Here is a 56,596-nt window from a genome sequence, read left to right as displayed (position 1 = left end):
CCGGCTACTCCGGCGCGCGGGGCTGCGGCCGTGCGCGGAGATCGTGGACGACCAGGTGCACCTGCGGGCCGCGCTTCCGGCCCCGGTCGCCTGAACGCCGAGCGGCCCCGGAACCGCTGGTCCCGGGGCCGCTCGGACGGGCTCGATCAGATCTCGATGCGCTCACCGGTGTCGCCGGCGAACATGTGCAGCGCGCCCTCGCGGGGGGCGAGGTGCAACACCGCACCCTTGTTCGGCGGCGTGCGCCCGTCGACCCGCGCGATCACCGCGCGGCGCTCGCCGCCCACCTCGGTGCTGCCGTAGACGTAGGCGTCGGCGCCGAGTTCCTCGACGACCTCCACCTCGGTGAGCAGACCGGCGCCGCTCTCGACGATGTCCATGTCCTCGGGCCGGACGCCGACCGTGACCGACCGGGTGGCGCCCACGGCGTCGGCTGCCTGCCGAGGCACGCGGAGGTCGGCGCCGCCGAAGTGCAGCGTGTCGCCGTCGACCTCCACCGGGAGCAGGTTCATCGCGGGTGAGCCGATGAACCCGGCGACGAACACGTTGGCAGGCTTGTCGTACATCTCGCGCGGGGTGCCGACCTGCTGCAGGAGCCCGTCCTTGAGCACCGCGACGCGGTCGCCCATCGTCATCGCCTCGACCTGGTCGTGGGTGACGTAGACGGTGGTCGTGCCGAGACGGCGCTGCAATGACGCGATCTGCGTGCGGGTGGAGACGCGAAGCTTGGCGTCCAGGTTGGACAGCGGTTCGTCCATGCAGAACACCTGCGGCTGGCGCACGATCGCGCGGCCCATGGCGACGCGCTGACGCTGACCACCGGACAGCGCCTTGGGGCGCCGCTCGAGGTAGTCGACGAGGTCGAGGATCTTCGCGGCCTCCATGACCCGCTCCTGGATCGTGGCCTTGGACTGCCCGGCGATCTTGAGCGCGAAGCCCATGTTCTCGGCGACCGTCATGTGCGGGTAGAGCGCGTAGTTCTGGAAGACCATCGCGATGTCGCGGTCCTTGGGCGGCACCCGCGTGACGTCACGGCCCCCGATGTGGATGGAGCCCTTGTCGATGTCCTCCAGCCCGGCGAGCATCCGAAGGGCCGTGGACTTGCCGGAACCGGACGGCCCCACCAGGACGAGGAACTCCCCGTCGGCCACCTCGAGGTCGAGCGAGTCGACAGCGGGAACGGTGGAGCCGGGGTAGATCCGGCTCGCGCTGTCATAGGTCACAGCAGCCATGCTGTGCTCCTTCCACCGGCAGGAACGTGCCGGACGATCCGAGTGTGAGGGAGTAGCGATCGAAGAGTGCCATGCCGATCACGATCAGGACAGACCTACTACCCTGAGTGGCCATTGAGCACGTAGCGTGAGGTTACGTTATCGTTACTGTCCGCTATTGCCCGTTTCCGTGCACGACCGCTTCCATGGCGTGATTCCCGGGTGCGAGGCACGCGCCCGTCCTTCCCCGATGAAGCGGAGATGTGATGCCTGCTGTGCCATCAAGAGGGCGCGCGGCGAGCCTCGCGAGCGGGGTCCTCGCTCTGGGGCTCGTAATCGCGGGTTGCAGCGGGAGCAACGTCGCGGGTGGCGGCCCCACCGGGCCTGCCCCGGAATGCGGTGCCTACGCCCAGTACGGAGACCTGAACGGGAAGACGATCACGGTCTACACCTCGATCGTCGAGCCCGAGGACCAGCCGCACATCGACTCGTACAAGCCCTTCGAGCAGTGCACCGGGGCCAAGGTCGTGTACGAGGGCTCGAAGGAGTTCGAGGCCCAGCTCCCCGTCCGGGTGCAGGCGGGTAGCCCGCCGGATATCGCGTACGTGCCCCAGCCCGGCCTCCTGGCCACCCTCGTGCGGCAGACGGGCGCGGTGAAGCCGGCCCCTGCCGGCGTCGCCGCCAACGTCGACCAGTACTTCCCTGAGACCTTCAAGTCGGCGGGCAGCGTCGACGGCACTCTCTACGCCGCCCCGCTGGGCGCCAACGTGAAGTCGTTCGTCTGGTACTCGCCGAAGGCCTTCCAGGCCAAGGGCTACACCGTGCCGACGACCTGGGACGAGATGATCGCGCTCTCCGACCGGATCGTCGCCGAGGGCGGCAAGCCCTGGTGCGCCGGCATCGGCTCCGGCGAGGCCACCGGCTGGCCCCTCACCGACTGGCTCGAGGACGTGATGCTCCGGGAGAACGGCCCGGAGGTCTACGACCAGTGGGTCAGCCACGCCATCCCGTTCAACGCCCCGCAGGTGAACGCCGCGCTCGACCGCGTCGGTTCGGTGCTGAAGAACCCGGCGTACGTCAACGGCGGGCTCGGCGACGTCTCCTCGATCGCCACCACCACGTTCCAGGACGGCGGCCTGCCGATCCTCGACGAGACCTGCTACATGCACCGCCAGGCGAACTTCTACGCGGCGAACTGGCCCGAGGGCACCGACATCACCGAGAACGGCGACGTCTACGCGTTCGAGCTCCCGCCGATCAACCCGGCCTCACCGCAGACCATCCTCGTCGGCGCAGAGTTCGTGGCGGCGTTCTCCGACCGGCCCGAGGTCCAGGCCTTCCAGGCCTACCTGTCCTCGCCGGAGTGGGCCAACGAGAAGGCCAAGGCGGGCTCGGCTCTCGGGCAGAGCGGCTGGGTGAGCGCCAACACCGGCTTCGACCCGGCCAACCTGTCGAGCCCCATCGACCGGCTCTCGGCCGAGATCCTGCAGGACGAGGGCAACACCTTCCGGTTCGACGGGTCGGACCTGATGCCGGCCGCGGTCGGCGCTGCCACGTTCTGGCGGGGCATGACCGACTGGATCACCGGCAAGAGCACAGCGGACTCGCTGACGTTCATCGAACAGTCCTGGCCCGCCGGCCAGTAGGAACCGCGCCACACGGCCCGGCGCCCCGAGCGGGCGCCGGGCCGTCCGTCCCGGGGCGTGCCCCTCGGTGTGCTCGGAGGTGAGCCGGCATGACCCTGCTGGACAAGCTTCTCCAACTTCTCGTGGCAGCAGCGGTCTTCGCCGTGGTGCTCGGCGCGGTGCTCCTGGTGGCAGGCCGCGCCAAGGGCCGCCGCACCGACGTGGTCGCCGGTATCGCGTTCGCGACGCCCGCGTTGCTGCTGCTCCTCGTCGGGCTGCTCTACCCGGCGGGGCGTACCGCGGTGCAGTCACTCCTCGACGCCCGTAGCGCCGGGTTCATCGGCCTGGACAACTACGTGCGGATCTTCACCCAGCCCGACCTGCTCGTCGTGCTGCGCAACACGGTGCTCTGGGTCGTGGTCACCCCGATCCTCGCCACGGCGATCGGGCTGGTCTACGCGGTGCTGGTGGACCGCACGCGCTTCGAGTCGTTCGCCAAGGCCCTGATCTTCCTGCCGATGGCGATCTCGTTCGTCGGGGCGTCGATCATCTGGAAGTTCGTCTACGAGTACCGGCCCAACCAGCAGAACATCCAGCAGACCGGGCTGGTGAACCAGTTCCTCGTCTGGCTCGGCTTCGAGCCGGTCAACCTGATCCTGCAACAGCCCTGGAACAACCTGCTGCTGATCGTGGTGATGATCTGGATCCAGGCCGGGTTCGCGATGACCGTGCTCTCGGCCGCGATCAAGGCGATCCCGAGCGACATCGTCGAGGCCGCGCGGCTCGACGGAGTGGGCGGCGTGCGCCTGTTCTGGTACATCACCCTGCCGAGCATCCGGCCGGCCGTGGTCGTGGTGGTCACCGCGATCAGCATCGCGGTGCTCAAGGTCTTCGACATCGTCCGCACGATGACCGGAGGCCAGTTCGGCACGAGCGTCGTGGCCAACGAGTTCTACGTGCAGAGCTTCCGACTCTCCGACCTGGGCATGGGCTCCGCCCTGGCCATGCTGCTCTTCCTCCTGGTGGTGCCGATCGTGATCTACAACGTGCGGCAGATGCGGAAGGCGGACGCGCGATGACGCTGCTCGACACGCGTGATGACGCGACTCCCGACATCGTCACGGCGGCCACGACGCGGGCCGCGACCGCTCGCCGCCGGCTGTCCTCGCCGTGGGCATCGCTCGCGGCGATCGTGATCGCCGTCCTGTGGACGATCCCGACGTTCGGCCTGTTCCTCTCCTCGTTCCGCCCCGAGCGGGAGGTGCAGCGCACCGGCTGGTGGACCTTCTTCGCCAACCCGAGCGTCACCTTCGACAACTACGCCGAGGTGCTCTTCGGCGGGAACCAGCCGCTCATCGGCTACGTCGTCAACTCGGTGCTGATCACGCTTCCCTCGGTGGCCATCCCGATCGTGCTGGCCACGCTCGCGGCCTACGGGTTCGCATGGACGAAGTTCCCGCTGCGCGACACGCTCTTCGTCGGGATCTTCGCGCTGCAGATCGTGCCGCTGCAGGTGGCGCTGCTGCCGCTGCTGGAGATCTTCGTGGGCAGCGGCCTCAACAACACGTTCTGGACGGTGTGGATCGCGCACTCGACGTTCGCGCTGCCGCTGGCGATCTTTCTGCTGCACAACGCGATGCGCGAGATCCCGGAGGAGCTCGTGGAGGCCGCGCGCGTGGACGGCGCCGGGCACGTGCGCATCTTCACCACGATCATGCTGCCGCTGCTGAAGCCCGCGATCGCGGCGTTCGCCGTGTTCCAGTTCCTGTGGGTGTGGAACGACCTGCTGGTCGCGCTCGTCTTCGCGGGCGGAACGTCGGACGTCGCGCCGCTGACGGTGCGGGTGGCCGACCTCGCAGGCACCCGCGGCGCCGACTGGCACCTGCTCGCCGCCGGCGCCTTCGTCTCCATCGTGATCCCGCTGCTGGTCTTCCTCGGGCTGCAGCGCTACTTCGTGCGCGGACTGCTCGCCGGCAGCGTCAAGGGCTGATCAGCGCACCGTCGCCGGATCCGGCGCCTGCACGGTGACGGGCACGCCGAACTCGATGTACTCGGACACGACGTTCATCGCGGTGGTCGACCCTGCGATGTCCATGGTCATCCGGGTCTGCAGCTTGCGCACGCGGCCCGCGTCGTCGATGTAGACGTCGCCCGCGATCGGTCCACCGCGCTGAAGCGCGGCCGCCCCGTCGCCCGCCATCCCGGACGCCGCAGCCAGCGACGCCGGGTCGATGGTGAAGGTCAGGTGGCGCACCTGCTCACCCCGCAGCTCCTCGACGCCGACGAGCCGCACGTCGCTCGACACCTTCTGCAGGATGTCGAGCTGCTGGGCCGGGTCGTACTGCTGACCACCCGTGGCGGCGCCCTGCGCCTGCGTCCGCGTCCAGCCCTCCTGCCCCGGCAGGCGCGTGTAGAACGTGGCGCCGTCCATGATCACGTCGACCTGGCTGCGCTGCGCAGCGGTGCCGGTGGTGGTCACGGAGACGTCCCCGACCTTCCGGGCGAAGTCGTAGCTACCCGCCCCGCTGGCCGTGGTGTCCTGACCACCCGAGCTGACCTGCATCTGGAGCGCGAAACGGGTGGACCCGGACGCGAACGTGGCGGCAGCCGCGCCGGCGAGAAGCGCTACGGGGTCGCCTGCAGCGGCCGCCCCGTTCTCGGCCGCCGGGGAACCCGCGGGCGCCTCCCCGGTCCCGCTGCAACCACCGAGGAGCGCGACCGCGACGACGGCCACGCAGGCGATTCCTGCACCACGGATCGGTCTTGGCATGGGTCCTCCTGGACGTGAGGGCAGCAGACAAGGGGCCGGTCGGAGCGGCACCATATGCCGATCCCGGCGCCACGAAGGGGATCTCCGCGCGCACGTCCGGTTGGCCTTGACCGAATGTGGTCCGAGAGCCCGGCGTGCCCGAACTCGGTCGAGATTTGTCGGGCCCCCGGTCCACTATGTCCACGTGATACCGAGCGACGAGGGCAGCGACGAGGGCACTGCCGGCCTGGCCGCCTACCGCACCGTTCTCGCACTGCCCGGGGTCGCGGCGCTCACGGCCGTCTCGTTCCTCGCGCGCATCGCTCCGTCGGCCGCCGCCATCACGCTCACCCTGCACGTGGTGCTCACCCTCGAGCACGGCTACGCAGCCGCAGGTCTCGTCGGCGCGGCCTCCACGATCGGGATGGCCGTCGGCGCGCCGTTGCTCGGCAGGCTGGTCGACCGGCGAGGGCTGCGCACGATGCTGTCGCTCACGCTGTGCGCCGAGGCGGTGTTCTGGACCGTCGCCCCGTGGCTGTCCTATCCCGCGCTGCTGGTCGGGGCGTTCCTCGGCGGCCTGCTCGGGATGCCGGTGTACTCGGTGGTGCGCCAGTCGCTCGGCGCGATGGTGCCCCCACAGCACCGCAGGCCTGCCTTCGCGCTCGACTCGATGTCGGTCGAGATGTCCTACATCATCGGTCCCGCCGTCGGCACGCTCCTCGCGCTGCAGCTGGCCACCAGCACGGCCATGTGGATCGTCGGGGCAGGCTGGGTCGCCTCAGGCGTCGCACTCTGGCTGCTCAACCCGCCCACCCGAGCCCCGGAGACCTCGGGCGCCGCCCGGCCCGGCCCGGTGCGCGAGTGGCTCGACCTGCGCCTGCTCGGGGCACTGCTGGCCACCACCGCAGCCGTCGTGCTGATCTTCGGCACCGAGATCTCGATGATCGCCGGGCTGCAGACGAGCGGACAGGCAGCGGCCATCGCGGTCGTCAACGCGGTGTGGTGCATCTCGTCGCTCACCGGAGGGTTCCTCTACGGGGCCGCCCGCCGCTCACCGTCGCTGTTCGTGCTGGTCGCCTGCATGGGAGTGGCCACGCTGCTGGTAGCCGCCGCCGGCCCCTGGTGGTCCTACGCACTCCTGCTCGTGCCCGCGGGCCTGCTCTGCGCACCGTCGCTCGCGGCCAGCTCGGAGGCCGTCAGCGGCCTCGCTCCCGAGCACGCCCGCGGTCTGGTCACCGGGCTGCACGGATCCGCCATCACCGTGGGGGCTGCGATCAGCACGCCGGTCGCCGGATTGCTGATCGACGTCGGGTCGCCCGCTGTGGCCGTGATCACTGTGGGGCTCGCCGGCATCACGGTCGCCGGAGTCGCGGCACTCCTCGCCCGCAGGGGCGCTCATCTGCGCAGGCAGAACACCCCGGAGGTTGCCTCGATCGGGGTAGGACCCTCAGTGGGCTCTCAACCGATCTAAGGCACACTCGGTGCCGATGACCGCGCCGCCGGACCGTCTGCAGGCCCCAGCACCACCGCCGGGTCCGCCATCGGCTCCTTCCTCCTCCCGCCGCAGAGACGCCCTGCGCTACGTGGCGGCGGTCGTCTTCACGCTCCTCGTGGCCGTGGTCGCCTTGCCCGACCTGCTGTTCGGGCTGGACCAGCGCAGCCCTTTCACGCAGCTCGTGCCGTTCCGGCCGTGGATCCTCATCGGGGTCGCGGGGCTGCTCGTGCTCCTGCTCGTGGTGATGGTGTTCGAACGGCGTGTGCTGCCGTTCGTCGACGGCGTGGTCTTGGTGCTGCTCGTGGGCGTCGCGATGCTCGTGCCACGCCTGGTGGCCGATCCGGTACCCGCCGGCGGCACGCCGCTCACGGTCCTCGCCTTCAACACCTTCGAGGGAAGGGCCGACGTCCAGCAGGTCGCCGCGCTGATCGAACAGGAACGGCCGGACGTGGTGGCGCTCAGCGAGGCGGGCGGGCGCTACGCCGACCGGCTCCGGCCGCTCATCGAGCCCATGGGCTACCACCTGGAGAGCTCGATCGGGTCGCGCCGACGAGATGTCGAAGGTGTCACCACCGCGGTGTCCGATCGGCTCGGCGACGTGCAGGCCCGGATCGGCACGGAGACCTCGGCGTTCCCGTACATCGAGCTCAGCGGGGCGGGCCTGGGCGGCATGCGCGTGGCGGCGTTCCACTCGGTGGCGCCGGTGCCCGGCAGCGTGCCGGATTGGCGTTCGGATCTCGGCCTGCTCCAGCAGTGGTGCGCTGCCCCGACCCCGGCGATCGTCGCGGGCGACTTCAACGCCACACTCGACCATTCGGTACTGCGCGACGCGATCGCCGGATGCGGCGACGCCGGGGCACAGACCGGCCAGGGCCTCGTGCCGACGTGGGGCCCCACACCGCGATTCCGCAACCTCTTCGGGCCGCAGATCGACCACGTGATCGCCAACAACGGCATCACCGCCGAGTCGTTCGAGGTGCACGACATCGCGGGCAGCGATCACCGCGCGATCATCACCCGGTTGCGGGTGCCCGGCTGAGCCGGGCCACCCGCGTGCCGCGCGTCAGAGCCGCGCGGCCACCGTCTCCGCGATCTCGTAGGTGTTGAGCGCGGCGCCCTTGCGCAGGTTGTCGCCACACACGAACAGCTCGAGGGTGTTGGGGAAGTCGAGCGCCTGCCGGATACGCCCCACCCAGGTGGGGTCGCCGCCCACGGCGTCGGCGGGCGTGGGCCACTCGCCCGCGGCGGGGTCGTCGCGCAGGACGATCGTGGGCTGCTCGCTCAGCACCTTGCGCGCCGCGTCCACCGACACCTCACGCGCGAACGTGGCGTGCACGGCGAGGGAGTGCGTGGTGACCACAGGGACCCGCACGCAGGTGGCCGACACCTTGAGGTCGGGAATGCCGAGGATCTTGCGCGCCTCGTTGCGGACCTTGAGCTCCTCCGACGACCACCCGTCGTCCTTGAGCGACCCGGCCCACGGCACCACGTTGAGGGCCAGCGGCGCCGGGAACGGCGAAGCCGTGGGATCGAGACCGGCATCGGCCAGTGCCTCGGCGACGTCGCCGCCGCGCATCCCGACCTCGTGGCCGCTCACCGCGGAGAGCTCGGCGTAGAGCCGGTCGATCCCGGCCTGCCCCGCGCCCGACGCGGCCTGGTAGGAGGCGACGACGATCGCCTCGAGCTCGAACTCACGGTGCAGCGCGCCCATCGCGGCCATCATCGAGAGCGTGGTGCAGTTGGGGTTGGCGATGATCCCCTTGGGCCGTTCGGTGACCTTTTCGGCGTTCACCTCGGGCACGACGAGCGGTACGTCGGAGTCCATGCGGAACGCGCCGGAGTTGTCGACGACCACGGCGCCGCGGGAAGCGGCGATCGGCGCCCACTGCGCGCTCACCTCGTCGGGCACGTCGAACAGCGCGATGTCGACGCCGTCGAAGACCTCCGGCGCGAGCGCCTGCACGGTGACGTCCTTGCCACGCACGGGCAGCACCCGGCCCGCCGAGCGGGACGAGGCCACCAGCCGGATGTCCGACCACGGAACGGACCCGCGGCCGTCGATGATGTCGATCATCGTGGTGCCGACCGCACCGGTGGCACCGACGATCGCGACGACCGGCCCCCCGGTGGGCGAGCCCTCTCCCTGCTGGTACTCGCTCATCGCCCACTCCCCGCGTGCACCACGGCCTGCTCCGCTCCCCCGAGCTCGAACGCGGCGTGCAGGGCACGCACCGCGGCGTCGAGCTGCTCCACGCGGCAGATCACGGAGATCCGGATCTCCGACGTGTTCATCGTCTCGATGTTGATACCGGCGTTGGACAGCGCCTCACAGAACGTGGCCGTGACACCGGGGTGGTTGCGCATCCCCGCGCCGACCAGCGAGACCTTGCCGACCTCGGAGTCGTGCAGCACCTCGATGAAGCCGATCTCGTCCTGGGCTGCGGTGAGCGCGGCCACGGCGCGCGGTCCGTCGGTGCGCGGCAGCGTGAACGTGATGTCGGTGCGCCGCGCGCCGGAGTGGCTGATGTTCTGCAGCACCATGTCGATGTTGATGTCGGCGTCGGCCACGACGCGGAAGATGCGCGCGGCCATGCCGGGGGTGTCCGGCACCCCGGTCACCGTGATCTTGGCCTCAGACCGGTCGTGCGACACCCCGGTGATGATCGCCTTCTCCACGGGAATCTCCTCGATCGAGCCGCTGACGAGCGAGCCCGGCTTGTCGTTGTACGAGCTGCGCACCCGCAGCGGGACGTTGTAGCGGCGTGCGTATTCCACGGAGCGCAGGTGGAGGACCTTCGCGCCGCAGGCCGCCATCTCGAGCATCTCCTCGTAGGTGATGCTGTCGAGGCGCTGGGCGTCGGGCACGATGCGCGGGTCGGCGCTGTAGATGCCGTCGACGTCGGTGTAGATCTCGCAGACGTCCGCCTCGAGGGCGGCGGCAAGGGCCACAGCCGTGGTGTCGGAACCACCGCGACCGAGCGTGGTGACGTCCTTGGAGTCCTGGCTCACGCCCTGGAAACCGGCGACCAGCACGATCGAGCCCTCGTCGAGCGCATCCCGCAGACGCTGCGGGGTGACCTGGACGATGCGCGCGTCGCCGTGCTTGGACGTGGTGATCATGCCGGCCTGGGACCCGGTGAACGAACGGGCCTGCGCGCCCAGCGAGTGGATCGCCATCGCGACGAGGGCGTTGGAGATGCGCTCGCCCGCGGTGAGCAACATGTCCATCTCGCGCGGCGGCGGGGCCGGCGACACCTGCTCGGCGAGGTCGAGCAGCTCGTCGGTGGTGTCGCCCATGGCGGACACCACCACGACGACGTCGTGACCCTCTTTGTGGGTGCGGACGATCCGTTCGGCGACCTTCTTGATCCGATCCGCATCCTGGACTGACGATCCGCCGTACTTCTGCACGACGAGGGCCACCGCCGACCTCCTGTCCTGATGCCACGTAGCGCGGCACCGTGGGCTACCGTCCTCACCGAGAGTCGCGCAAGCGCTACCGGCCGAGGTTCTGGTCGGAATCCCACATTACCGGGCAGCATGCCCGCTACCGACTGGAATGGTCCACACCACAGCACCCGCTAGCAGGTACGGCCACTCGCATCAGCGACGGCCGCGCGCAGGCACGAACTCCGCTACGCAGGGTGCTCAGTCCTGGGGACTCAGCGAGATCGAGAGTCTCAGGGGATGCGGCGCACGATGCGCACCACGACGCTGGTGATCGCGAACCACACCAGGGCGGCCGTGCCGTAGTTGAGCACGATCCGGAGTTTGTGGTCGGGCGGCAGGAACAGGTTCGACAGGCCGAGGTTGAACGTGTCGGCCAGCTGGTTGATCGTCGTGGCGATCGTGTTGGCCGGATTGGCGTCCAGCAGCGTGAGCACGATGTGCAGCACCAGGACCAGCACGATCAGCATGCCGACGATCCGAAGGACACTGGCCAGGCCGTCGATGCCCCGCCGTGCCGTGGTTCCCACTGTCACAACGACCTCCCCATGGCACTCGCTCCTGTACTCCGTTGTACCCGCACGAAGCACCCCACGACACGAACCCCGACACGAACACGGTCATAGTGACACGCTCCGCATCCTCCTCCTACCAGCCGGTATCACCCAATGGGATGACGCGGTGGACACAGGGCGCTTGCGGAACTCCCCCCGGCTGGGGCTAACCTCGAAGGCGTGGCGCTCCTGCTCCTTCGTCGCCGCGGCGGGGTCTGACCGACCGGCCCCTCGTCGCGGGGATCAGACGTGCGCGCCGGTCACGTCACCAAGCCTGATCGGCCCACCACAGGAGTACACCCCGCATGACCACCTCGCCCGACGCCTTCAGCTCGTCGACGTCCAGCAGGCTGCGCAAGCCGTCCCGCCCCGCTCCCGACGATCAACCCGTCTGGAATCCGCAACGCGGCTCGCATATGCCGATCCACCGCTACCGCCCGTTCCACGAGCTGGTGGAGCCGGTGTCGCTGCCCGACCGCACCTGGCCCGAGAAACGGATCACCACGGCTCCCCTGTGGTGTGCTGTCGACCTGCGTGACGGCAACCAGGCCCTGATCGACCCCATGAGCCCGGCCCGCAAGCACCGCATGTTCGAACTGCTCGTACGCATGGGCTACAAGGAGATCGAGGTCGGGTTCCCCGCGGCGAGCCAGACCGACTTCGACTTCGTCCGGGAGATCATCGAGCAGGACCTGATCCCCGACGACGTCACGATCCAGGTACTCACTCAGGCTCGTCCGGAACTGATCGAGCGCACGTACGAGGCCTGTGAGGGCGCTCCCCGCGCGATCGTCCACCTCTACAACTCCACCTCGATCCTGCAGCGGCGGGTCGTGTTCCGCTCCGACCGTGCGGGCATCTCCAAGATCGCGACCGACGGCGCGGAGGACGTGCTGCGGTTCGCCGAGAAGTACCCCGCCACCGACTGGCGCTTCGAGTACTCCCCCGAGTCCTACACGGGCACCGAGCTCGAGTACGCCGTGGACGTCTGCAACGCGGTCTCGGCGGTCTGGCAGCCCACCCCCGAGTCGCCGATGATCGTCAACCTGCCGGCGACGGTCGAGATGGCCACCCCGAACGTCTACGCCGACTCGATCGAGTGGATGAACCGGCACCTGGCCCGCCGCGACGGTGTGGTGCTCAGCCTGCACCCGCACAACGACCGCGGCACGGCCGTGGCGGCCGCCGAGCTGGGCTACCAGGCAGGGGCCGACCGCATCGAGGGCTGCCTCTTCGGCAACGGCGAGCGCACCGGCAACGTCGACCTCGTGACGCTGGGAATGAACCTGTTCACGCAGGGAATCGACCCGCAGATCGACTTCTCCGACATCGACGAGATCCGCCGCACCGTCGAGTACTGCAACCAGCTGGACGTGCCCGAGCGGCACCCGTGGGGCGGCGACCTCGTCTACACGGCGTTCTCCGGCAGCCACCAGGACGCGATCAACAAGGGCTTCCAGTCCATGCACGCCGACGCGGCAGAGGCCGGCGTCGAGGTGGACCAGTTCCGCTGGGAGGTGCCCTACCTGCCGGTCGACCCCAAGGACATCGGTCGCACCTACGAGGCCGTGATCCGGGTGAACTCGCAGTCCGGCAAGGGCGGCGTCGCCTACATCATGAAGGCCGAGCACCAGATGGATCTGCCGCGGCGGCTCCAGATGGAGTTCTCCCGCGTGGTCCAGGAGGTCACCGACTCCGAGGGCGGCGAGGTCTCCCCCAAGGAGATGCGCGATGTCTTCGACACCGAGTACCTCGGCCGCGTCACGCCGCTGAAGCTGATCCGCCATCGACTCACCAGCGACGGCGAGGGCACCGACGAGATCGTCGCCACCGTGCGCGTCGAGAACGACCTGCACGAGATCACCGGCAGCGGCAACGGGCCGATCGCGGCGTTCGTCGACGCGCTCGCCGGCATCGGTTTCGACGTGCGCGTGCTCGACTACCACGAGCACGCCATGTCCGCGGGTGACGACGCCCGGGCCGCCGCCTACGTCGAGTGCGCCGTGGAGGACACCGTGTTCTGGGGTGTCGGCGTGGACAGCTCGATCGTGAACGCCTCGCTCAAGGCCGTGGTCTCGGCGGTCAACCGCGCGATGCGCTGACCGCTCGCGCGGGTACGGGTGCCCGGGCACCCGTACCCGCGCGTGTCAGGCCCGGTTGCGGCCCTCGGTGAAGAACCCCACCACGGCCGCCTCGTCAGGGAGGTCGCTCGCCCAGCGCAACGCGCCGAACGGGGCGTTCCAGAACTCCCCCTCGTGGGGCGTCCACGGACCCACGTAGGCGTACGGCAGGGGGTTCCCGTCGTCGCCGGGAGAGATCCCGTAGTTGACCTCGTCGACGGAGATGCCGAGGTCGAAGTGCTCCGGCCAGAGCACCGGGCTCGACTCGGGCTCGAACGCCCGCAGCCCGGCGTCGCCGCGGGCGAACCAGCCCAGGATCAGCGCGGCCGACGAGGGGTCCACGGCCAACGGCTCGTCCAGGTCGACGCCCGAGGTGTCGCTGTAGATCCCCTCGGGTGGCCCGGCCTCCACGCCGGCGGCCTTCCCCAGCTCGCGCAGCGTCCCGTCTAGCGGCCATCGGCCGTCCGGGCCGACGAGGTCGGTGCCCTGCACCCGCAGCGGTGCTGCCACCCCGGCGAACCCACCGGAGCACACCGACAGCCGGATCGTGCCGTGCGCGCGATACTGCGGGCCGGCGATCACACTCTCCGCCACGCCGTGCAGAGCACGCCGCGTCGCCACCAATTGCTGCTCGTCCATGGACAGGACTGTCCCCCATCCCCGTGGATGCACGCTGGCCGGAGCCGAAGTGCTACCTGGGCGGCCGTATCCGAGCGGTGCGGCTCCGAGGTGCGGTTCGTAAATCAGGTAGCGTCCTTGTGTGCAGCTGCCGGTGAATCCCACCGCCGCCTATCTCGTCGTCCTGCTGTGGACTTCTCTTCCGTTCACTCCTGCCGAGCCGGTGCTGGTCGCCGGCGGGTCGTGGTCGGCCGAAGGTGCGCTGTGGCTGCCGCTGGTGATCGTGGCCTCTGCGATCGGCTCCCTCCTCAGCGACCTCGTCAAGTACGCCATCGGCTGGTACGCCGGTCCCGCGCTGCTCGCGCGACTACGGCGTCGGCGTGCAGGGGCACGCGCGGCCGACTGGGTGGAGGCCCGGGTGCGCACGGCCGGCGCGGCGGTGATCGTGCCGTCGTACTTCGTGCCGGTCGGAGTCGTGGTCTCCACGCTGCTCTGCGGCGCGCTACGCCTGCCGTGGCGCGCGGTCGCGCGGGCGTCGGTGCTCGGCGCGCTGCTGTGGTCGGCGGTGTACGTCCTGATCGGCTACGTCGGCGGGAAGGCGACGGGTGACCCGCTGCTCGGCGTCATAGTCGGCGTGCCGGCTGCGTTCATCCTCGGCGCGCTGCTGGCCCGCCGGGCCCGGGCGCGGGAATCTGCCGAGGCCACACAGCCCAGCAGGGCGGCACCGCTCAGCGACCCAGGATCTCCGTAACCGAGCCGGGCAGGTCCGGCACCGCGCCCGGCGCGAGGACGTCGTCGACCGCCTCGACGTCGACGCGGTGCGTCTGGAGTCGTCCGCTGCGGATGTCCTCCGCGTAGTGGCAGGCGACCCGGTGCCCTGCGGGTGCTCCGTCGATCACGCGCAGCAGGGGCCGCTCGTCGTCGCACCGCGTCGGCTGACGCCACGGGCAGCGCGTGTGGAAGCGGCATCCACTGGGGGGCGCGGCGGGCGAGGGCAGGTCCCCGGTGAGCAGGATTCGCTCCCGGCGGTCCTCCAACTCGGGGTCCGGCACCGGCACGGCCGAGAGCAGGGCCCGTGTGTAGGGATGCTGCGGATCGTCGTACAGCGCCTGGGAAGGCGCCTCCTCGACGAGCCCGCCGAGGTACATCACGCCCACCCGGTCGCTCACGTGCCGCACAACCGCAAGGTCGTGCGCGATCACCAGATAGGTGAGGCCCAGCTCGGCCTGCAGTCTGCCGAGCAGGTTCAGGACCTGCGCCTGCACCGAGACGTCCAACGCCGACACCGGTTCGTCAGCCACGATCAGGTCGGGCTCGACGCAGAGCGCTCGGGCGATCCCGATGCGCTGGCGCTGGCCGCCGGAGAACTCGTGCGGGTAGCGGCGCAGCGCGCCGGCCGGCAGCCCGACCGAGTCGACGAGCTCGCGCAGGCGCGCTCCGTCGGCCGCGGGGCCGCGGGAGAGCCCGTGGGCCTTCATTCCCTCGGTGAGCAGCGACTCCACGGACTGGCGGGGGTCCAGGCTGGACATCGGGTCCTGGAACACCATCTGGAAGCGTCGACGCATCCGGCGCAGCTGCTCACCTCGCAGGTGCGCCACGTCGACGCCGTCGAACGTCACCTGCCCCGCGGTCAGATCCACGAGCCGCAGGATCGCCCGGCCGAGGGTGGACTTGCCGCAGCCCGACTCGCCCACCAGCCCGTATGTCTCGCCGCGTCCGATGTGCAGCGAGACGCCGTCCACCGCGTACACGTGCCCGACGGTGCGGTCGAGCACGGCGCCGCGCTTGATCGGGAAGTGGACCGCGAGATCGCGGACGTCGAGCAGGGGTTCGCTCGTCTCCATGGCGGTCACTCCGCGCTCGCCGGAACGGGGTTGTGGCACCGCAGCAGCCGGCCACCGCTCGTCTCGACCGGTGGGCTGACCTCGGTGCATTGTTCGATCTCCCGCGGGCACCGCGGCGCGAACGCACAGGCGTGGCCCCACGGCAGGTTGTCGACCACGGAGCCGCGGATCGCCTCCAGCTCCTCCCCCGGCGGCGCGTCCAGCCGCGGGATCGAGCCCAGTAGTCCATGCGTGTAGGGGTGACGCGGCGTGCCGAAGAGCCGGTGCCGCTGCGCGCGCTCGACGATCCGTCCGCTGTAGAGCACGTTCACGGTCTCGCACAGCCCCGCGACGACGCCGAGATCATGCGTGATCATGATCAGGGCCGCACCCGTCTCCTGCACGAGCTCGGACAGCAGCCCGAGGATCTGCGCCTGGATCGTGACGTCGAGGGCGGTGGTCGGTTCGTCGGCGATGAGCAGCCGCGGCTGGCAGGCGAGGGCGATCGCGATGAGGGCGCGCTGGCGCATGCCGCCGGAGAGCTGGTGGGGGTAGGAGTCGAGCCTGCGCCGGGGGTCGGGGATGCCCACCCGCTCCAGCAGCTCGGCCGCAGCCTTGCGGGCCTTGTCGCCCGCCATGCCCCGGTGCCGGCGCAGCACCTCGGTGACCTGCAGGCCGATCGGGATCACGGGGTTGAGCGACGAGAGAGGGTCCTGGAAGACCATCGACAAGTCACGGCCGCGGCGCTCCCGCATCTGCGACTCGGACAGAGTCAGCAGATCCGTGCCGTCCATCCGCACCGATCCGGTGACCCGCACCCCGCGAGCGGGCAACAGCCGCATGATCGCCAGCGACGTCACCGATTTGCCACAACCGGACTCCCCGACGAGGCCGACCACCTGACCGGGGGCGACGTCGAAGCTCACCCCGTCGACGGCGATCGTGTCGGGCTCACGGCGGCGGGTGAAGGCGACCTGCAGGTCACGGACCTCCAGCAAAGCACTCATCGCACTCCCTCGCTGCGCTCGGTCGGCGCTTCGCGCGGGCGCTGTGACACTGATTCGCTCACAAGCTCACTCATCGCACTCCCTCGCTGCGCTCGGTCGACGCATCGCGAAGGCACTGTGACACTGATTCGCTCACAAGCTCGCTCATCGCACTCCCTCGCTGCGCTCGGTCGACGCATCGCGAAGGCGCTGTGACACTGATTCGCTCACAAGCTCACTCATCGCACTCCCTCGCTGCGCTCGGTCGACGCATCGCGAAGGCGCTGTGACACTGATTCACTCGCAAGCTCGCTCATCGGCGCCCCTTGGGGTCGAGGGCCTCGCGCAGCGACTCGCCGAGGAGCGTGAATCCCAGCGCCACCACGATGATCGCCGCTGCCGGGAAGAAGGCGAGCGCGGGTCGCACGTCGAGGTAGGTCTGCGCCTGCGCGAGCATGAGCCCCCATTCCGCGCGACCGGGGTCGGCGTCGCCCAGGCCCAGGAAGGACAGCGCCGCCGCGTCCAGGATCGACGTGGCGAGCGTGAGCGTGGCCTGCACGATCACGGGCCCGATCGCGTTGGGGAGCATGTGGCGCAGCACCACCGCGCTCCGCTTCACACCCAGCGCCGTGGCCGCGACGACGTGGTCGCTCTCCCGCTGCGCGAGCATCGATCCGCGGAGCAACCGCGCGAAGATCGGCACGCCGACGATCGCCACCGCGATGATGACCGTGGTCTGCGACGGGCTCGCTGCCAACGCGGCCACCGAGATCGCGAGCAGCAGGCTCGGGATGGCCAGCAGGACGTCGGTGATACGCATGAGCAGGGTGTCGACCCAGCCGCCGAACGCGCCGGCGAGGGCGCCGATCACGATGCCGGCCGCGAGCCCGATCAGCGTGGCGAGCACGCCCACCAGCAGCGTCTGTTGCGCGGCCAGGATCAGCCGGGAGAAGAAGTCACGTCCGAGCTGGTCGCTGCCCAGCGGGAAGCCGTCCTGCGGTCCGGGGATCGAGCCCGGCCGCAGGTTCTGCTGCAGCTGCGGGAACGCCTCGGCCGGCCCGTGCGGGGCGATCAGCGGTGCCAACGCGGCGACCACCACGAACAGGCCGACGATCACTGCGCCCGCGATCGCCACCGGGTCGCTGCGCAGCCGCCGGAATGCCTCCGAGCTGAGGCTGCGCCCGGCGGAGAGGTCGTCGATCCGCGCCTTCCGGCGCTCCGCCCACGTGGTGGTCATACCGGAAATCCGATCGCTGCCAGAACTCTGGTCATGAGAGCCGGACCCGCGGGTCGATGATCGCGTAGGAGAGATCGACGAGCAGATTCACCAGCACGTACACGAGCGCCCCCAGCAGCAGCAACGCCTGCAGCCGCGGGTAGTCCCGGAGCGTGATGGCGTCGGCGAGCAGTGTGCCGATCCCACCCCACACGAACACCTTCTCGGTGAGTACCGCCCCGGCGAGCAACAGGCCGACCTGGAGGCCGATGGTCGTGGACACCGGAAGCAGCGCGTTGCGCAGGACGTGGCGGCTGCGCACGGTGCCGGGGGCGAGGCCCTTGGAGTTGGCGGTGCGCACGAAGTCCGAACCGAACACGTCGAGCACCGACGCCCGCGTGATCCGCACGATCACGGCGAGCGGAATCGTGGCCAGTGCAACCGCGGGCAGCACGAGATGGCCGAGCGCGTCGAAGCTCGCGTCCCATTCCCGGGTGAGCAGCCCGTCGAGGACCGCGAAGCCGGTGACGTTCGTGGCGTCGAGACCGACCGTCTGGCGGCCGGACGGCGGGAACCAGCCCAATTGCACCGCGAACACGGCCTTGAGCAGGTAGCCCAGGAAGAACACCGGCACCGCGACGCCGACGAGCGTGCCGATCACGGTGGTGACGTCGAGCGGCCGGCCCCGGTGCTGGGCCGCGAGGTAGCCCAGCGGGATGCCGAGCAGCACAGCGATGAGCAGGGCGGCGACCGACAGCTCGATGGTGGCCGGCATCGCACGCCCGATCTCGGCCATCACCGGCTCACCGGTGATCGACGACGTGCCGAAGTCACCGGTCAGCACACGCCCGAGGAACCGGCCGTACTGAACGAGGATCGGCTGGTCCAGGCCGAGGACACGGTTGAGCTCGGCGACCCGGTCAGGTGTTGCGCGGTCGCCGAGGAACGCTGACGCCGGACCGCCGGGGAGGCTACGTAGCCACGCGAACACGAGCAGTGACAGCAGCAGAAGCGTCGGGATCACCTGTAGCAGGCGCCTCGACACGAATCGCAGCATGTCCCCTCTCCTGGTGTAACGCTCGTATATGACGCCGCGGGTGCTACCGACGGCGGCGCATGGGGAACCCGGGTGGCGCCGACATCGTCGGCGGCGCCACCCGGGGTCGGCGGGGTCAGCCCTTGCTGACCGTGTAGAACCGCTCGTCCGTCAACGGCGACGGGATCAGACCCGTGACGTTCTCCCGTACGACGATGGCGGGCGGCGAGCTGCTGAGCGGGACGGCCGGCAGGTACTTCGTCATCAGGTCTCGGTTGACCTGCTCGTACGCCGCGGCGTGCCCCGCCGGATCGAACGTGGTGTCGGCGGTCGCGATCTCCTGGAAGAGGGCCGGGTCGGTGAAGCCGAACTCGGGCTTGTTGCGGCCGAAGAACGTGCCGATGAAGTTGCCGGCGTCGTTGTAGTCGCCGGTCCACCCGAGCAGGTGCAGGTCGTGCACCCCGTTGACGCTGACGGAGTCGAGGTAACCGCCGTTCCACGGCTGCGGCACCGCGTTCACCGTGATCCCCGCCTGGCGCAGGTTCTCCTGGATCGCCGTGAAGATGTTGGTGGGGTTCGGCATGTACGGCCGGGTGACCTCGGTCGGGTAGTAGAAGTTGACCGTGAGGTTCGACTGGCCGGCCTCGGCCAGCAGCGCCTTCGCGCGCTCGGGGTCGTACGGGATCGGCTGGATGTCACTCGCGTAGCCGGCCACCGTCTCCGGCAGGAACTGGCTGGCCACCACGGCGCCCTCGGGGAGCTGGTTGCGCACCAGCGACTCCCGGTCGATCGCGTAGGCCAGCGCCTGGCGGACTCGGACGTCCTGCAGCGCCGGGTTGTTCTTCTGGTTGATCCCCAGGTAGAGGATGTTGAACACCGGGCGGACGAGAACGTCGTAGCCGCTGCCCTTCAACGACTCCCAGTCGGCGGGCGACGGGTAGTCGTAGCCGTCGATCGTGCCGGCCTGCAGCTCCTGCTTGCGCGCGTTCTCGTCCGGGATCACGCGGAAGATCAGGCGGTCGACCTTGGCGGGCTCACCCCAGTAGTCGGGGTTCTTCACGAGCGTGATCACGTTGGCCGTGCGGTCGTAGCTCTCGAACTTGAACGGACCGGTGCCGGTGGGGTGCTCGGTGGCGTAGGGGCCGTAGGTGAAGGCCTCCCCGCTCTGCTCGATCTGGTCGGCGTTGTACTGCTGCATCGCGGTGGGGCTCGAGATCGACAGCGACGTGAGACCGAACGCCGCCGGGAAGGCACCCTTCGCGCGGTTCAGCTTGATCACGGCCGTGTACTGGTCGGGCGCGGAGCACGAGTTGTAGACGGGCGTGGCAGTGGCGCTCGCCTGGTTGTTGGTGAAGCCCTCGAACGTGTCGCTGTAGTAGACCGCCTGCGCCTGTGCGGCAGCATTCGGCAGGTTCACCCAGCGGTTGAAGTTGAAGCAGACGGCCTCGGCGTTGAAGTCGGTGCCGTCGTGGAACTTGACGCCCTGGCGGAGCTTGAAGGTCCACTCGGTGAAGTCGGCGTTCGGCGTCCACTCGAGGGCCAGCGCGGGTGCGAGCTCAGAGGTGCCCAGCTTGTAGGTGATCAGCGTGTCGAACATCTGCCGCACCGGCCGGAACGTCTCGCCGTCCTGGGCGAACATCGGGTCGAAGTTGTCGGGCGCCCCCGGCACTCCGAACACCAGGGTGCCGCCGGTGGCGCCGGACCCACCCTCGGCAGCTCCGTTTTCCCGCTCGGACTGAGCACAGGCAGCGAGCGTGACGGCGAGCGCTCCAGCCGCGAACACGGCCGCGAGTCGTCGGGCAGCTGACCTCATGCGGGCATCACCTCTTCGGGTTGGACCCGCGAACAGTAAAGGGCGGGGATGCCGAACGTAATGGGCCGCGATACCGATCGGTAGATGTTCGAGTCACGGTTGGGCTACGGCTCGCGCGCAGCCGGACACCGTCTGCAGCGGGGGTGCGCTCCCGGATACCGTCCCGCAGCGTGAAGAACGCCGAACGAGCGGCGCGTTCGTACGAGCCTATGGAGCGGAAGGGCCAGTCGTATGCGCTCTGGGCCAAGCTGCGGACACACCGGCTTCGCGGCAGCCGCGGTCTGCCACAGACATGCAGCGAGGGCCGTCCCGGCAGGATCGCCGATACGGCCCTCGCTTCAGACGCGCTGCGGCGCCCTCAGGCCAGGTCGAACTCCCCGTTCTTCACCCCGGCAACGAACGCCGTCCACTCCTCGGCGGTGAAGACGAGCGAGGCCCGGCGCTCGGGGTCCTTGCTGTCGCGAACCACGACAGGACCTCCGGGCGTCCGCCCGACCTCGACGCAGCCGCCGCCATTGCAGTAGCTGCTGATCTGGTACTCGATCACTGGTGCTGGGGCCTTCCTGGGGGAGCGGTGGGTTGTACCGACAACGAGAGTCGAGTCCTCGCCGGTACGGCGTACGCCGGTCATCTTGCCCTCCACTCTCCAGTGTTGATCTTGGGGCTCACCCAGTCGAGAATTTTTGGAAACGCAGCAGGTCAGCAGCGGCGTAGCCGCGTAGACAGGCGGATTTAAGCACTGGCTGGGTTCAGCGTGCTATCCGGCATACCCGACCGTGCATCCCCCGAGAGCGAAGCACATGCCCTCAGCACCGGATGGCCCAGCAATCGACCGTGAGTCACAGGTATCGAGCGATGGTCTCCCGCGACTCATGCGGGGGGAGGGCGTACTGGAGGACATCCGCGAAGACGTCCTTGTACCGGTCCACCTCGGACTGTGCGTCGAGGTACGTCTCGCCCGCGTGCCCCTCGATGTAGACCACATCAGACCCCAGCTCGTCGGGGATCTCGAGCAGCACGAAGTGTCCGTAGTGGGCACGGAGCAAACCCAACTCGAACGGGAACACGCGCACCGACACGGTCGGCAGCTCGCTCATCTCGATGATGTACTCGAGCTGCGCCTTCCAGACGGCCCTTCCCCCGACTTTCCGCAGGAGAACCGCCTCGTCCAGCACGGCGACGAGCTCTAGCGGGGGCGGGCTGGTCCGGCGCAAGGCGTCCTGCCGCTTGAGGCGCAGCTCCACGAGGCGGTCGATCTCCTCCGGGGAGTGGTGCGGCAGAAGCGTCGAGATGACCGTGCGGGCATAGTCCGCCGTCTGTAGAAGCCCGAACACCAGCGTGACGTCGAACGAGTGGATCACCGCGGCGTCGTTCTCCAACGCCGCATACCTACCCGGGTTGTCCAGCACGAACCGCTCCGGGTGTACCCCCTCGGTCAGGGGCTCCCACCACCCCGGCTGCCTGCCGTCGCGCACGAGGCGGAGCAGCATGTCCTGCTCGGTGTCGGAGGTGACGCGGTAGATCCGTATCAACTCGCGGATGTCGGGCATCTTCGGGATGCCCTTCCCCGTCTCCAGACGGGAGATCTTGGACGTGGAGCAGGTCATCAGGTCCGCAACCTCGTCGAGCGTCAGCCCGGCCTTGCCACGGAGACGCCGAAGTTCGGCTCCTAGTCGACGGCGGGAGCCGATGGGGCTCTGCGGTGCGGCCATGCCTCTCCTGATCGCGGGTCCACCACTGCTACGTGCGGGTGATCAATGCGCCAACACGCTCCCTGCAATTGCATGACGCACTGTCTTCAGGCAATCTAAGCATCCGTAGGTCGGATGTGGTACTCGCCACACCCGTCTGCGGCATCCCCGGAGAGGAGGCCGCCGTGAACACCTTCCGACGCCTGCCTCTCCAGTCCTGTGCTCGACGCGATGTCCGCTCCGCCACCCGGAGCGCCGCGTCCCGTCCCGGTGCGAATCCCGGGACCACTGATGTCCGGCAGCCGGCCGGAACGAGTTGCACACCGAGAAGGGACTCGATGGGAATGTCGAACACAAAGATCAGCAGCAGCGCCCGCGGGGTGGCCGTCCATCTGGGCAGGTGGTCGCCATGATCGCTGTGATCGTGGGCGGGGTCGCCCTCATCGTGGTGATTGCGATCGTCGTGGGGATCGTCGACGTCGCGCAGGCCCCGTCATGGCGAGAGGTCGCGGCGGAACGGCGGCGGAACTGGGAGGCTCGCCAACCGGAGTACCACGGCGTCGACGACTACGACCCCCAGTGGGATGACGACTGACGCGGTGCGATCCCGGGGGGTGATCGCGCCACGGCGGTGCCGGGCAGTGCAGCACCGGCGCCGCCGTAGGACCCCCCGACTCAGAGGGTGCGACGGCCGGACAGGGCGCGGCCCAGCGTCAGCTCGTCGGCGAACTCCAGGTCGCCACCCATGGGAAGGCCGGACGCCAGTCGGGTGACCGACAGGCCCGGGAAGTCGCGGAGCAGCCGCACCAGGTAGGTGGCCGTGGCCTCGCCCTCGGTGTTGGGGTCGGTCGCGATGATCACTTCGGCGATCTCGCCCTCGTCCTGGGCCGGGCCGGTGCCACCCAGGCGGGCGAGCAGTTCCCGGATCCGCAGGCCGTCCGGACCGACGCCGGCCAGCGGGTCGAGCGCCCCTCCGAGCACGTGGTAGCGCCCCTTGAACTCGCGGGTGCGCTCCACGGCGAGCACGTCCTTCGGTTCCTCGACGACGCAGACGATCGTGGGGTCACGGCGCGCATCGGAGCAGTACCGGCATCGTTCCCGCTCGGAGACGTTGCCGCAGACCTCGCAGAAGCGGACGCCCTCCTTGACCTTCTGGAGCACGTCCTGCAGGCGCGACACGTCGACGGGGTCGGCTGCGAGCAGGTGGAACGCGATCCGTTGGGCGCTCTTCGGTCCCACACCCGGCAGCCGGCCCAGTTCGTCGATCAGGTCCTGGACCGGTCCCTCGAACACCGGCTAGCCGAGACCAGGAAGGCCGAAGCCACCGGCGTCGCCCAAGCCACCGGCCAGCGGTCCCATCTTCTCGGCCTGCAGCTCCTGCGCCTTGTGCGCAGCGTCCTGCAGCGCGCCGACGACGAGGTCCTGCAGCGTCTCGACGTCGTCGGGGTCGACGATCTTCGGGTCGATCCGCACAGAGCGCACCTCGCCGGCAGCCGTGCTGGTGACCTGCACCAGCCCGTTGCCTGCCTGGCCGACGACCTCGGCCTCCGCCAGCTCGGCCTGAGCGGCCATCAGCTGCTCCTGCATCTTCTGTGCCTGCTGCAGGATCATCTGCATATCGGGCTGACCGGGTTGCACAGCGATCTCCTCGCACGTCGTGCCCGGCGCGTCCAGCGCGTCCGGCTCAGGCCAAAAGGCTAACGCCTCCACGACCGGTGGACGCTCCCAGGCGGGTCCGCATCGGCCGTCCGTGTCACGCTGACCACGTGCGGATCGCTCGCCTGTTGCTCTTCGGAGCCGTGCTGTCAGGGCTGACAGCCGTGGGGAGCGGGTGCGCGACCCCTCCGCGGTTGCCCGCGGCTGCCGTCGCGGCGCCGCCCCTGACGTCGGCACCAGCGGCTGCCGATCCGCCCGTGGTGGTGCTCGACCCCGGCCACAACGGCCGCAACTCCCGGAACTCCGCGGAGATCAACCGGCAGGTGCCCGACGGGCGCGGGGGCACGAAGCCCTGCAACACCACCGGAACTCAGACCAACGCCGGGTACCCGGAACACGCCTTCACCTTCGACGTCGCCTCGCGCGTCGCGCAGCAGCTCACCGCCGCCGGCGTCCGGGTCGTCATGACCCGCACGGACGACGACGGTGTCGGGCCGTGCGTCGACGAGCGCGGGCGGGCCGGGGAGACTGCCGGCGCCGACGCCGTCGTCTCCATCCACGCCGACGGCGCTGCCTCCCGCGACACCGGCTTCCACGTGGCGTTCTCCGACCCGCCGCTCAACCCGGCTCAGGCGGGCCCGGCACGTGAGCTGTCCGTCAGCCTTCGCGACGCGATGCGGGCCGCCGGGTTCGCGGATTCGAACTACGTCGGCCGCGACGGGCTCTCCCCGCGCTCCGACCTGGCCGGGCTGAGCCTGGCCACCCGCCCGACCGCGCTCGTGGAGTGCGCCAACATGCGCAACCCCGACGAGGCGGCTGTGGTGTCCAGCGAGGAGGGGCGCGCCCGCTACGCGGCGGCTCTGGCGCAGGGCGTGCTGGCCTTCCTGAACCTGCCCCGCTGAGGCGTCGGGTCTCAGGCCGTGGTGGGTGCAGGTTCCATCCGACGGTTGATGCGCGCCGCCACTTCCACCAGCGCCGCACCCACCACCGCCACGACCACGGCCAGCACCATCGTCGAGGTGTCCCCGGGGTCGAGCTGCCAGAACGCCTGCCCGAACAGCACCGGCAGGAACAGCGCGTAGCAGAACGCCGCCAGCGACGCGGCGACCAGCACGATCTTCCACCACTCGAACGGTCGGGCGACGACCACGAGCACCCAGGTGGCGATGAGGTACAGCGTCACGACCGCGGCGGTGCTCTGCTGGACCGCCGTGGCCGTGTCGTCGGACCGGGCGAGCAGGTAGGTCACCACCGTGGCCACGCCCGCAACCACTCCCGACGGGGCCGCGAGCCGCAGCACGCGGCGGACGAACCCGGGACGGGCGCGTTCGGTGTTCGGGGCGAGCGCGAGGAAGAACGCCGGGATGCCGATCGTCAACGAACCGATCAGCGTCAGGTGGCGTGGCAGGAACGGGAACGGCACCGCGGCCAACCCGATGAGGATCGCCAGGAGCACCGAGTAGACGGTCTTGGCGAGGAACAGGTTCGCGACGCGTTCGATGTTGCCGATCACGCGCCTGCCCTCGGCCACGACGTGCGGAAGCGTCGCGAACGAGTTGTCCAGCAGCACGATCTGCGCAACGGCCCGCGTGGCCGGGCTGCCCGAGCCCATGGCGACCCCGATGTCGGCGTCCTTGAGCGCGAGCACGTCGTTGACACCATCGCCCGTCATCGCGACGGTGTGCCCGCGGGACTGGAGTGCGCCCACCATGTTGCGCTTCTGTCCCGGGGTGACCCGGCCGAAGACGGTGCCGTGCTCGAGCGCACCGGCGAGCTCGGACCGGTCCTCGGGGAGCCGGCGCGCGTCGACGGGCGCCTCGGCTTGCGGCAGCTGCAGCGAAGCCGCCACCGCACCGACCGACACCGCGTTGTCCCCGGAGATGACCTTGACCTCGACCCGCTGCGCCGCGAAGTAGGCCAGCGTGTCGGCCGCCTCGGGCCGCACCCGCTGCTCGAGGATGACGAGCGCGACGGGCTCGACCGTGCCTGGCGCCGTCACCGCGTCGACCGCGCCGTCGGAGCGGCCGAGCAGGAGCACGCGCAGGCCCGACGCGCCCACGCGCTCGGCCTCCGCACGCTCGGGGCTGCCCTCCGGAAGGAGCACGTCAGGCGCGCCGAGCACCCAGTTGCCGTTGCCGTTGAAGCTCGCACCGCTCCACTTGCGCGCGGACGAGAACGGCGCCGTCGCCGACACCGTCCAGCCCGGCGACTCGTACGCCTCCGCCACCGCCGCCAGGCTCGCGTTGGGTCGAGGGTCGGCGGCAGCCAGCGCACCGAGTGGCCCGCTCAGCAGGAACCCGTCCCGTGTGCCGAACGGCTCCACCCTGGCCAGCCGCATGCCGTTCTCGGTGAGCGTGCCCGTCTTGTCGGCACACACCACGTCGACGCGGGCGAGGCCCTCGATCGCCGGAAGCTCCTGCACGAGGCACTGACGCCTGCCGAGACGGATCACCCCGACCGCGAACGCGATGCTCGTGAGCAGCACCAACCCCTCGGGCACCATGGGCACCAGCGCCGCGACCATCCCGCGCACCGCGTCGTCGACGTCGGTGCCTTCGGTGCGCAGCTGGCTCCAGATGATCAGCGCCGCCGCAGGCACCATCAGATAGGTGACGATCTTCAGGATCCGGCTGATGCCCGACCGCAGCTCGGACTCGACGAGCGTGAACCGGCTGGCCTCCTCGGCCAGCTTCGCCGCATAGGCCTCGCGGCCCACCTTGGTGGCCTGCTGCGCGCCGGTGCCGACGGTCACGAAGCTCCCGGAGAGCACCTGGTCGCCCACCTGCTTGTGCACGGGGTCGGATTCCCCGGTGAGCAGCGACTCGTCCAGCTCGAGCCCTTCCGAGGCGAGCACCACGCCGTCGACGACGACCTGGTCACCGGGCCCGAGTTCGATGACGTCATCGAGCACGACCCCATTGGGAGACAGCTCGACCGACGTACCGTCGCGCCGCACCCGGGGGCGGGCCTCACCGATGACGGCCAGCCGCTCCAGCGTCTGCTTGGCCCGCAGCTCCTGCACGATCCCGATCAGGGTGTTGATGACGATCACGAAGCCGAACAGGCCGTCCTGGATCGGGCCGATCACCAGGATGATCACGAACAGCACACCGACGATCGCGTTGAACCGCGTGAACACGTTGGCCCGCACGATCTCCGCGACGCTGCGGCTCGCCCGGGCCGGCACGTCGTTGGTGCGACCGGTCGCGACCCGCTCCGCCACCTCGTCGGCTGTCAGCCCGACGAGAACGTCCGTCCGAACCTGTCCGGGGCTCACGGAACCGACCCTACGTTCGGCGTAGACGCCACCCACCCATCGGCCCGCACTACCACCCGACCGGCGTGGACACGGGGGGACGAACCAGCCGCTGACCACCGCGGCGTGGCTATCTGCGCCGGTCAGCGGTGGTCGATCGCCCTGGCGCCCAGCTGCGCACTGAGCAACTCGATCGCCGCTTCCTCGGGGTCGCGGCGCTCGACGGGAGCCTCCGTGGGCTCGGCGGCCGCCTCGGCGATCATCGACTCCTCGTCGTCGGGCGGAGGCTCCTCGTCCGGAGGCTCGGGCGGAAGCGGCACGCCGTCGTCAGGAGCGGTGGACCGACGGACCGGCGGCGGGCGAACGGGGCGACGCTGCGGTGCCGGTGTGGAGGAGGCGGCCGCAGGTGAGCCACCGGATGCGGCCGGCGCTGCCGCGGGCCCGTCGCCGTGCTCGCAGCGCACCCGCCAGCAGACGCCCAGCACTGCGTGCAGCGCTTCGGCGATCACCTCGGTGTTGCTCTGCTCGGAGAGCAACCGAGCCAGCGGCGCGGTGCCGATGCTGAGCACGAGGGTGTCGTTCTCCACCGCCCGGACGGTGGCGCTGACCAGCAGCGCGGCCGTGCGCTTCTTGCGCTCCTTGGCGACCGCGAGCACCTCGGGCCACGCTCGCCGCACAGCAGCGGCGTCGAGTGGGGCGGCAGCCGCGGGTGCGGCCGGGCGCACGGGGGCACCACCGTCGAAGCGGGACGCCGAGTCGTCCGGAACGGCTGCCGCTCTCGATCCAGCGCCGTCGGACGCCGCCCGGCCGGGGTTGTCGTGAGAGGCGCCGCCGGTGCCCGGTCGCCGACCGGCTCCATCCGTGCTGCGGCGCGCGGCGGCGGGCTCGTCGCCACCTGGGCGCTGAGCGGCACCGCCACGGGAATCGACGCCGGCGTGCCCACCCGCGGCCTCGCGCCGTGGATCAGCGGCTGCGCGCTCGCCGCCCTGTGGATCGCTGCGGACGCGCTCGGCCGCCGCCCCGCCCCGCGGACTAGCACCCGGGCGTGCTCCGCCCTGGGATTCGACGGGGCCAGGGGGCTCAGCGGACGGCTCGCCTCGCGGATCGGTGGCGCGCTGGGCCGCCGCAGTGGCAGGCGGCCGTCCGACCCGGCCGTCGTCCCCTCCCCGTGGCGGTGCTCCGGCGGGCTGCTCCGACCGTTCGCTCGGGCGCTGGAACCGCCTGCGGCCCTCAACGGGCTCCAGGGGCTCGGCGCCCGTCTCGTCCGCAGGAAGCGGAGCCGACGCGATCGCATTGCGCCGTTCGAGCCGCTCCAGACGTTCCAGCAGCCCCGGCTCGGCGACGGTGGCCGCAGGGAGCAGCATCCGCGCGCACAGGAGCTCCAGGAGCAGCCGAGGCGCCGTGGCACCCCGCATCTCGGTGAGCCCCGTGTGGACGATCTCGCCGTACCGCGCGAGCGTGGCCTGCCCGATCTTGCCGGCCTGCTCGATCATCCGCGCCAGCTCATCGTCGGCGGCCTCCACCAGCCCGCGCTCGGCCGCCTCGGGAACGGCCTGCAGCAGCGTGAGGTCACGCAGCCGCTGCAGCAGGTCGGCGGCGAACCGGCGAGGGTCGTGCCCGGCCTCGACCAGCCTGTCGACCGCCTCGAACACGGCCGCCCGATCGCTCGCGGCCAGCGCGTCGACGACGTCGTCGATCAGGGCGACGTCGGTGACTCCCAGGAGCGCCACCGCCCGCTCGTAGGTGACGCCCTCCGGTCCGGCCCCGGCGAGCAGCTGGTCGAGGACCGACAGCGAGTCGCGCGCCGAGCCACCTCCCGCCCGGATGACCAGGGGGAAGACGGCGGGAGCGACGACCGCGCCCTCGTCGGCGCAGATCCGCTCCATCAGCTTGCGCAACGTGCCGGGCGGGATGAGCCGGAACGGGTAGTGGTGGGTGCGGGAGCGGATGGTGGGCAGCACCTTGTCGGGCTCCGTGGTGGCGAACACGAAGACCAGGTGCTCAGGCGGCTCCTCCACGATCTTGAGCAGGGCGTTGAAACCCTGCGTGGTGATCATGTGCGCCTCGTCGACGATGAACACCCGGTAGCGCGACTCCGCCGGGGCGAAGAAGGCGCGGTCGCGCAGCTCGCGGGTGTCGTCCACACCGCCGTGGGACGCGGCGTCGAGCTCGGTGACGTCGATGTTGCCCGGACCGCCCGGCGCCAGTGAGATGCACGACGGGCAGACGCCGCACGGATCGGGCGTGGGCCCGAGCTCGCAGTTGAGCGACCGCGCCAGGATGCGCGCCGAGGACGTCTTGCCGCAGCCACGGGGACCCGAGAACAGGTAGGCGTGGTTGATGCGGCCCGCGGCGAGCGCCGTGCTCAAGGGATCGGTGACGTGTTCCTGCCCGACCACCTCGGAGAACTTCGCCGGGCGGTACTTGCGGTACAGAGCCAGCGCCACAGCCGCGAGGCTACCGACCGGCACCGACAGGGGGCCGCGGGGGAAGCCACATGCGGACATGAGGGGACCCCGCGCACCCGACAGAGCCCGTTGACCCTTGCTGCCTTCCGGCCCTGGGGGAGTTCACAGGATGGACGCCGCGCGGGGTCCGTGGAGGAGTGTAGTGCCGACGTCGGCGGCGCGAGCGACCCGGCTATGCTTCGACACGGAGGATTCGCCTAGTGGCCTATGGCGCACGCTTGGAAAGCGTGTTGGGTTCACGCCCTCGCGGGTTCGAATCCCGCATCCTCCGCTCTCTGAGCAGCACGAACGCCCGGGTCACCCGCGCATGCGGGGCCCGGGCGTTCGTCTTCAGCTGCAGTCTCAGTCGACCTCGGGCGGACCCCAGATCAGGCCGCCCACACGCTTGGCTACGTCGTCCCGCACAGTGTTCGTGATGTGCTGGTACCGAGCCGCCATCGCTGTGGTCGACCAGCCCATGAGCCCCATGACCGCCCGCTCCGGTACGCCGAGGATCAGCAGCACCGTCGCGGCCGTGTGGCGGGCGTCGTGCAGTCGACCGTCACGCAGCCCAGCCCGAGCCAGAAGCCGCTTCCACTGGTGGTAGTCGGTACTGGGGTTGATGGGCTCACCGGTCGGGGTGGCGAAGAGGTAGCCAGCGTCCCGCCACAGTTGAGCCGCTGTCGCCCTCTCCGTGTCCTGCTCGGTCGGTGACGCTTGAGCAGCTCGACCAACTCCGACGGTAGACCGACGGCACGACGCCCGGCACGGGACTTCGTCTCGTCCGTCTCGCCCCGCACCTGTCGCCGAGCGGGACAGAAACCGGGCGATTTGCCGCACGGTTCACCACACCCGTGCTCATACCTCGGCCGAAGACGCCCCCGGCGCACCCACAGCGTGCCCGCCCGCGGCGCCGACGTTCACGGGCAGTTTCGGCCACCACGTGTGCTCGCGTTTCTGGACAACACCGACGAGTTCCCGGCTGAGCAGCTGCGCCGCAGCAACGCCGCGCGAACACCGCCGCTGATCGCACGCAGCGACACGCGGACGAGCACCCCGAGGGGACAACCTCGACGACAATCGTGCACGCGACGAGAGCGCCTAGGCCTTGCGTCTTGTCCGGACCGGAAGTATCAGGACGACGCCGCTCTCGTGATTTCAGGGATGTCGGCCCCGCTCGCGAGCCAGCGCCGGAGCAGCTCTTTGCGCACCTTGCCGCTGCCGTTGCGCGGCGGCTCCTGGAGATATTCCAGGCGGGTCGGCAGGAACCAATCGGTCATGCCCTTGTCGGAAAGGCATCTACGCAATTCATCCAAGGCGACCGGCGGTGTCGTCGCCGGCACGATTACCGCGCATGCCAGCTCTCCGCCCTGACCGTCAGGGTAGCCGACCAGGGCGACATCCGACACGGCGGGATGATCAAGCAGCTCGGACTCCACGTCGTTGACCGGGATCATGAACACTCCACCGATCCGGTCGCTGACGCGGCCCATCAGCCGGATCCCGCCACGCCCGTCTGGCACCGCAAGATCACCCGTGTCATACCAGCCGTCGTCGTGATCGGCGATGACCGTCAGCATTCCGGAATCGCGGCCCACCGTCGCCAAGCACACCCCGCCACCCCGCACGAAAAGCCGCGCAGGCTGGTCCTTCGTAATGTCGGTGTCCGAGCGCAGATCGAGCTCGATACCCCTGAGGGGGCGGCCGTCGCTGTATGCAGCCCAGTCCGCCGGATCATCGGCACGGGTCCGGGTGCAGGTTCCAACCTCGGTCATGCCCCATCCGGCTCGCAACGTCACCCCGAAGACAGCCGCCACCTCGGCGACGAGAGGCTTCGGCACGGTCGTGGAGTGACAGGCGATCACACGAAGCGCCGGCAGGGCGGGTGCACCATCGGTGGCTGCGATCAAGTCGTAAACGAACGACGGTGCGCCTGAGAACTGCGTCGTGGCGCTGTCGGCGAGCACCGCAAGGCCCCGCTCGCCCGACCATGAATCGAGCAGGACCCTACACGCGCCGACCAGCAAGGACATCTGAGAGTAGATTTGTCCCATCGCATGCATCAGGGAATGCGGGGTGAAGATCACATCCTGGTGCGTGACCTCCAAGGCTTCGCTCAAGCCGGAAGTCGTCGAGTACCACGTGTTCTGCGTGTGGAGCGCAGCTTTCGGCTCCCCCGTGGTGCCGGACGTGAACAGCACCATCGCGACCCGATCCGGATCCTCGGTCATGTCGTCCAGCGCCACGGGATGACGCTGCTCCCACGCCGTCGCCTCGAAGAACGACTCGAACTCGATCTCCCCCTCAGCCGGGCTTCCGATCACGACCCGATGCTGTAGCCGTGGCAGGCGCGCAGCGATCTCCCGTAACGCCGCGGCGTAGGCGAACCCAGCCCACTCGTCCACCGTGACACACACACTTGCGTCCAACCGATCCAGCATCCGCTCCAACTCCCGCGCACCGATCGTGGTCATGATCGGCGCCACTACCGCGCCCAGCCGCGCAGCCGCCAGCAGCAGCACCTGCGCCTGCCACCAGTTCGGCAACTGGCACGCCACCACCTGCCCCGGCCGCACCCCCAACTCGTACAACGCACCCGCGAACCGTTCGACACGGCGCGCATATTCGCCGTAATCGATCTGTACCGGCTCCCCGTCGGCGCGATACGCCTTGATCGCAAGCGCATCCGGTGTCTCGTCCCGCCACTTACGCAGATCGGAGATCAGCCCTCCATCACGCCAGACGCCAACAGCACGGAAACTCCTCGCAGCCGTCCCGGATGGGCGAACCATCAAATTCGTCGACAAATTCAGCACCTCATAACACGTAAACTCGGATCTGCTACGGACCAAACAGTGCTGGATGTTGGTGATCGTCGAGGCTAAGGGTGGTCGTTGACCTGCACGATGACCGGGCACGGTTGTTGCTGATCGCACTCTCACAGACCTCGAAAACGTGCGACTGCTGCTGAATCTGTCTTGAATGGATCAAGTGCGCTGCCTCCGGCGGCGCGCGTGGCCGGCTACCCGGGTACGGAGTAGGCCAGAACCTCTGAGATGGCCCGGCACTCGGGCGTCGGATCGAGCGACCAGAACACGCGGGGCTCCGCCACACACCCCGGCATCGCCTCGGAGATCAGGCGACGGGTGCGGGACGGTGGCGCTCACTTGAGGTCGGGATGGTCACGGTGTCGGCTTGTCAGATGGAGAGCCCGCCAGCTGGGCCCAGCGGGAGCTCGGCCTTCACCGTGGTGCCGGCGCCGGGGGCGCTCTGCAACCAGAGCCAGCCGCCCAAAGCCTCCACCCGGTCCTTGAGCCCGACCAAACCGGATCCTCGGAGAGGTGTCGCTGTCATCGGGTGGTATGTCGGCACTCGTCAGCAGGCTGTTCGTGGCTCCCGCAGCGCGTAGGCAGGCAATCGGTATCTCCGGTCCTACGCACCGCCCAGAGGACCTACATCTTGCAAGGATCCAACCGGGCCGCACCTTGACCGGGACCGGGACTCCCCTGCTGGGGCAGCATAAGACTCCGCTGCCGAGCCAGTTGCTCCACGATGTCGGCCGGCCCCGTGAGGACGGCCGCCGGCTCTGGACCTCGGCCCGCGAGACTGTCGAGCACCGCACCAAGATCGCCCTCGACCACGTCCGGGGGACGGCTCGTCCCGGCGGCAACGCTGATGTCGTCAGGATCGCCGTCGATGTGGTAGGCCACGTCGGGACCGCCGCGCAGCGACAGCGATGCACGCAAATGCTCACCGCCGAACGTGGTGGCGAGCTGCAGCGCGTACGCCGCCATCAGCCGCAGCTCGTCGTCGCTGGACCGGGTGTCGACACCGAAAGGAATCGCGATGTCCCGCTCATGCAGCCAGGCGTCCCAATAGGTATGCAAGGAACGCACCGACCAGTGGTTCGGGCGGCCCGTAACTCCCGGGATGAGCGTCTGGTGGTTGCCCTCGATGCGGCGAGCGAAGCCCGCGTACTCCTCGTCGGACCGTCGGGCCAGGATCTCCAGCGTCTCCTGCGGTTCCTGCCCCGCCGTGTCCGCCAGCCACTTGGCGGGTGTCGTGCGGCTATCGAACGGCCCGTACCTCGTGAAGCGGTCGAGGCTGCCCCGTGTGAGCCGACCGATGTTGAACTCTGCCGCATCGGCGAGGTGCCGTACCACGTCGTGCACCGACCACAGCGAGCAACGTGAAGGGGCTGCCCACTCCGATGGGCCGAACGACCTCAGGGTCGCGATGAACCTGCTGCGCTGCGCGTAGAGGGCCTCTCGGATCACTGCCGGGCCGGTGTTGACCCCCAGCTTCTCGGTAAGCACGAAATCGGCATGCGTGACGCTCATGGACTCCCTTAGTGTCGTGCGCCTGAAACTTGTCACCGGGCGGGCGCGAAAACATCACGCCATGAAGACGGGTGACGCGTTGTGGATGTGCACCGCGCACGTTCTTGAAGCTGCGACTCCGGTCGGCCCGAACAGTTGTGCGGCTACGGCGCGCAGGGCCGGAGCGCTGCGAGCGGTCAAGATCCACAGGCCCGCGGTGGCGGGCTGCGGCCGTCCCGGCCGTCGCCCGCTCGAAGCTGCATTCCACCCCCCTTCCGCGCACTTCATTTGCACATGCTAAGCGCAGATTCGCGTCACGCACGGTTTGGCTTCTGCCATTAGCTTGAGCATTAGCGGTTCGACTACCTGTCGAAAATATTGGTCTTTGAGCGGTTTCTGTTAACGTCGAAAAGTGTGGCCGCCAACTGCGGGCTCCGCCCGCGCCCGGCACCGCCTCGGAGACCGGGAAGGGCGACCAGGACCCCGCGCGCGAGGGCAGGAACGACCCGCGCGGACGGACCCTGCACGGACGCAAACCAGGGGATCGGCCTTTCGCCGCAGGTCAGACAGCACATGCCAGCGCTCTGTAAATCCGTCGGCAGCGGACACCATGTGGACGACCGCAGACCCTCGAAGGAGCACGACGATCACGACGGAGCAGTCTCAGTTTTAGTCTCGTTCAGTAGCGTCCGGGGGTGTTCGGCCTGGGCCACTCCGGCTGGATGGCCGCCGGCCCAACCAGGATTGGCTGCCCATGAACGTTGCAGTGCAGACTTGGAAAGCGTGTTGGGTTCACGCCCTCGCGGGTTCGAATCCCGCATCCTCCGCCAGCGTGAACAGCACGAACGCCCGGGTGGCCCGCAGCAGCGGCCTCCGGGCGTTCGGCTTCAGTCTCAGTCGACCTGCTCATCGGTATCGACGACACCGACGACCTCACGAGCCCGGGTACCGGTCGGCGTTGTTCCAGTCTCAGTCGGCCGCTGTCGGCCCCCAGATGAGACCCCCGACACGCTTGGCCACGTCGTCCCGAACGGTGCTGGAGATGTGCTGGTACCGAGCGGCCATCGCCGTCGTCGACCAACCCATCAGGCCCATGACGGCACGCTCTGGCACACCGAGGATCAGCAGCACTGTCGCGGCCGTGTGCCGGGCGTCGTGCAGCCGGCCATCACGCAGCCCGGCATCGGCCAGCAGTCGCTTCCACTGGTGATAGTCGGTGCTGGGGTTGATCGGCTCACCGGTCGTGGCGAACACGTAGCCGAGATTCCGCCAGAGCTGAGCAGCCTTCGCGCACTCCGCGTCCTGCTCTACTCGGTGCTTCTTGAGCAGCTCGAACAGCTCGGCCGGAAGGCCGACCGCCCGGCGGCCGGCCCGGGACTTCGTCTCGTCCGTCTCGCCTCGCACCTGTCGGCGGGCAGGGCAGTAACCCGGGATCTCGTCGACGTAGTCCGGCGGTGGCGGTAGCCGCCGCGGCCTCGCCTTGCCACCGGATGAAGGCACATACCCCGTAGGTCCGGGACTCAGTGTCAGGGCTGTTTCTCGCCCGGCTCCGTCCCGGACCAGGAGATGGTTTGCGCATGTGACGGGCGGAGGCAAGCGCCGGAACGCTGCTCCCCGCCCACACAGTGGCCCTTCGGCTCCGGCCCTGCACCGTCAGCGGGTCTGCACAGTGACGAGCGGCGAGAAGCGGGTGCAGCTGGAGCGCTCCCTGATCGGCGGGAAGCCGGGGACAGGGGTGATGATCCTACCGCGCGTGCACGCCTGAGCATCGATGGAGACCGGCCCACCCGGACCCACCTGACGAGTCATGAGAAGGGCCTCCCCCGCACGGGTTTCGACCTGGCTACCATTCACTCTCACGTTGTAATGGGTGACGCCTGACACGTAGCCGCCGAAGTGAATTCGGACAACCCCCTGGCAGCTGTCGTAGCGCGCACCGACGTACGGGCTGTCGGGATAGTCGAATCGAATGGGGTTGGCTCCGACGCGCCGACCGTCACGCGCGGAGCCGTCCCGGGTGAAGCAGGCCGCCGCCGGCACCGCACCCGGCTGCTTTGCTGATACTGCCGCATTCTGCTGCTGTGCCGGCAAGGGGGTGTCGGCGAGTGCGATTCCGGTGCTGCCTGCGAGGGCCAGGCCTCCGGCCAGCAGTGATCCAGCGGCAAGTCTGGTGGCCATGCGCTTCAGTTTCATGAGATACCTTCGGGTAAGGGGTGGTGGAGATGCCGCTCCGACATCTCGCTGTTGCTGCGTCCCCAACCCTGGCGACCTCCCGGCGCGGAACCAGAGGGCAGTCCCCCGACAGGTGGGGGCCAGCCCACCGATTCGGGATAGGGCCTGCTCCCCATTCGTGCGCTTGAGATCGGCCACGCCCCACGGGCTCGGTCACGAATTCGAGCCGGCCTGCGTTAGTCCGGATGGCGCTTGTCGAATTCCGTTCCCAGACGTCACCAGCAGATGGAACGGCCTGTGTCACCTAGTGGATGCATACGAGAGAATCAAGGCTTCCCGGGTCGAGGGAAATAAGAAGAAGTCGGTTGCTGCGATCGTTGCAGAACTCTCGCCCGAGCTGGAGCTTGCATAACATTTCGACGCTGATGCGGGGCCTAACCACGATGGCAAATACCTACACTATTCGCCACCACGAGCCAGACACCGTCAATATTACCGCCGACGCAGACCTTGTCGACTTTCTCTTCTACTCATCCTTCTGCGACTCAATGCCACCGCATAATCTCGTCGTGCTGTACTGCTCTCTCAGGGGAAGGGGATGGGACGCAGCAACAGCACAGCAACAAGCCCTGGTCAGCAGGGGCCAACGGCGGCTCCCCCGGCCCGCGCCGCTGGTCAGGCCCGTACGTCGGAAGTGTGGGCGTAGGGCTGCCCTGGGTCAGCGCAACCACCGCAGAGCCGCGTCAGCGCAGTCCTCGGGGGTGCTGTTGAAGGCGATGGCTGCGGCGGGTGCATGCTGCCGGACCAGGTTGATCACCTTCTCGAAGAGCTCAAGCAGCGGCTCGTGACTGCGGATGCCGCCTCCGATCACCACACAGCCGTAGTCTCCGCTGGTCAGCGCCTCGACGATCGCCCCTTCGGGGTTCTCGTCGAGCGTCACCAGGCACCAGTCGGCGTCGAAATCGTGATCGTCGAAACGGGCCCGTCCGCGTGCTATCGCCGCCTGGACCGGCTTCGGGTCCCAGCCCTCGATCTTGGCGGGATCGAGCCCGACCACCAGTACTCGTGCGGCTGTCACGTGTTCTCCTCCTTGCGGAACGTCTCCACGCAAGCGCGGTAGTTGACGGTAATGCCGATGACCGACACCGCGCCTCTGTCCCCGGCTCGCCGCGACGACTCGGCCGGGTGGGGGACCGCGCCTTGCGCGACCTGGCACAGACGGGGTTTGCGCCGTTCCGACGAGTCTCGCGCGCAGGCGTTGGAGTCGACTGAGCCGGGAACCGAAGACGAACGCCGGCCCCGCGGGTGCGGTGACCGGGCGTTCGTGCTGCTCAGAGAGCGGAGGATGCGGGATTCGAACCCGCGAGGGCGTGAACCCAACACGCTTTCCAAGTCTGCACAGCACGGTTCAGCGCGGTCCGACCTTGCCCACCCCCCGGGGTGACCCTCAATGTCGTTCGAGCCCGAACACCGACGTACACAGGTGAACGAGACTGGAACCGAGACTGCGGAGCGAACGAGCGGAGACCAACTGCCAGGGCTACACGGGAGGCCATGAGCTTTGGGGACCAGGGGAACGACCCGACGGAGCGTCATGCGGAGGGTCGGACAGCCCACGGTCAGCCGCATCTGCGAGCGCGCGGTGGCGCGGCGGGTAGTTGCACCGTGACGCGAAGCCCGCCGGCGGCCCGGGGGGTGAGAGTGAGGGTTCCGTCGTGTGCCTGGGTGATGCTTTTGACGATTGCCAGGCCGAGGCCCACACCTGCGTGATCGGTGTGTATGCGTTCGGTGCCGCGCTGGAACGGCTCGGCAAGCGTGGAAATCAACTCCTGTGTGAGCTTCTCGCCGGTGTTCTCGACGGTGAGCACCACACTTTCGGGGTGAACGCTGGTCGTGACCCACACGGTTCCTTGTCCAGGCAGATTGTGGACGACCGCGTTGTGCACGAGGTTCGTGGTCATCTGCAGCAGGAGCGCATGTGAGCCGATGGTGGGGGCCAGGTCGCCGGAGGTCTCGATGGTGAGGCTGCGTTCTTCTGCGAAGGGGAGGAGTGTTTCGGTGGCTTCTTCCGCGATGAGAGACAGGTCGACGTCTTCTCGGGTGAACGACAGCTGGCCGGCGCGGCTGAGCAGGAGCAATGCTTCGGTGAGGTCGATCGCTCGGGTGTTGACGACGTGGAGTCGATCGACGAGTTCACCGGCGTCGCGTTTCGGATCGTTGCGGGCGACGTCGAGAAGTGTCTGCGTGATCGCCAATGGAGTGCGCAGTTCGTGGGAGGCGTTGGCTGCGAATCTCTGCTGTTCGGCGACGTGCGCTTCGAGTCGTGCGAGCATGGTGTCGAAGGCGTCGGCGAGTTCGCGGAACTCATCTCTGCGGCCCGGTAGCCGGATTCGGTGGGAGAGCGATCCGTTCGCGGCCATTCGTGTGGCATCGGTGATACGCGTCAGAGGTGCGAGCATGCGACCGGCGAGGACCCAGCCTCCCGCGAGACCGAACGCCAGCAGGAGCGCCATCACTGACATTGCCGCTGGGGCGAAGGCCCGCAGGAGGTAGGTGCCCGGGGGCGCGATCACCACGTCCATCACGTCCCTCGCCACCAGCCGGTATCGCATGAGGAACACCGCCACAGCGGCGAGCAGCAAGGCACCCGCGAGCATGAGGAATCCGGCGTAGCTGAGGGCGAGTTTGATACGAACGCTCAAACCAGGGTCTCTATCCACGGTCTCCTCCCTCGTGCCCGGCCTCTGGTTGGGTGTCGATGCGGTAGCCGACGCCGGTCACGGTGGCGATGATCCCGGGTTCGCCGAGGCGTTTGCGCACCGCCGAGACGGTGATGCGCACGGCGTTGGTGAACGGGTCGGTGTTCTCGTCCCAGGCGCGCTCCAGGAGTTCTTCGGCGCTGACGACACCGCCTTCGGCGGCGACGAGGACTTCGAGCACGGCGAACTGTTTGCGGGTGAGCCCGACGTAGCGCCCGTCGCGGTGGACCTCACGGCGGAACGGATCCAGACGCAGGCCTGCGATCTCCCGCACGGGTGGCCTGTTGTGCGCGCGCCTGCGGTCGAGTGCCCTGAGCCGGAGCACGAGTTCGCGGAGTTCGAACGGTTTCGTGAGGTAGTCGTCGGCGCCGAGTTCGAACCCGGAGGCCTTGTCGTCGAGCCGGTCGGCAGCGGTGAGCATGAGGATGGGCATGCCGCTGCCGGAGGCGACGATGCGTCCGGCGACCTCGTCGCCGGAGGGCCCGGGGATGTCGCGGTCGAGGACGGCGATGTCGTAGGCGTTGACGCCCAGCAGTTCCAGAGCGGTGTCGCCGTCACCGGCGATGTCGGCCGCGATCGCTTCCAGGCGTAGCCCGTCGCGGATGGCTTCTGCCAGATAGGGCTCGTCCTCGACGATCAACACACGCACAAGCTCTCGATGCTACGAGCCGAGACATATCGTCGGCATACCGAAAACCGGATACGTGCTGACAACACCCCGCTGTCTTGACTGCAGGCATGACCTCCACCGGACCAGCACGAACAGCAGCCCGGTCTCTGGAGCATTCGGTACATCGGCGGAGAGGACCGGCCGGAGTCCAGGTCCGCAAGCAAGAAGTGCGACGACCTCCTGCCCGAGGACCGGGACCGGAACGGGTGGAGCGGACGACCTGGGCGCCTGCCGATGCGTTCGGCGACCGCTTCCCGACACAGCCCATCGCGGTCGGCCGCTGCCAGGCAGGGCTCGTCCTCGACGACCGGCACACGCGGGCTCCCGATGCCACGAGCCGGCGCATGTCGTCGGCATACCGACAACCGCCTCCGTCCTGGCGGCACCACGCCGCTTCGACCGGAGACGTGTCATACCGCGAGCCGCCACGACGAGCAGCCCGCCTTCGACGATCGACGATCCTCATCGTCATGGCGGTGGTCATCGCCGCGGTCATCGGAGTCCTGATCATCCAGTCGGCGGTCTCGTCCCCTTCGCCGGCACCCGAGACGCCCGCGCGATCCGCTCCGGCAACGGTCTCCCCCCAAGCAGATGAGGGCAGGCGGCGTCACCCTCCGCCACGCACCGACGGTCGTCACGGGGACCGTCAGGGTGCACTCGGCAAGGCCGACGGTTCCGTCCCGGGCGGCGTGACGGTCTTCGATGACGAGATCCCGGCCGTGGCCAACCTCGAGCCCGGCCTCCTCCAGGCCCTGCGTGCAGCGGCGACGAATGCTGCGGGCGACGGGGTCGAGTTCACCGTCAACAGCGGCTGGCGTTCCGCGGAGTACCAGGAACAACTGCTTCGCGAGGCCGTCGCCGAGTACGGCTCGGAGGAGGAGGCCGAACGGTGGGTCGCGACAGCGGACACCTCTCTTCACACCTCCGGGGACGCGGTCGACATCGGACCCACGGATGCCGCGGCATGGCTGTCGAAGCACGGCGTCGAGTACGGGCTCTGCCAGATCTACCGCAACGAACCCTGGCACTTCGAACTGCGCCTCGACGCCGTCGATGACGGTTGCCCGCCCATGTACGCCGACCCCACGCAAGATCCAAGGATGCAGCATTGACCAGCAGCCGCCATGCCATGACGACCACCCAGCACGGCGCTCAGGAAATCCTGGCGGCCAGCGCGCGGGGCCTGACCAAGACCTACGGCCGGGGCGACACCGAGGTGCATGCCCTGCGCGGCATCGACCTCGACCTGCCCCGAGGTCGGTTCACCGCGATCATGGGGCCGAGCGGGTCGGGCAAGTCCACGCTGATGCACTGCCTGGCCGGACTCGACCAGGCAAGCGGCGGCACCGTCACCGTGGCGGGCACCGACCTCGGATCACTCGACGACGACGCGCTCACGACCTTCCGCCGCCGGCACGTCGGCTTCGTGTTCCAGTCCTTCAACCTGCTGCCGATGCTCACAGCGGGCCAGAACATCGTGCTTCCGCTCGAGCTGGGCGGCCGCCGGATCGACGACGCGGCGAGGGAGCGCGCGCACACCCTCGCCGACATCCTCGGCGTGGCCGACCGGCTCGGCCACCGGCCCGCGGAGCTGTCGGGTGGCCAGCAGCAGCGGGTCGCGATCGCCCGTGCCCTGGTCACGCAGCCGGACCTGCTGTTCGCCGACGAGCCCACCGGAAACCTGGACAGCGCCACGTCCGCGGAGGTTCTGGACCATCTGCGCCGGTCGGTGCGCGAGCTGGGCCAGACCGTCGTGATGGTCACCCACGAGCGGGACGCGGCGAGCTACGCCGACGACGTGGTCACGTTGCAGGACGGGCGGATCGCCTGATGCGCACGGTCTTCCTCGCGTCGTTGCGGACCCATGTCCGCAGGTATGTCGCCGCGGCGATCGCGGTGGTCGTCTCCGTCACCTTCGTCGTGGTGATCGGCGTGCTCACATCCGGGGCACGCGCCGGGCTCATGGAAAGCTTCGGGGCGGCGTTCCGCAATGCCGACTACGTGGTCGACGCCGACCCTGTGGACGAATCCCTGGACACGTCGACCTCGATCGAGGTCGTCAATCGCCTCGGCGACAACGCGAACGGACTCGGCCGGGTCTTCCTGCCGGCGCGCGCAGGCGACTGGCAGGGCGAGACGACGGTGGGGCCGACCGCCGGTACGGAGGAGCTGCGCTGGCAGAAGCTCACGTCGGGCCGCTTCCCGGAACGCACGGGCGAAGCAGTGGTGCACGTGTGGGACGCCCAGGCCCGGGAGATCGCGATCGGCGACCTGATTCGGATCGGCGAGGGCGCCACCGCGACCGACGTACGAGTGGTCGGACTCGTGGAGTCCCCCTCCACCATGACCCAGGCCTCGGTGTACGTCACCTGGTCGCAGTTCCTGCAGTGGCGCGACGCCCCCTCCTTCCACGTAGGCAGGGTGGCGGTACGCGGGCAGGTAGGTCAGCTCCCGGAAGGCGCCGCAGCGTATCCGGCGGAGGAGTACGTCAGGACAGGCCTGGCCAAGCTCAACAACGACACGGACACGTTCGCGTTGATGCTGCTGGTGTTCGCCGGCATCGCGCTCGTCGTCTCGGTCCTGGTCATCGCGAACACCTTCTCCATCCTGTTCGCGCAGCGACTCCACGACTTCGCACTGCTGCGCTGCGTCGGCGCGACCCGGCGGCAGGTGCTGGGTTCGGTACGCCGGGAGGCGGCCGCGGTCGGGGTGCTCGCGTCGCTGACCGGGACACTGGCAGGCGTCGGTCTCGGCTACGGGCTGATCGCCCTGATCAACACCCTCGCGCCCCGCACCCCGATGGGCGCTCCCGAGCTGCCCACGCCCTGGCTGTTGGGCGGGTTCGCCATCGGCCTGGTGGTCACCATGGTCGCGTCCTGGTTGCCGACCCGGCGCGTGGTCCGGGTGAGCCCGCTGGCGGCGCTGCGCCCGGAGGCCGCGGTCGACGTGCACACGGCCACCGGCCGGGTGCGGCTGGCGTTCGCCGCGCTTCTCATTGTCACCGGTCTCGCACTGCTCGGGGTGGCGATGATCCAGGACAGCACGGCACTCATGCTCGCCGGCGGAGGATCGGTGTTCACCGGCGTCCTGCTCTTCGGACCGGTGCTCGTCCCCCGCCTGGTTCGGATCACCGGCGCGCTGCTCGGCCCCGCCGGGCGGCTGGCGACCGAGAACGCCGTGCGCAACCCGCGCCGGACGGCCACCACCACCGCCGCTCTGCTGGTCGGCGTCACTCTGACGACCGCCGTGCTCACGGGGATGGCCACGACACGTGCGGCGATGGACGAGCAACGCGACAGACAGCACCCCATCGATGTCGCGCTCACCTCGATCGACGCGCCGGTCACCACCGACCTCCTCGATCAGGTGCGTCGCACTCCCGGTGTGGAGCAGGCCATCGCGGTGGACGGCACCGTGGCCCAGGTCACCGGGATCGCCGATCCGATCCCCGTCCTCACCGCGCCGGACTCGGCGCAGGTGGCCCGCGACGGCGGAGCGTTCGCCCAGGTAAAGCCGGGGACGATCGGGCTCGACCTGGGAGCCTTCGAGGACCTGAGCATCCAGCGCGGTGATCGGGTCACGGTGCGCGTCGGCGATCGCCAAGCCCAACTGCGGGTCATCGCCCTCACCGGCTGGGGCCAGGCCGGCATGGTCGCGCCCGAGACCCTGGCACAGCTCACCGATGCCCCCGAACCGCATGTCATCTGGGTCCGCGCCGTCCCCGGCGTCGACTCGCTCCAGCTCGTCGACGATCTGGACGGGCTGGCGGATGCGGCGGGCGCGAAGACCAACGACCATCTGCAGGCCCGGGCGGCGGAGGACCGACAGCTGGACATCCTCACCTGGTCGGTGCTCGCCCTGATCGGCATCTCCGTGGCGATCGCCCTGGTCGGGATCGCGAACACCCTGGGGCTGTCCGTGCTCGAACGCGCCCGCGAACACGCGCTGCTGCGCGCGCTCGGTCTCACCCGCAGCCAGCTGCGGCGGATGCTGGCGGGCGAGGCGGTGCTGCTGTCGGTGGTGGCCACCCTGCTCGGCACCGTGATCGGCGTCGGGTTCGCCTGGGTCGGCTACGAGACGTTCGTGAAGCGGGCCCTCGCCCAGGCCACTATGCACATCCCCTGGCCATCACTCGGCGTCGTCGTCCTCATCGCCGCCCTGGCCGGGCTCCTCGCCTCTGTTCTCCCGGCGCGCCGGGCCGCCCGGGTGGCTCCGGCCGCGGGGTTGTCCGTCGACTGACACCCTCGTCGCCCCGGAATACGCCTCCCGAATACCGTTCGCCGAAGTGTATGAATCGAGCCTCTTGTGCCGTGAACCAGCACAGTAGCCTGGAGGCATGGATGTCGAGTTCGTCGACGACGTGCTGAGCAGTGTCGCGGCCGCGGAGATAATGCCTCGATTCGGGCGCCTTTCCACTGCTGACGTCGTCACCAAGACGTCGGCGTTCGACATTGTCTCGACGGCAGATTGGGCCGCAGAGAAGGCGATCACCGAGGCGATTCGTCACGAGCACGCTCGAGCAACCGTGATCGGCGAGGAAGCCGCGGCCAACGATCCGGGCATCGTGGGAAGTCTCGACGAGGCCGACCTCGCATTCGTGCTCGACCCCCTCGACGGGACGAAGAACTTCGTGGCCGGCCTCCCGTTGTTCGCCGTGATGGCGGCGGTCGTCGAGCGAGGCCGGATCGTCGCGGGCGTCATCCACGACCCTGTCACGCGCACCTCGGCGATCGCGACCGAAGGTGGGGGTGCGTGGCTCCGGCGCGACGGCACCGCCGGCACACGGTTACGAGTCGCCGATCCGGCGCCCGTGAACGAGATGGAAGCGGTCGCGGGCACGCAGTTCCTGCCGGATTCGATGAGGAGCGTGGTCACGGCGAACCTGTCCGCGCTGGGCGGTTACACGTGGTTCCGATGCGCTGGCCACGAGTACCGGATGGCCGCGGCCGGGCACTGCCACCTGCTCTCCTACAACCGCTTGATGCCGTGGGACCACGCGGCAGGCTGGCTGTTGCATCGGGAGGCGGGCGGCTTCAGCGCCCATTTCGACGGCTCCCCCTTCCGCGTCGGCCGCATGTCGGGCGGCTTGCTGTGCGCACCGGACGAGGACTCCTGGCACGCGGCCCACCGCACCTTGTTCGCCGGGGTGAGCACGTCCTGATCGCGTGATCGAAGAGTTGCGATCAGTCGACTCGTCGACCCTTACGTGCGCCTCTGCGTTCGACTGGGCCGATCGTCGGGATAAGCCATTGAGCATTCCAGCTAGCAGGCATGCACGGACCCTGTAGGCATCAAGATATTGGAACCTGCTGGCTGCGATGTATCGCAGCGGGCACCGGCGTGAGCATGGCTGGAGTTCTACCAGCTGCTATGTAGTGCGCCCCGATACTCACATACCGCGCGAACTGGTCAGCCGAGCATCAAGCATCGGCGATCCACGCATCCATTGACGGTCGGGCGCCACAGGTGTGGAAAACGGAGAGATGGTTCATGGAAGAAGGCATCGACACCCCAGGCAACGCAACCGACTCCGCCGGTCGATGCGGACGTGCTGACATGAACTACGTAGTGGCGTACTCACCGGACAGCGGCGGCCAGGCGGCGCTCGCAGCAGCCCGCCTGTTCTCCTCGCCGGACGTGATGCTGACGGTCTGCACGATCATCCCCGAGATGGGGAGCAGCCCGCACACCGCAGTGGGGGGCGCCGAGTATGCCGAGTCCTTGTGGAGGTCCGCGGCGAGAGGGCTCGGCGAGGCCAAAGCGTTCCTCGGGGACGACGTGAACGCGGTGTACATGACCCGCACGGCGCGCTCACCGGCCGAGGGGATCATTGCGCTGGTCGCCGAGATCGACGCCGGAATGGTGGTCCTCGGCGCCTCCCGGGATGCATCCCACCGGTTCTCCGCAGGGAGCGTCACCGACGACGTATTGCGCGGCACGCAGGTGCCGACGGTGCTCGCCCCGGTCGGCTACCAGCCGGAGCATCGGGTGCGGCTTCAGCAGATCACCTACGGGTACGACGAGCCGCGGCCGTCGAATGCGGTGGCCGCCGCGGCGGCTCAGCTCGCGCTCCGCCACGAACTGACGCAGCCGGTTCCGGTCGGTGCCCTCCACCGGGACCGGCTCGGGACGATCCACTGGGGTGCGGGCGACGTGCTGCTCATCGGTTCCGCTGATCTGGGCACGATCCGGCCGGCTCGCCAGAACAACATGGCCGCCACCGTGGGTGATACCCCTGTCCCCACTGTCGTCGTACCGAGCCGTCGCGCGTCGATGGAGCAGCGGGTGTCGGCCTACCACTGCCCGACGTGCGAGGTAGAGGGCCGCGACCTCGATCCCGACCCGGTCTGCTGGAGCTGCGGGGGGCCCACTGTCGTCACCAGTAGGCCACTGCTGAACACGCCCGGCCCATCGCCGGACAAATCGGCCGTGACCCCGCGGAATGAACACTGGTGAGTGTGGCCGGCGCAGCCGCACCTGGTGCGTTGCGTGGTCCCACCCTGTGATCAGGCCCGCGCCACGTGATCATCGTTTCGGGGCGCCCAGCTGCTCGTAGCACGGCTCCCGGCACCCGATCAATGATCAAGGCCGGCCACCACCACAACCCCAGCCGGGGCGAGGTGCGCACATGGGCTCGACGGAAGCGGCGCCCGTCTCTCGCTCCGCCCGGCCTCGGCGCGTCCACGATCTCGCGCGGCTACCGCGTGCCGATCACGTCATCAGGCCATCCGGCGCTCGGCGCTGCACATCCTTCGGTCGTGATCGTTAGCCCGATCGGCGCAAAGAGCGCCCGCGTTGTGTCGATCACGCTTGGTTCCCGAACTGATCGGGAAGCCTCCCGAAACGGGTCGTCAAGAGCGGCCCCCGGGCCTTAGCTGGAGGAACCGTGACCGTCACGGGCATCATCACTGCGATCATCGTCGGCCTCATCATCGGCGCTCTGGGTCGACTGGTCGTGCCGGGTAAGCAGCCGATCCCGATCTGGCTGACGATCGTCATCGGTATCGTCGCCGCCTTCATCGGCTCGTTCATCGCAGGCGCCCTGGGGTTCGCGACCGGAGCGGGCTTCCACATCGGAGAACTGATCCTCCAGGTCGTCGTGGCCGCTCTCGGGGTCTTCCTCGTCTCCGGCATGTACGGCCGTAGGTCCGTCCATCGGTAACCGATGCCAACGGCCGACGCCGGGTCCACCCTTCGAGGTGGGCCCGGCGTCGGTTTTTCGATGGGATTCTGCTCAGCCGATCCGGTCGGCATACACCACCACGTTGTCGACATAGTGCCCCGACCTGCGGTCGAACGCCCCTCCGCAGGTGATGAGCCGGAGTTGAGCGTTCGGGGTGTCGCCGTAGACCTCGGCGGTCGGGAAGGAGTTCTTCCCGTACCGCTCGGTCCGGCCGACCGTAAACTCCGCGGTGGTGCCGTCGGCTCGGTCCACGGCGATCCGGTCGCCGGGGCGGAGGTCGCGGAGCCGGAAGAACACCGCAGGTCCCTCCCGCGAGTCGACGTGACCGACGACCACGGCAGGGCCCGCCTCGCCGGGCTCGGGCCCTGCGCGCCACCAGCCGGTCTCGTGGTTCGTCGGAGGCGGCGGCAGCACCCCGTGCGGGTCGAGCTCGAGCGCACGGACCGCGGCGTCCACTCCGATCCGCGGGATGCGGACCCGGACGGGATCCGCGACCTGCTCGGGCTCGGCGGCCGCGGTCACGGTCATCGCCGGAGCGACGACCGGGGCTGCACTCTCGCGGGCGGTCCCGCAGCCCGTGGCCAGGATTGCGGCTGTGGCCAGCGTGGCTGCGGTCAGGACACTGGGACGGATACCGGTGCGCATGGCAGGTCCGGTCAGTCCGTGCGGTCCGCGCGGAACCCACGGCGGACCAGCGCGGCCCCGCCGGCGAGCGCGATCACACCGGCAGCGCCGAGCGGGACGGCGAGGTCGGCGCCCCCGGCCGTGCCGCCGGCGCCCGCGTCGACGCCGCCGGAGGGGGCTCCGCCGTCGTCATCGTCGTCATCCGCCGGAGCCAACAGCCCACCCGTGCCGGTCTGCACCCCACCCGCCGGAGCACGACCATCATCGTCACCACGACGATCGTCGTCATCGTCATCATCCGCCGGGGCCAGCAGCCCACCCGTGCCGGTCTGCACCCCACCGGCCGGAGCACGACCATCATCGTCACCACGACGATCGTCGTCATCATCGTCATCCGCCGGAGCCAACAGCCCACCCGTGCCGGTCTGCACCCCACCCGCCGGAGCACGGCCGTCGTCGTCACCACGGCCGTCGTCGTCGCCGGGGCCGTCGTCGTCGTTCTGGGCGGATGCGACGGCAGCGGGGGCCGGCACGGCCTGCGGCGCGGCGACGGCGGGTGCGGCGCCAACCACCGTGACCGTGCCAGCAGCGACAGCCGCGAGGAGGATTCGTCGAGCGATGATGTTCATGGCGATCGGCCTCTCGTCCGGGTTCCAGCGGGGAAATCCGCTGATCAGGACGCTATGGAGGCATCAGGAGGCATCAGGTGAGACCGGGATGAACGTCCTCTCATCCCGGTCTCGGGTTGCTCGTCCGCGGCCCAGTAAGGAAGAAGCCGGCTCGTAACCCGGGCCGCTCACAACGCCGGGGTGCGCGTCGTTCACGATGCGAGAGACGCGCCGAAGACAGGAGCACGATGCCCACACCACCCACCTACGCCGACGTCGAGGCCGCCGCTGAGCGGATTCGCGGCCACGCACACCGCACGCCGGTGCTGACCTCCCGCCGGGTGGACGCGGAGATCGGCGCGTCGCTGTTCTTCAAGTGCGAGAACTTCCAGCGGATGGGCGCGTTCAAGTTCCGTGGGGCGTTCAACGCGCTGTCCCGGTTCGACGACGAGCAGCGGCGCGCGGGCGTGATCACGTTCTCGTCCGGCAACCACGCGCAAGCGATCGCGCTGTCCGCCAACATCCTCGGGATACCGGCCACGATCGTCATGCCGCACGATGCCCCGGCCAGCAAGCTCGCAGCGACGCGCGGGTACGGCGCAAAGATCGTCGAGTACGACCGGTACAGCCAGGACCGCGAGGAGCTCGGACGGGCGCTGGCCACCGGGCAGGGCATGACGCTCATCCCGCCCTACGACCACGCCGACGTGATCGCCGGGCAGGGAACCGCCACGAAGGAGCTGATCGAGGAGGTCGGCGAGCTGGACTCGCTGTTCGTCTGCCTCGGTGGTGGCGGTCTGCTCTCGGGTGCAGCGCTGGCCACGCGGGCACTGTCGCCGGCATGCCGGATCTACGGCGTGGAGCCGGAGGCGGGTGACGACGGGTTGCGATCGTTTCGTACCGGATCAATCGTCCATATCGACACGCCCGTCACCATCGCGGACGGTGCCCAGACCCAGCATCTCGGTGAGCTGACCTTCGACATCATCCGGCGCGAGGTGGACGACATCTACACCGCGACGGACGACGAGCTGGTGGACGCCATGCGAGTGTTCGCCACGACCCTCAAGATCGTGGTGGAGCCGACCGGCTGCCTGGCCTTCGCCGCCGTGCGCAGGCTCGCCTCCGAGCTGTCCGGTCAACGGGTGGGTGTGATCGTGAGCGGCGGCAACGTCGACCTCGACCGCTACGTGGCCCTACTGAGCCGATCCGATCAGGAGAGCGTGACGGGGAGCGCGTCCACACCGAACACGAAGGACAGCTTGCGGTAGGACAGGTCGGCCGGGTCGGTGGCGAGCCGGATCTCCGGGAATCGGCGGATGAGGGCCGGGTAGGCGGTGCGCAGCTCCATGCGGGCGAGCTCGGCGCCGATGCAGCGATGGAGGCCGTAGCCGAAGGCGAGGTGCGGGCGGCTGGGGCGTCCGGGGTGGAAGTCATCGAGGCCGTCGCCATCGCGGTTGGCTCCGCTCAGCGAGCAGAGGACGATGTCGCCCTTCGCGATGGTCTGGCCGCCGATCGTCGTCTCCTCCTTGGCGAACCGCGGAAACGCGACCTGGACGACCGTGAGATACCGCAGCAGCTCCTCGACGAACGGATCGATCGCGGCGTCGTCGTCGTGCACGGCGCGGCGGCTCTCAGAGTGCTGCAGCAGGACGATGGTGCCCAGCGCGAGCATGCTCGCCGTGGTCTCGAGCCCTCCGGTGAGCAGTCCGTCGGCGAGACCTGCGAGCTCGTGGTCGGAGATGTCGTCGCCGTGCTCCCGCACGAGCATGCCGAGCAGGCCGTCACCGGGCTCGACCCGTTGCTTCTCCACGATGCGGAGCAGGTACTCCATCGACTCCGAGATCGCGCCGAGGGATCCGGTGACCCCGCCGAGGAGGTCGAAACGGGTGGTGCTGAGTCGCTGGAATTCGGCGCGGTCGGAGTAGGGAACGCCGAGGAGCTCGCAGATCGTCAGCGAGGGGATGGGGAGCGCGAAGGTCTGCAGGAGGTCGACGGCGCCGTTCGACTCAGCGAGCGAGGCCATCTCGTCGAGCTGGCCGGCGACGATGGCCTCGATTCGGGGGGCCAGCCGACGTAGGCGGTGGCCGGTGAATTCGGGGGTGAGCATCCGGCGCAGGCGGGTGTGGGCAGGTGGGTCGGTGAATCCGAGCCCGCCGGGATTCTGGTCGGCTGTGATGCCCACGGTGCCGACGAGGTTGGTGAAGTCGTTGCTGAATGCGCTTCCCGCTCCCAGCACCGCTCGGGTCTCCTCGTAGCCGGTGACCACCCACGCGCGGAGCCCGAACGGCAGCCGGAGCCGGCTGACGGGTTCGTGCTCGCGCAGGTTGCCCAGCGCGGCGACGGGATCGAGCCCGGTGCGTTGCAGCGGCACCAACGCAGAGTCGGGCAGAAGCGACAGCAACGCGTCGGGCGCACCGGCTGCACGTCTGCGACCGAAGCGCCGACGGGCCAGGAGGCCGACGATGCGGCCGCGAACACCACCCATGATCCCGACTCTAGGCAGGTACCCGGACAAGCTGTCCTCCGCATGTGTCCGGAAACGCCTCGTTGACCCTCATCGAACTCTCAGCAACGTGATGAGCGCTACGGCCGGCTCGTCCGGTGATTCCTCTGCCATGTGGTGGCCGGAGACGATCGAGTGGCCGCCGCGGAGACCGGCGGACTGCTTCACAGCCGGCCCGGCCGGCAGGCAGGACGAGGAGCGGGGAGGCGACGCGCTGCCCCGCGGCCGGGTCGGCCTCTTCGTCCGCACGGTCGGTGCCGACGCCGGCGCGGTGGTCCTCAAGCATCGCCGTCACCGTAGCGGGATCGCGGATCGCACGACCAAACTTTCCGCGTATGCCACGTCTCCACGCGGTCCCGCGCGCGACATGGACACCTGACGAGGAAGAAGCGCCTGCGGAACAGCGAGATGTGTCCATGTCGCGCAGGGTCAGGCGTTCGCCCCTCTCGCCGACACCTGCCAGCGGTCTACTTGTGCGCCGTTCGCCAGGACGATCAGCTCGTCCGCCAGGTTGACGGCCGCACACACGTGGTTGGGCGCCACCCGCACGACGTCGCCGGGGCGCAGCGACACACCGTCCTCCGGGAGAACGACGGTCGCGTGGTGCTCGGACAGGGCGACGACACGGGCGTCCGGGTGGTCGGGAAGTCTGCCGCCGCCGGTCGCCCAGGCGGGCTGGTCAGCGCCGAGGACCTTGCTGCCCGCGTCGAGCACGACCCGTTGGCCAGAGGTGCTCACCACCGTGCTGATCGCCGTCAGGGCGATGTCGGCCCAGTCGCAGCTGCCCAGCTCCGCCTGTTGCGTGTCGTTGAAGACGTACACGCCGGGCCGGATCTCGGTGAGCGCCTCGGCGTCGGAGAGCGCAGCGGTCGGTGTCGAGCCGCCGCTCGACACCGCCACCTCCAGACCGGCTTTCCGCATCGACGCCCTCGCCTCGCTCAGCGCCCCGGCCTCGTCGACGGCTGCCTGCCCGCGCCGCCCGGGGCCGTAGCCGTGGCCGGGAAAGGTGAAGATCCCCACCACGCGCAGCCCCGCGCGTGCCGCGGCCGTGGCCACCTCCGCCGCCTGCTCGGGTCGTACGCCGCTGCGATGGTGGCCGCTGTCGATCTCGACGAGAGCTTCCACATCAGCGCCGGCCACGGCCTTGGCGAGGGCCTGGGCCCCCTCCTCGGAGTCGATGCCGACCCGCAGCGACGCGCGCTCGGCCAGGGCCCGCAGCCGGTTGCCCCGCCCGCCCGTCGCCCAGATCGGGTAGGCGATGAACAGGTCCGTGAAGCCGCCCGAAGCGAAGATCTCCGCCTCGCCCACGGTGGCGACCGTCAGACCGGCCGCGCCGTACTCGACCTGACGGCGGGCGATCTCGAGGCACTTATGTGTCTTCGCGTGCGGACGCAGCGCGAAACCGCGCGCCCGCGCCGCCCCGGCCATGCTCGCGAGGTTGCGCTCCATGACGTCGAGATCGACGGCCAGGAACGGCGTGTCGAGCTCCCCGGTGATCACGTCGATCGCAGCGGACATGCCGCGATTCTCGACCACCGAGCAGCCCGGACCCCTCACACCGGCTGAAGGGAGACCGATCACACTGCCGTCGGCATCCTTGACGGAGGCGCCCTCTGACCTGCTGCGGCAGCTCCACGTCTGCATCAAGCAGCCGTCCGTTCAGCCGAAAACAGCGACTCGACTGTGACGTTCCTGTCAGGATCGGCCGGTGCCGTTGTCCCGTTCTGACCTTTTGCAGTCACAGTTCGACCTGACGTGGTCGCTGCTGGAGTACCACCTGGACCGGTTGGAGGGCGAGGACTTCCTGTGGGAGCCCGCTGCCCTCTGCTGGACCGTTCGACCCACCGCTGACGGGTCGTGGGTACCCGACTGGGAGGACAGCGAGCCCGAGCCGACCCCCGTGCCCACGATCGGCTGGATCACCTGGCACATCGGCTGGTGGTGGACCGTGACGATCGACCACGCGCGTGGCCGTTACCCCCGCGACCGCACCGAGATCAGCTGGCCGGGCGACGGCGAGAAGACGACCGCGTGGCTGCGCTACCTCCGTACCGAATGGTCGGCGGTCCTCGACGGGTTCAGCGACGCCGACCTCGACAAGGCCGCGCCCTTCCCGTGGACGGACGAACCGGAGCGCACCATCGCGGACATGGTGGCCTGGGTCAACGTCGAGCTGACGAAGAACACCGCCGAGATCGGACAGCTGCGGTTGCTGCGAGTCGCACGTGCCTAGGGGCATGCCCGCGCGTGTTTCCGCTACTTGCGCCCCACGCCGAGCAGATGAGCGCTGGTGTTGATCATCAGTGGATCCTTCTCGACCATGCGGGCGCATCGCAGCGCCGCCTCGACCCTGGCCTCGAACTCCTGCAGGCCGGCGGAGTCGAGTGCCGGCCACGCCGGCCCCTCGACCCCGAAGACGGCGACGTCCCGCAAGCCGGCATCCGTCATCTCGGCGTGCAACTCGTCCGCCGTGTGGAAGTGAGCGTCGACGAAACCGGCATGCCCGTCGTAGCGTCCGGTCGCGATCACGGAGGCGACCGACGGCTCCATCTCAGCGGTCAACCTGCCCTCGGTGCCGACCTCCAGCAGGGACATATAACGGCTGATCGCAGCGACCACCAACTGGCCACCGGGCCGCAGGACACGCCTCGCTTCGGCCAGCGCCCGGCCGCGGTCAGCGGGCTCGACCAGGTGATACAGAGGGCCGAGGAGCAAGGCGACGTCAACGCTCTCGGCGGAGGCGCTCAGCTGCCGGGCGTCACCTACCTCGGCGGTGACGCCCTCACGCGCTGCGGCTGCGTCCACGTGACGCGGTACCAGGTCGACGACGTGGACGGCGGGGCCGTCCGCGGCCAGCCATGCGGCGTGCACCCCGGTGCCACCGCCGATGTCCAGAATCCGTGCGCGGTCGACCGGCAGCAGGCGTCGTATCAGCTCCCGGGTGCGGAGGAACTCCAACCGTCCATGCGGCGACCTGCTCAAGCGCGTGTCCTCGACGCCGTCGACCCCGTAGTGCTCCACCAGCTCTGACGCCACCGAGCCATGCTGATCGCCGCTCGCTTCCGGCTCCACCCGTTTTGACTCCCGGCGAGCCCGGGCACTGACGGGCTTTGCCAGATCTGCACAGATCGAGCCACGATGGTGAGGTCGCTACTGGCCCTGTACTCAGCCGAGCCGGAGATCCGATGCATCCCAGGAAGCTTCCGCCCACTTCGCTCGGGCGCGACAAGCACGTCATTGCACTGCTGGTCGTTCCCGACTCCGTGGCACTCGAAGTGGCCATCGCGCAACAGATCTTCGGCCGGCGGATATCGTCGATCGCCTCGGTCACCGGCGACCACGACAGCCCGTACGAAGTCATTCTGTGCGGCGAGGAGAAGCGGCACATCCTGCCGTCCGGGGCCGATCCGGGCGAGCTTTCTCCCTTGGAGACGATGCTGACGGCCGACACCGTCATGATTCCCGGCATCGAAGATCCGCTGAGCGCGCGAAGTGAGATTCTCCTCAAGAACCTTCGGTCGGCCGGGGAAGCCGGTGCGCGCATGGTCTCGTTCTGCGGTGGCGCGTTCATCCTCGGTCGCGCAGGCGTGCTCGACGGCCGCCGCGCCACAACGCACTGGTTGCTCTCCGACGAGTTCCGCGCGGCGTTTCCGCTGGTCCGCCTGGAGCCCGAGAACCTCTACGTCGACGACGGACCGGTGCACACCTCCGGCGGCATCTTCTCCGCCACCGATCTCGCCCTCCATCTCGTCGACCTTGACCTCGGCCGTGCCTACGCCAACGACCTCGGGCGCATCCTGGTCAGCGCACCACACCGACCTGGCGGCCAGGCACAGTTCATCAAGAACTCCATCCGGCTCGACGACGACCCACCCATCAACTCATTTCTGCGTTGGCTACGCGACCACATCCATGAACCGCTGACGCTCGCCGAACTCGCCGACCACGAGCACATGAGCGAACGCAGCCTTGTGCGGAAGTTCCGGCAGAGCACCGGGATGAGCGTCTTCGATTGGATCATCCGGGAGCGCGTCGACCGGGCGAAGGTTCTCCTGGAAACAACCGACTACCGTGTTTCGGAGATTGCGGTGATGGTGGGCTTCGGTTCGCCGGAGACCCTGCGGCGCAACTTCGAGAGGCAGGTCGGAACGTCCGCCGCCGGCTACCGGAAAACATTCCGTCCCGAACGAACGACGAGCTCGTCGGATCGGACGCCGACGGACGCGCACCGCGACGAATGAGGTTGGCGAGATCTGGGACGAGGTTGGCGGAATCTGTGCACTGACGACAGGTCCGGCCAGCTAGCGTCGGGCCAACCGGCCGCAAAACCCAGGGAAGGACACCATGCCCGCATACGGTTTCTTCGTCGAGTTCGAAGCACAGGCGGGGAAGGAAGACGACGTCGCCAAGTTCCTCATCGACGCGAAGACGTTGGTGGACGCCGAGCCGGGAACGCTCGCCTGGTTCGCCTTCCGCACCGGACCGACGTCCTTCCGGATCTTCGACGCGTTCGAGACCGAGGACGACCGCGAGGCCCACTTGCAGGGCAAGGTCCGCGACGCGATCGTGGCCCGCACATCAGAGCTGTTCAGCGTGCCGCCGACCATCAGCCCAGTGGACGTGCTCGCCGCGAAGCTTCCCCACTAGCCGAAGCGCGCCGCGAAGCGGCATCGCCGTTCGACGGCGTTTCGCCTGCTCAGCTTGACTTGCCTGACAGGAAAGTCACGTGTTAACTTTCCTATCAGGCAAGTCAAACTGTGGAGGTAACAGCCATGAGCAACACCGAGGACGCCCAGGCCCAGCTCACGGAGATCGCCAAGCGCCGCAACCAGGTCATCGACGGCGCATCCCGAGGTCGGCACCGAGGCTGGGACGTCACCGGCATGGCCGCGTTGATCGCCGGGTTCGCAGCACTGGATCTACCCGTGGCCCCGGCCCTGCAGTTGATCCTCTTGGGCGTAGCCCTCGTTGCCGCCCTGACCTGCTTCACCCAGGCCGGCAAGCGCAGCAAGGCGCTCATGCACCAATCTCAACTGACCGGTCGATTCTGGGCCGTGGTCGGCGGCTTCGCGATCGCATTCGGCGCCCTCACCCTCGGTGGAATGTGGCTGGTCGACCAGACCGACATCCCGATTCGCTACACCCTTCTCGGCGTGCTGGTCGTCGCCCTCATCGCGGTCACCCAGCCGCTGTACCGGGTGTTGCTGCACCGGACGACCGCGTGACCACACCGCCCGGCTTCGACGAGCTGATCCATCCGCCGACCCGGCTGAGTCTGATGGCGCTCCTCGCGGCAACGGAGTGGGCCGAGTTCAGTTTCCTCAAAGAGAGTCTCGAACTCACCGACTCCGCACTCTCCAAACAGGTCTCAACCCTCGCCGACGCCGGGTACGCGGAGGTCCGCAAGGAAGGCGCCGGCCGCCGGCGCCGCACCCTGGTCACCCTGACCCCACAAGGCCGCACAGCCTTCGACAGCCATGTCGAGGCCCTGCGACAACTGGTCAGCCGCGCGACGTCGGCGTCCGGACGCGCGGGCGGCGAGTGAGGCGAGGTCGGGCCGTGCGGCAGGGTTCAGAGTGCGGCAGAGACCTTCAGCTCGGCCGCTGTGAACAGGGCGTGCAATTTCAGCCCATGTTCAGCCAGTCTCTCGACTCCACCTTCTTCTCGGTCCACGACACAGAGAACGTCGGTCACGACAGCCCCCAGCTTGCGCAGCTCGAGTGTCGACAGCGCCACTTGGCCGCCTGAGGTGATGACGTCCTCGACAACCAGCACGTTGCGACCCGCGATGTCCACACCCTCGGCGAGTTTGCTGGTGCCATAGGTCTTCGCCTGCTTTCGCACGAAGACCACCGGGAGGCCGGACCTCAGAGAGAGAGCCGTCGCGACGGGGACCCCGCCGAGCTCCAAGCCCGCAAGGACGTCAACTCCTGATGGCATCTCGCCGGCGGCCCGCTCGGCGATGGCGCCCAGCAGCGCCGGGTCGGACTCGAAGCGGTACTTGTCGAAGTA

General features: G+C 69.2%; 54 protein-coding genes, 1 tRNA gene and 1 other RNA gene (2 of these 56 running past the window's edge). 23 read left to right on the top strand and 33 right to left on the bottom strand.

The window, feature by feature from the left end; translation table 11 throughout:
- A protein-coding gene (locus ACQPZQ_RS01660; RefSeq protein WP_433291277.1) for a GNAT family N-acetyltransferase crosses the window boundary here: on the top strand, window positions 1-94 show its final stretch. The gene continues 944 nt to the left of window position 1, outside the view; the window shows 94 of its 1,038 coding nt (coding positions 945-1,038); the start codon falls outside the window, past its left edge; its stop codon occupies window positions 92-94.
- Window positions 95-146: 52 nt separating this feature from the next.
- On the opposite strand, the gene ACQPZQ_RS01655 is transcribed toward ACQPZQ_RS01660, so the two are convergent.
- Window positions 147-1,232 (bottom strand): ABC transporter ATP-binding protein, encoded by a 1,086-nt coding sequence (locus ACQPZQ_RS01655; protein ID WP_433291275.1) that lies wholly within the window; start codon window positions 1,230-1,232, stop codon window positions 147-149.
- Window positions 1,233-1,477: 245 nt separating this feature from the next.
- Here ACQPZQ_RS01655 and ACQPZQ_RS01650 point away from each other — a divergent pair, with 245 nt between their 5' ends.
- From ACQPZQ_RS01650 to ACQPZQ_RS01640, 3 genes are all read left to right on the top strand, one after another.
- Window positions 1,478-2,857, top strand: a complete 1,380-nt coding sequence (locus ACQPZQ_RS01650) for an ABC transporter substrate-binding protein (RefSeq protein WP_433291273.1) — start codon at window positions 1,478-1,480, stop codon at window positions 2,855-2,857.
- A gap of 89 nt (window positions 2,858-2,946) precedes the next feature.
- A complete protein-coding gene (locus tag ACQPZQ_RS01645) occupies window positions 2,947-3,915 on the top strand; it encodes a carbohydrate ABC transporter permease (protein ID WP_433291271.1) in 969 nt (322 codons plus the stop codon).
- Complete coding sequence (locus ACQPZQ_RS01640) at window positions 3,912-4,826, top strand: carbohydrate ABC transporter permease (RefSeq protein WP_433291268.1); 915 nt, start codon at window positions 3,912-3,914, stop codon at window positions 4,824-4,826. The genes ACQPZQ_RS01645 and ACQPZQ_RS01640 overlap by 4 nt, the downstream gene beginning before the upstream one ends.
- Here ACQPZQ_RS01640 and ACQPZQ_RS01635 read toward each other — a convergent pair whose 3' ends face one another.
- On the bottom strand, window positions 4,827-5,606 hold the full coding sequence (locus ACQPZQ_RS01635; RefSeq protein ID WP_433291266.1) for a hypothetical protein: 780 nt from the start codon (window positions 5,604-5,606) through the stop codon (window positions 4,827-4,829).
- A 184-nt stretch (window positions 5,607-5,790) separates the two neighbouring features.
- Here ACQPZQ_RS01635 and ACQPZQ_RS01630 point away from each other — a divergent pair, with 184 nt between their 5' ends.
- Window positions 5,791-7,056, top strand: a complete 1,266-nt coding sequence (locus ACQPZQ_RS01630) for an MFS transporter (protein ID WP_433291264.1) — start codon at window positions 5,791-5,793, stop codon at window positions 7,054-7,056.
- Between the two features lie 112 nt (window positions 7,057-7,168).
- Window positions 7,169-8,119, top strand: a complete 951-nt coding sequence (locus ACQPZQ_RS01625) for an endonuclease/exonuclease/phosphatase family protein (RefSeq protein WP_433291262.1) — start codon at window positions 7,169-7,171, stop codon at window positions 8,117-8,119.
- 24 nt (window positions 8,120-8,143) lie between these two features.
- Here the strand turns inward: ACQPZQ_RS01625 and ACQPZQ_RS01620 are convergent, their stop codons facing one another.
- From ACQPZQ_RS01620 to ACQPZQ_RS01610, 3 genes are all read right to left on the bottom strand, one after another.
- The gene (locus ACQPZQ_RS01620) at window positions 8,144-9,241 is read right to left on the bottom strand and encodes an aspartate-semialdehyde dehydrogenase (protein ID WP_433291260.1); all 1,098 of its coding nucleotides are present in this window, start codon (window positions 9,239-9,241) and stop codon (window positions 8,144-8,146) included.
- Window positions 9,238-10,503 (bottom strand): aspartate kinase, encoded by a 1,266-nt coding sequence (locus ACQPZQ_RS01615; RefSeq protein WP_433291258.1) that lies wholly within the window; start codon window positions 10,501-10,503, stop codon window positions 9,238-9,240. Before ACQPZQ_RS01615 ends, ACQPZQ_RS01620 begins: the two co-directional genes overlap by 4 nt.
- Before the next feature lie 257 nt (window positions 10,504-10,760).
- Entirely contained in the window at window positions 10,761-11,063 is a 303-nt protein-coding gene (locus ACQPZQ_RS01610) for a hypothetical protein (RefSeq protein ID WP_241040474.1), read from the bottom strand.
- Between the two features lie 323 nt (window positions 11,064-11,386).
- Between ACQPZQ_RS01610 and leuA the strand changes: the two genes are divergently transcribed.
- On the top strand, window positions 11,387-13,183 hold the full coding sequence (leuA, locus tag ACQPZQ_RS01605) for a 2-isopropylmalate synthase (RefSeq protein WP_433291256.1): 1,797 nt from the start codon (window positions 11,387-11,389) through the stop codon (window positions 13,181-13,183).
- Window positions 13,184-13,228: 45 nt separating this feature from the next.
- On the opposite strand, the gene ACQPZQ_RS01600 is transcribed toward leuA, so the two are convergent.
- Complete coding sequence (locus ACQPZQ_RS01600) at window positions 13,229-13,840, bottom strand: hypothetical protein (RefSeq protein WP_433291254.1); 612 nt, start codon at window positions 13,838-13,840, stop codon at window positions 13,229-13,231.
- A gap of 121 nt (window positions 13,841-13,961) precedes the next feature.
- Between ACQPZQ_RS01600 and ACQPZQ_RS01595 the strand changes: the two genes are divergently transcribed.
- Window positions 13,962-14,570 (top strand): DedA family protein, encoded by a 609-nt coding sequence (locus tag ACQPZQ_RS01595; RefSeq protein ID WP_433291252.1) that lies wholly within the window; start codon window positions 13,962-13,964, stop codon window positions 14,568-14,570.
- Here ACQPZQ_RS01595 and ACQPZQ_RS01590 read toward each other — a convergent pair.
- From ACQPZQ_RS01590 to ACQPZQ_RS01560, 7 genes are all read right to left on the bottom strand, one after another.
- Window positions 14,548-15,663 (bottom strand): ABC transporter ATP-binding protein, encoded by a 1,116-nt coding sequence (locus ACQPZQ_RS01590; protein ID WP_433291250.1) that lies wholly within the window; start codon window positions 15,661-15,663, stop codon window positions 14,548-14,550. The two genes, ACQPZQ_RS01595 and ACQPZQ_RS01590, sit on opposite strands and share 23 nt — an antisense overlap.
- Window positions 15,664-15,668: 5 nt before the next feature.
- The gene (locus ACQPZQ_RS01585; RefSeq protein WP_433291248.1) at window positions 15,669-16,649 is read right to left on the bottom strand and encodes an ABC transporter ATP-binding protein; all 981 of its coding nucleotides are present in this window, start codon (window positions 16,647-16,649) and stop codon (window positions 15,669-15,671) included.
- Window positions 16,650-16,941: 292 nt separating this feature from the next.
- On the bottom strand, window positions 16,942-17,865 hold the full coding sequence (locus tag ACQPZQ_RS01580) for an ABC transporter permease (RefSeq protein ID WP_433291246.1): 924 nt from the start codon (window positions 17,863-17,865) through the stop codon (window positions 16,942-16,944).
- 31 nt (window positions 17,866-17,896) lie between these two features.
- Window positions 17,897-18,901, bottom strand: a complete 1,005-nt coding sequence (locus tag ACQPZQ_RS01575; RefSeq protein ID WP_433291244.1) for an ABC transporter permease — start codon at window positions 18,899-18,901, stop codon at window positions 17,897-17,899.
- A gap of 115 nt (window positions 18,902-19,016) precedes the next feature.
- Complete coding sequence (locus tag ACQPZQ_RS01570; protein ID WP_433291242.1) at window positions 19,017-20,693, bottom strand: ABC transporter substrate-binding protein; 1,677 nt, start codon at window positions 20,691-20,693, stop codon at window positions 19,017-19,019.
- 358 nt (window positions 20,694-21,051) lie between these two features.
- On the bottom strand, window positions 21,052-21,324 hold the full coding sequence (locus ACQPZQ_RS01565; RefSeq protein ID WP_433291240.1) for a DUF397 domain-containing protein: 273 nt from the start codon (window positions 21,322-21,324) through the stop codon (window positions 21,052-21,054).
- Between the two features lie 208 nt (window positions 21,325-21,532).
- Window positions 21,533-22,405 carry a helix-turn-helix domain-containing protein gene (locus ACQPZQ_RS01560; protein WP_433291237.1) on the bottom strand — a complete coding sequence of 291 codons (873 nt, stop codon included), beginning with the start codon at window positions 22,403-22,405 and terminating at the stop codon, window positions 21,533-21,535.
- A gap of 388 nt (window positions 22,406-22,793) precedes the next feature.
- On the opposite strand from ACQPZQ_RS01560, the gene ACQPZQ_RS01555 reads away from it, so the two are divergent.
- Window positions 22,794-22,979: a hypothetical protein gene (locus ACQPZQ_RS01555; RefSeq protein WP_241040462.1), complete on the top strand. Its 186-nt coding sequence runs from the start codon at window positions 22,794-22,796 to the stop codon at window positions 22,977-22,979.
- An 80-nt stretch (window positions 22,980-23,059) separates the two neighbouring features.
- On the opposite strand, the gene recR is transcribed toward ACQPZQ_RS01555, so the two are convergent.
- Entirely contained in the window at window positions 23,060-23,677 is a 618-nt protein-coding gene (gene recR, locus ACQPZQ_RS01550) for a recombination mediator RecR (RefSeq protein ID WP_241040461.1), read from the bottom strand.
- A gap of 3 nt (window positions 23,678-23,680) precedes the next feature.
- Window positions 23,681-24,001, bottom strand: coding sequence for a YbaB/EbfC family nucleoid-associated protein (locus ACQPZQ_RS01545; protein ID WP_241040552.1), 321 nt, complete (start codon window positions 23,999-24,001; stop codon window positions 23,681-23,683).
- Window positions 24,002-24,150: 149 nt separating this feature from the next.
- On the opposite strand from ACQPZQ_RS01545, the gene ACQPZQ_RS01540 reads away from it, so the two are divergent.
- The gene (locus ACQPZQ_RS01540) at window positions 24,151-24,942 is read left to right on the top strand and encodes an N-acetylmuramoyl-L-alanine amidase (RefSeq protein WP_433291234.1); all 792 of its coding nucleotides are present in this window, start codon (window positions 24,151-24,153) and stop codon (window positions 24,940-24,942) included.
- Window positions 24,943-24,953: 11 nt separating this feature from the next.
- Here the strand turns inward: ACQPZQ_RS01540 and ACQPZQ_RS01535 are convergent, their stop codons facing one another.
- The 3 genes from ACQPZQ_RS01535 to ffs form a co-directional block, all read right to left on the bottom strand.
- Window positions 24,954-27,317 carry an HAD-IC family P-type ATPase gene (locus ACQPZQ_RS01535; protein ID WP_433291232.1) on the bottom strand — a complete coding sequence of 788 codons (2,364 nt, stop codon included), beginning with the start codon at window positions 27,315-27,317 and terminating at the stop codon, window positions 24,954-24,956.
- Window positions 27,318-27,439: 122 nt separating this feature from the next.
- Window positions 27,440-29,743, bottom strand: coding sequence for a DNA polymerase III subunit gamma and tau (locus ACQPZQ_RS01530; protein WP_433291230.1), 2,304 nt, complete (start codon window positions 29,741-29,743; stop codon window positions 27,440-27,442).
- Between the two features lie 58 nt (window positions 29,744-29,801).
- Window positions 29,802-29,896, bottom strand: an RNA gene (gene ffs, locus ACQPZQ_RS01525) — signal recognition particle sRNA small type.
- A gap of 54 nt (window positions 29,897-29,950) precedes the next feature.
- Between ffs and ACQPZQ_RS01520 the strand changes: the two genes are divergently transcribed.
- A tRNA-Ser gene (locus ACQPZQ_RS01520) sits at window positions 29,951-30,035 on the top strand.
- Window positions 30,036-30,106: 71 nt separating this feature from the next.
- On the opposite strand, the gene ACQPZQ_RS01515 is transcribed toward ACQPZQ_RS01520, so the two are convergent.
- From ACQPZQ_RS01515 to ACQPZQ_RS01475, 9 genes are all read right to left on the bottom strand, one after another.
- Window positions 30,107-30,583 (bottom strand): tyrosine-type recombinase/integrase, encoded by a 477-nt coding sequence (locus ACQPZQ_RS01515; protein ID WP_433291228.1) that lies wholly within the window; start codon window positions 30,581-30,583, stop codon window positions 30,107-30,109.
- A gap of 293 nt (window positions 30,584-30,876) precedes the next feature.
- Window positions 30,877-32,550 (bottom strand): AMP-binding protein, encoded by a 1,674-nt coding sequence (locus tag ACQPZQ_RS01510; RefSeq protein WP_433291225.1) that lies wholly within the window; start codon window positions 32,548-32,550, stop codon window positions 30,877-30,879.
- A 391-nt stretch (window positions 32,551-32,941) separates the two neighbouring features.
- Entirely contained in the window at window positions 32,942-33,067 is a 126-nt protein-coding gene (locus ACQPZQ_RS01505) for a hypothetical protein (RefSeq protein ID WP_433291223.1), read from the bottom strand.
- Window positions 33,068-33,195: 128 nt separating this feature from the next.
- Window positions 33,196-34,083, bottom strand: a complete 888-nt coding sequence (locus ACQPZQ_RS01500; protein ID WP_433291221.1) for a maleylpyruvate isomerase family mycothiol-dependent enzyme — start codon at window positions 34,081-34,083, stop codon at window positions 33,196-33,198.
- 948 nt (window positions 34,084-35,031) lie between these two features.
- Window positions 35,032-35,562 (bottom strand): tyrosine-type recombinase/integrase, encoded by a 531-nt coding sequence (locus ACQPZQ_RS01495; protein WP_433291219.1) that lies wholly within the window; start codon window positions 35,560-35,562, stop codon window positions 35,032-35,034.
- 153 nt (window positions 35,563-35,715) lie between these two features.
- On the bottom strand, window positions 35,716-36,255 hold the full coding sequence (locus ACQPZQ_RS01490; protein ID WP_433291216.1) for a hypothetical protein: 540 nt from the start codon (window positions 36,253-36,255) through the stop codon (window positions 35,716-35,718).
- A gap of 697 nt (window positions 36,256-36,952) precedes the next feature.
- On the bottom strand, window positions 36,953-37,312 hold the full coding sequence (locus ACQPZQ_RS01485; RefSeq protein ID WP_433291214.1) for a hypothetical protein: 360 nt from the start codon (window positions 37,310-37,312) through the stop codon (window positions 36,953-36,955).
- Window positions 37,313-37,853: 541 nt separating this feature from the next.
- Window positions 37,854-38,954 carry a sensor histidine kinase gene (locus tag ACQPZQ_RS01480; protein ID WP_433291212.1) on the bottom strand — a complete coding sequence of 367 codons (1,101 nt, stop codon included), beginning with the start codon at window positions 38,952-38,954 and terminating at the stop codon, window positions 37,854-37,856.
- Entirely contained in the window at window positions 38,947-39,642 is a 696-nt protein-coding gene (locus tag ACQPZQ_RS01475) for a response regulator transcription factor (protein WP_433291210.1), read from the bottom strand. The genes ACQPZQ_RS01480 and ACQPZQ_RS01475 overlap by 8 nt, the downstream gene beginning before the upstream one ends.
- A 491-nt stretch (window positions 39,643-40,133) precedes the next feature.
- Here ACQPZQ_RS01475 and ACQPZQ_RS01470 point away from each other — a divergent pair, with 491 nt between their 5' ends.
- From ACQPZQ_RS01470 to ACQPZQ_RS01445, 6 genes are all read left to right on the top strand, one after another.
- Entirely contained in the window at window positions 40,134-40,775 is a 642-nt protein-coding gene (locus ACQPZQ_RS01470) for a M15 family metallopeptidase (protein ID WP_433291208.1), read from the top strand.
- 17 nt (window positions 40,776-40,792) lie between these two features.
- Window positions 40,793-41,494, top strand: a complete 702-nt coding sequence (locus ACQPZQ_RS01465; protein ID WP_433299714.1) for an ABC transporter ATP-binding protein — start codon at window positions 40,793-40,795, stop codon at window positions 41,492-41,494.
- Window positions 41,494-43,902 carry an ABC transporter permease gene (locus tag ACQPZQ_RS01460; RefSeq protein WP_433291206.1) on the top strand — a complete coding sequence of 803 codons (2,409 nt, stop codon included), beginning with the start codon at window positions 41,494-41,496 and terminating at the stop codon, window positions 43,900-43,902. Before ACQPZQ_RS01465 ends, ACQPZQ_RS01460 begins: the two co-directional genes overlap by 1 nt.
- Window positions 43,903-43,999: 97 nt before the next feature.
- On the top strand, window positions 44,000-44,824 hold the full coding sequence (locus ACQPZQ_RS01455; protein ID WP_433291204.1) for an inositol monophosphatase family protein: 825 nt from the start codon (window positions 44,000-44,002) through the stop codon (window positions 44,822-44,824).
- 395 nt (window positions 44,825-45,219) lie between these two features.
- Entirely contained in the window at window positions 45,220-46,119 is a 900-nt protein-coding gene (locus tag ACQPZQ_RS01450; RefSeq protein ID WP_433291202.1) for a universal stress protein, read from the top strand.
- A gap of 430 nt (window positions 46,120-46,549) precedes the next feature.
- A complete protein-coding gene (locus tag ACQPZQ_RS01445) occupies window positions 46,550-46,825 on the top strand; it encodes a GlsB/YeaQ/YmgE family stress response membrane protein (RefSeq protein WP_433291200.1) in 276 nt (91 codons plus the stop codon).
- 72 nt (window positions 46,826-46,897) lie between these two features.
- Here the strand turns inward: ACQPZQ_RS01445 and ACQPZQ_RS01440 are convergent, their stop codons facing one another.
- Together ACQPZQ_RS01440 and ACQPZQ_RS01435 are read right to left on the bottom strand one after the other, a co-directional pair.
- Entirely contained in the window at window positions 46,898-47,491 is a 594-nt protein-coding gene (locus tag ACQPZQ_RS01440) for a class F sortase (RefSeq protein ID WP_433291198.1), read from the bottom strand.
- 11 nt (window positions 47,492-47,502) lie between these two features.
- Entirely contained in the window at window positions 47,503-48,099 is a 597-nt protein-coding gene (locus ACQPZQ_RS01435; protein WP_433291196.1) for a hypothetical protein, read from the bottom strand.
- A 227-nt stretch (window positions 48,100-48,326) separates the two neighbouring features.
- On the opposite strand from ACQPZQ_RS01435, the gene ACQPZQ_RS01430 reads away from it, so the two are divergent.
- Window positions 48,327-49,349 (top strand): threo-3-hydroxy-L-aspartate ammonia-lyase, encoded by a 1,023-nt coding sequence (locus tag ACQPZQ_RS01430; RefSeq protein ID WP_433291194.1) that lies wholly within the window; start codon window positions 48,327-48,329, stop codon window positions 49,347-49,349.
- Here ACQPZQ_RS01430 and ACQPZQ_RS01425 read toward each other — a convergent pair.
- The gene (locus ACQPZQ_RS01425; protein WP_433291192.1) at window positions 49,292-50,566 is read right to left on the bottom strand and encodes a cytochrome P450; all 1,275 of its coding nucleotides are present in this window, start codon (window positions 50,564-50,566) and stop codon (window positions 49,292-49,294) included. The two genes, ACQPZQ_RS01430 and ACQPZQ_RS01425, sit on opposite strands and share 58 nt — an antisense overlap.
- A gap of 447 nt (window positions 50,567-51,013) precedes the next feature.
- Window positions 51,014-52,102 carry an alanine racemase gene (locus ACQPZQ_RS01420; RefSeq protein WP_433291190.1) on the bottom strand — a complete coding sequence of 363 codons (1,089 nt, stop codon included), beginning with the start codon at window positions 52,100-52,102 and terminating at the stop codon, window positions 51,014-51,016.
- A 190-nt stretch (window positions 52,103-52,292) separates the two neighbouring features.
- Between ACQPZQ_RS01420 and ACQPZQ_RS01415 the strand changes: the two genes are divergently transcribed.
- Window positions 52,293-52,817 (top strand): DinB family protein, encoded by a 525-nt coding sequence (locus tag ACQPZQ_RS01415; RefSeq protein ID WP_433291188.1) that lies wholly within the window; start codon window positions 52,293-52,295, stop codon window positions 52,815-52,817.
- A 23-nt stretch (window positions 52,818-52,840) separates the two neighbouring features.
- On the opposite strand, the gene ACQPZQ_RS01410 is transcribed toward ACQPZQ_RS01415, so the two are convergent.
- A complete protein-coding gene (locus ACQPZQ_RS01410; protein WP_433291186.1) occupies window positions 52,841-53,620 on the bottom strand; it encodes a class I SAM-dependent methyltransferase in 780 nt (259 codons plus the stop codon).
- Between the two features lie 149 nt (window positions 53,621-53,769).
- On the opposite strand from ACQPZQ_RS01410, the gene ACQPZQ_RS01405 reads away from it, so the two are divergent.
- The 4 genes from ACQPZQ_RS01405 (at window position 53,770) to ACQPZQ_RS01390 (ending at window position 56,129) form a co-directional block, all read left to right on the top strand.
- Window positions 53,770-54,825, top strand: a complete 1,056-nt coding sequence (locus ACQPZQ_RS01405) for a GlxA family transcriptional regulator (RefSeq protein WP_433291184.1) — start codon at window positions 53,770-53,772, stop codon at window positions 54,823-54,825.
- 103 nt (window positions 54,826-54,928) lie between these two features.
- Window positions 54,929-55,231 carry a putative quinol monooxygenase gene (locus tag ACQPZQ_RS01400; RefSeq protein WP_241040428.1) on the top strand — a complete coding sequence of 101 codons (303 nt, stop codon included), beginning with the start codon at window positions 54,929-54,931 and terminating at the stop codon, window positions 55,229-55,231.
- Window positions 55,232-55,356: 125 nt separating this feature from the next.
- Entirely contained in the window at window positions 55,357-55,809 is a 453-nt protein-coding gene (locus tag ACQPZQ_RS01395) for a hypothetical protein (protein ID WP_433291182.1), read from the top strand.
- Window positions 55,806-56,129, top strand: coding sequence for a winged helix-turn-helix domain-containing protein (locus ACQPZQ_RS01390; RefSeq protein ID WP_433291180.1), 324 nt, complete (start codon window positions 55,806-55,808; stop codon window positions 56,127-56,129). The genes ACQPZQ_RS01395 and ACQPZQ_RS01390 overlap by 4 nt, the downstream gene beginning before the upstream one ends.
- Window positions 56,130-56,155: 26 nt before the next feature.
- Here the strand turns inward: ACQPZQ_RS01390 and pyrE are convergent, their stop codons facing one another.
- On the bottom strand, window positions 56,156-56,596 hold the 3' portion of the coding sequence (gene pyrE / locus ACQPZQ_RS01385; protein WP_433291178.1) for an orotate phosphoribosyltransferase. Its footprint extends 90 nt past the window's final position; only the last 441 of its 531 coding nucleotides appear in the window; the start codon falls outside the window, past its right edge; its stop codon occupies window positions 56,156-56,158.

This window comes from Pseudonocardia sp. CA-142604, assembly GCF_050948475.1.
In the GTDB taxonomy this organism is placed as follows: Bacteria; Actinomycetota; Actinomycetes; order Mycobacteriales; family Pseudonocardiaceae; genus Pseudonocardia; species Pseudonocardia alaniniphila.
This window is presented reverse-complemented; position numbering and strand designations above follow the sequence as displayed.

Excerpts from the sequence above, each read along its gene's own strand:
- ACQPZQ_RS01465 (WP_433299714.1), top strand. The coding sequence starts at position 40,793 with ATGACGACCACCCAGCACGGCGCTCAGGAAATCCTGGCGGCCAGCGCG.
- ACQPZQ_RS01635 (WP_433291266.1), bottom strand. The coding sequence starts at position 5,606 with ATGCCAAGACCGATCCGTGGTGCAGGAATCGCCTGCGTGGCCGTCGTC.
- ACQPZQ_RS01560 (WP_433291237.1), bottom strand. The coding sequence starts at position 22,405 with ATGGCCGCACCGCAGAGCCCCATCGGCTCCCGCCGTCGACTAGGAGCC.
- ACQPZQ_RS01640 (WP_433291268.1), top strand. The coding sequence starts at position 3,912 with ATGACGCTGCTCGACACGCGTGATGACGCGACTCCCGACATCGTCACG.
- ACQPZQ_RS01585 (WP_433291248.1), bottom strand. The coding sequence starts at position 16,649 with ATGAGTGCTTTGCTGGAGGTCCGTGACCTGCAGGTCGCCTTCACCCGC.
- ACQPZQ_RS01570 (WP_433291242.1), bottom strand. The coding sequence starts at position 20,693 with ATGAGGTCAGCTGCCCGACGACTCGCGGCCGTGTTCGCGGCTGGAGCG.
- ACQPZQ_RS01645 (WP_433291271.1), top strand. The coding sequence starts at position 2,947 with ATGACCCTGCTGGACAAGCTTCTCCAACTTCTCGTGGCAGCAGCGGTC.
- ACQPZQ_RS01455 (WP_433291204.1), top strand. The coding sequence starts at position 44,000 with ATGGATGTCGAGTTCGTCGACGACGTGCTGAGCAGTGTCGCGGCCGCG.
- ACQPZQ_RS01600 (WP_433291254.1), bottom strand. The coding sequence starts at position 13,840 with ATGGACGAGCAGCAATTGGTGGCGACGCGGCGTGCTCTGCACGGCGTG.
- ACQPZQ_RS01405 (WP_433291184.1), top strand. The coding sequence starts at position 53,770 with ATGCATCCCAGGAAGCTTCCGCCCACTTCGCTCGGGCGCGACAAGCAC.
- ACQPZQ_RS01420 (WP_433291190.1), bottom strand. The coding sequence starts at position 52,102 with ATGTCCGCTGCGATCGACGTGATCACCGGGGAGCTCGACACGCCGTTC.
- ACQPZQ_RS01620 (WP_433291260.1), bottom strand. The coding sequence starts at position 9,241 with ATGAGCGAGTACCAGCAGGGAGAGGGCTCGCCCACCGGGGGGCCGGTC.
- ACQPZQ_RS01565 (WP_433291240.1), bottom strand. The coding sequence starts at position 21,324 with ATGACCGGCGTACGCCGTACCGGCGAGGACTCGACTCTCGTTGTCGGT.
- ACQPZQ_RS01400 (WP_241040428.1), top strand. The coding sequence starts at position 54,929 with ATGCCCGCATACGGTTTCTTCGTCGAGTTCGAAGCACAGGCGGGGAAG.
- ACQPZQ_RS01580 (WP_433291246.1), bottom strand. The coding sequence starts at position 17,865 with ATGACCACCACGTGGGCGGAGCGCCGGAAGGCGCGGATCGACGACCTC.
- ACQPZQ_RS01470 (WP_433291208.1), top strand. The coding sequence starts at position 40,134 with ATGGCGGTGGTCATCGCCGCGGTCATCGGAGTCCTGATCATCCAGTCG.
- ACQPZQ_RS01425 (WP_433291192.1), bottom strand. The coding sequence starts at position 50,566 with ATGGGTGGTGTTCGCGGCCGCATCGTCGGCCTCCTGGCCCGTCGGCGC.
- ACQPZQ_RS01460 (WP_433291206.1), top strand. The coding sequence starts at position 41,494 with ATGCGCACGGTCTTCCTCGCGTCGTTGCGGACCCATGTCCGCAGGTAT.
- ACQPZQ_RS01590 (WP_433291250.1), bottom strand. The coding sequence starts at position 15,663 with ATGGAGACGAGCGAACCCCTGCTCGACGTCCGCGATCTCGCGGTCCAC.
- ACQPZQ_RS01555 (WP_241040462.1), top strand. The coding sequence starts at position 22,794 with ATGATCGCTGTGATCGTGGGCGGGGTCGCCCTCATCGTGGTGATTGCG.
- ACQPZQ_RS01650 (WP_433291273.1), top strand. The coding sequence starts at position 1,478 with ATGCCTGCTGTGCCATCAAGAGGGCGCGCGGCGAGCCTCGCGAGCGGG.
- ACQPZQ_RS01435 (WP_433291196.1), bottom strand. The coding sequence starts at position 48,099 with ATGAACATCATCGCTCGACGAATCCTCCTCGCGGCTGTCGCTGCTGGC.
- leuA (WP_433291256.1), top strand. The coding sequence starts at position 11,387 with ATGACCACCTCGCCCGACGCCTTCAGCTCGTCGACGTCCAGCAGGCTG.
- ACQPZQ_RS01430 (WP_433291194.1), top strand. The coding sequence starts at position 48,327 with ATGCCCACACCACCCACCTACGCCGACGTCGAGGCCGCCGCTGAGCGG.
- ACQPZQ_RS01395 (WP_433291182.1), top strand. The coding sequence starts at position 55,357 with ATGAGCAACACCGAGGACGCCCAGGCCCAGCTCACGGAGATCGCCAAG.
- ACQPZQ_RS01575 (WP_433291244.1), bottom strand. The coding sequence starts at position 18,901 with ATGCTGCGATTCGTGTCGAGGCGCCTGCTACAGGTGATCCCGACGCTT.
- ACQPZQ_RS01655 (WP_433291275.1), bottom strand. The coding sequence starts at position 1,232 with ATGGCTGCTGTGACCTATGACAGCGCGAGCCGGATCTACCCCGGCTCC.
- ACQPZQ_RS01545 (WP_241040552.1), bottom strand. The coding sequence starts at position 24,001 with ATGCAGATGATCCTGCAGCAGGCACAGAAGATGCAGGAGCAGCTGATG.
- ACQPZQ_RS01490 (WP_433291216.1), bottom strand. The coding sequence starts at position 36,255 with ATGAAACTGAAGCGCATGGCCACCAGACTTGCCGCTGGATCACTGCTG.
- ACQPZQ_RS01450 (WP_433291202.1), top strand. The coding sequence starts at position 45,220 with ATGAACTACGTAGTGGCGTACTCACCGGACAGCGGCGGCCAGGCGGCG.
- ACQPZQ_RS01500 (WP_433291221.1), bottom strand. The coding sequence starts at position 34,083 with ATGAGCGTCACGCATGCCGATTTCGTGCTTACCGAGAAGCTGGGGGTC.
- ACQPZQ_RS01440 (WP_433291198.1), bottom strand. The coding sequence starts at position 47,491 with ATGCGCACCGGTATCCGTCCCAGTGTCCTGACCGCAGCCACGCTGGCC.